Origin of the sequence: Magnetospirillum sp. WYHS-4, assembly GCA_039908345.1 — a bacterium.
In the GTDB taxonomy this organism is placed as follows: Bacteria; Pseudomonadota; Alphaproteobacteria; order Rhodospirillales; family GLO-3; genus JAMOBD01.
In genome coordinates this window covers 1-50,454 of record JAMOBD010000014.1, presented here as the reverse complement: position 1 = coordinate 50,454, position 50,454 = coordinate 1, and the positions used below count along the sequence as shown (strand labels likewise).

The following is a 50,454-nucleotide window of genomic DNA, read 5'->3' as shown; positions in this document are numbered from 1 at the left end:
GTGCCGAGGGGGCGCGGCGTGACGGGCGGGCACTTCTCCGGCGTGCATTCCATGGTGTCGGAGGAACGACGTTTTTCCCACTCGGCCTTCAGCACGCCCACCGGAATCCGTTCCGGTTCGGCCTCGCCGATCAGCAGGCGGCGGAGGTAAGTATCGGCCAGATCGGGAGCCCTTTCCTGCAAGCCCCGGATCGTCGCCCGCGTGCGCGCCAAGGCCGTCGGGCCTTCCATGCGAATCTCGCGGGCCGTCCAACGCGGGTGGTCCCCGGGGTCGGAATAGCCGGCCAGGGTGTCCACCGCCTTGGCGATGTGAATGTTGTCCTCGCCGGGCACCTCGGGTCGGGCAGGCCCTTGCCGTCGCCGCCGACCTTCAGGAAGGGCTGGCGCCAGACCAGCTTTTCCTCGCCCAGGCCGCGGGTGCCGGCGTGGTGTTCGTCCACCTCGTCGGGCGTCGGGGCGCGGAAGGCGCCCAGCAGGGACTGCCCTGGCCGTCCGGCGTCCGCCTCTTCCCTTGTCCGGGCTTTGGCCTTTACAATCCGCGACATGAAGAAGGACACCCTCCTTGGCCATGCGGGCCGACATCCGGAAGACCATCAGGGCATCGTCAACCCGCCGGTCTATAGGGCCTCGACCGTGCTTTTCCCCAGCCTGGACGAACTGGAGACGGCGGAACGGGAACGCTTCGACAGGGTCTATTACGGCCGCTATGGCACCCCAACCCACTTCGCCTTCGAGGAAGCCGTCGCCACCCTGGAAGGAGCTTCCCACGCGATCGCCCTGCCGTCGGGCATGGCGGCCATCGCCTGTACGCTGCATGCGCTGCTGGAGGCCGGCGACCACATCCTGATGACCGACAACGCCTATGGGCCCGCCGCCCGCCTTTGCGAGGGGCCGCTGAACCGCCTGGGTATCGCGACGACGCGGTACGACCCGATGGTCGGCGCCGACATCGCCGAACTGATGCGGCCCACCACTCGCCTGGTCTTTACCGAGGCACCCGGCTCGCTGACCTTCGAGGTCCAGGACGTCCCCGCCATCGCCGACGCCGCCCATGCCGCCGGCGCCCTGGTCGCCATGGACAACACCTGGAGCGCCGGGCTCTACTTCCAGCCCTTCGACAAGGGCGTCGATCTGTCCATCCAGGCGGCGACCAAGTACATCGTCGGCCATTCCGACGCCATGCTGGGCAGCGTCTCCATGCGCGACCGCACCCTGTTCGAGCGCCTGCGCGGCACCGCCGTCGGCATGGGCTGGTGCGCGGGGCCGGACGACTGCTGGCTGGGCCTGCGCGGCATTCGCAGCCTGTCGGCCCGCCTCGCCCGCCACCAGGATACCGGACTCAAGCTCGCCCGCTGGCTGGCCGCGCGGCCCGAGATCGAGACCGTTCTGCATCCGGCCCTGCCCTCCTGTCCCGGCCATGTCGTCTGGCAACGCGACTTCACGGGATCGTCGGGCCTGTTCTCCGTCGTGCTGAAGGAAGGCTATTCCAAGGAAGCCCTGGCCGCCTTCGTCGATGGACTGGAGCTGTTTGGCATGGGCTTCAGTTGGGGCGGCTACGAAAGCCTGATTCTACCCCTGCGGATCGATCGCCAAGCCACCGTCTGGCCCTTCAAGGGCCACGCACTCCGCATCCACAGCGGGCTGGAGGATGGGGAGGATCTGATCGCCGACCTGGAGAAGGGGCTGGCCCGCCTGGGCGACGCCTGACCGAAGCCGTCACGGCGAAGATCAGGCAGGCCGCCACCACGACCGCCGGGCCGGCCGGAGCATCCGACAGCAGGGAACCGCCCAGTCCCAGGGCCACCGCGCCACATCCCAGCAGAGCCGCCAGCACCGCCATGCGTTCCGGCGTCCGGGCCAGCGGCCGGGCGGCCGCCGCCGGGACGATGAGAAGCGACGTGACCAGCAGGATGCCCACCACTTTCATGGCAAGGGCCACCGCCGCCGCCATCAGCAGCATGAAGGCGAGGCCGACCCGGTCGACGGCAACGCCTTCGACCCGCGCCAGTTCCTCATGCACGGTGATGGCCAGCAGAGGCCGCCAAAGACGCACCAACAGGACCAGCACCGCTGCCCCCCCGGCCCAAATGCCGGCCACGTCGGCCCACGTGGTGGCGAGCAGGTCGCCGAACAGGTAGGCGAGCAGGTCGACGCGCAGGCTTTCCACCAGGGAGGCCACCACCAGCCCCAAGGCCAGCGCCCCATGCGACAGGATGCCCAGCAGCGTATCGCCAGCCAGCTTGCGGCCGCGCTGCAGCGCGACCAGCAGCCCGGCCACGGCGGCGCAGACCAGCAGCACGCCCGCCATCGGGGACAGGCCCAGCACGAAGCCGAGCGTCACTCCCAGCAGGGCCGCATGAGCGAGAGTGTCGCCGAAATAGGCCATGCGCCGCCAGACCACGAAGGACCCCAGCGGTCCGGCCACCATCGCCACGCCCAGTCCGGCCAGCAGGCCGCGGAGCAGGAATTCGTCAGCCATGGCTCGCCTCCTCGATGGGAATGACCTGACCGTCCTCGTCATGGCGGTGGTCGTGGTGGTGCTGGTAGATCGCCACGGCGCCAAATAGGGCCAGGTATTCGGGATGGGCACTCACCGATTCCGGATGGCCGGCACAGCAGACGTGGCCGTTCAGACAAACCACCGTGTCGGTGGCCGCCATCACCAGATGCAGGTCATGGGAAACCATGAGAATCCCCACCCCTCGCCGGTCGCGGATGGCGGCGATCAGACGGTGGAGCTCGGCCTGGCCGGTGACATCGACGCCTTGAACCGGTTCGTCGAGAACCAGCAGGTCCGGTTCGCGCAGCAGGGCGCGGGCCAGCAGGATGCGCTGCATCTCGCCGCCCGAGGCGCCCTGCAGGGGCGTCTCCAGAACATGGCCGGCCCCGACCTCGTCCAAAGCCATCTGCAACCGAGCAAGCGTGGCGTCGCGGCCCCGCGGCACAGCCAGTTCCAGGAAGCGCTTGACCGTGAGCGGCAGGGCCGGATCGAGGGACAAGCGCTGGGGCATGTAGCCGACTCGAAGGCCCGTCCGCCGCCGGACAGAACCGGCATCGGGTGCCAGCAAGCCCAGCATGGCCCGGACCAGGGTCGTCTTGCCCGCCCCGTTTGGGCCGATCAGGGCGACGATCTCGCGCTCGCGGACCCGGGTCGAGACATCCTTCAGAATCGGACGGCCCTCGAAATCGACGGAAACGCCGGAGGCTTCGATCAAAGTCTCAGTCATGGCGGCAACGGGGGCAGAGACCGGTCGCCTCGACGGCCTTGCGCTCGACGGTGAAACCGACGGTCTCGGCGCTCAGGCGGATGGCTTCCTCGATACGCGCATCGTCCAGTTCCGCCACCCGGCCGCAGGCCCGGCAGATCAGGAATTGGCTGCCGTGCGGGCGGCCGGGCACCGTGCAGCCGATGTAGGCGTTCAGGCTTTCGAGACGGTGGATCAGCCCCTGTTCCAGCAGGAACTCCAGCGCCCGATAGACGGTGGGCGGCGCCGCCCCGCCGCGCTCCCTGCCCAAGGAGTCCAAGATGTCATAGGCCCCCAAGGGCCGGTGGCCTGCCCAGACGATTTCCAGGACGCGGCGTCGCAGTTCGGTGAAACGCGCCCCGCGCTTCGCACAAACGGCCTCGGCGGTTGCCAGTGCCTCGCGCAGGCAGCGGCCGTGATCGTGCCGCTCCGCCGGAAACGCCGCCCTCGCCACCCCTGCCGTCATGCGCGTCCCTCCCCGAGAAGGCAGAACGATATAACATTGCGCCACCTTTGTCCGCCCCCAAGGCGCCGGCAAAAATACCTGACGAAAAAAATCATGTATAATTGATTGACATCAAGAGCGCACAGACCATGACCGCTATATTACCCGATATAAATAGTTGGTTAAAGGACACCTCCCATGCCCGTGCTGAAGCGCTTCCTGATCGCCGCCGCCTTTCTCTCCGCCGTGGGTGCCGGCTTCACAGGTTTTCTGGCGGTGGCCCTCTCCGTCGGCATCGGCTGAAGGCAATAGACCAAATCCTCCCCTAGGTTATAGCCGATTTCCCTTGTCATCCGGGTTTCGTTGGGGCACGCCTTGTCACCAGGGACAAGGAGTGGAAGAAGGTGCCGGGCCTCGAGAGCGAGCCGACGCGACCGTCTCACGCGCGAACCTGGGTGGTCATGACGGCTTGGTTCGCCGTAGCGGCTAGCGTTGCCGGTTGGTTTTGGGTGAATCTTCTGGCGGAACGGGACGAAATCCTCGTCACCGCCCATCGCCAAGTCCAATCTCGCGCCCTGCTGGCCGCCGAACACGCCGCCCGTCTGTTCGAAGGTGTGGACTTGGCGCTTCGCCACGTGACCGACTGGATCGGCCCCGATCCCGCCTGGGAACGGATAGGCACTTCCTGGGACGACTGGGAACACCTCCAGCGCATGCGCCAAGGCCTGGGCGCCGTTCCCAGCCTTTCCCTGGTCGACGGTAACGGACGCTTCCGGCTCCATACCGACAGCTTTCCGGTTCCCGAGCGGTCGGTGGCGGACCGGCCCTATTTTCTCCATCACAAGACCTCCCTGGATCCAGGTCCCTTCTTCCAGGAACCCCTGACCGGCCGCGTCGTCTCACGGCCGGTGCTGGTAATGAGCCGCCGCCTATCCGGCGACGATGGCCGCTTCGCCGGCCTGGCGGTGGCCGCCATCAAGGTAGCCGCGCTGGAAGAATCCCTCGCCGCCCTCATCCAGGCCTCGGGCGATCACATCACCTTGATGCGAATGGACGGCATGATCCTGCTGCGACACCCTCCGTCCGCTGCGACGGCCCCGCGCCAAGTCCCCATAACGCCCTGGGTTCTCACCGCACTGGCGGCAGGCAAGAAGAGCGATACCGCCGAGCGGCCGTCGCCGGTCGACGGAGTCCACCGCATTTTCGCATTCCAGAAGATCGGCAACTACGACCTGATCGCCGTCGCCGGCATGGCCAAGCAAGAAATCCTGGCCGAGTGGCACGCCAAGGTGAAGGGCACCGTCTTGGTTCTGGGCTCGGGGTTCCTGTTGCTAACCCTGTTGCTGGGGGGGTTGCTTCGTCTTTATGGCCGTGAAGCGGCGGCCCGCGCCCGCGCCGAGGCGGCCGAACGGCGGCTTTCCGATTCGGTCGCCGAACTGAGCCGTTCCAACGCGGAACTGGAACGCTTCGCTTACGTAGCCGCCCATGACCTGCAAGAGCCGCTCCGCAACGTGGTCACCTACTCGCAGATCCTGGAAAAGAGGATGGCCTCGACCCTGGATGAAACCGGACGCGAGAATCTGGCCGTCGTCGTCGATGGAGCACGCCGAATGCGGCAACTGGTCGGCGACCTGCTGACCTATTCCCGCGTCACCGGGGGGGCGGAGGCCTTCGCCCCCGTGGATACCAAGGCAGCTTTGGCCATGGCTCTGACCAACCTCAAGGAAGCCACCGGCGAATCCCACGCCCGTATCGGCTTCTCCGACCTCCCCACCGTGGCCGGCGACCGCACTCAACTGGCCTTGCTGTTCCAGAACCTGGTGGGCAACGCCATCAAGTACCGCCGCCCCGGCAATGTTCCCTCCGTCGACATCCACGCCGAACTGCGCGACGGTTGGTGGTGGTTCTCGGTAACCGACGACGGCATCGGCATCGACCCGCGCTACGCGGACCAGATCTTCGTCATCTTCAAGCGGCTCCACACCCGCGACAGCTATCCCGGCACCGGCCTCGGCCTGGCGCTCTGCCGCCGCATCGTGGAACGCCACGGCGGTCGCATCTGGGTGGAATCGGGAGGTGACGGCAGGGGGTCAACCTTCCGGTTCACCCTGCCGGCGGGGTAGCCGCAAAATGCCTGCCCTTCAATCAGGACGATGATCGAAACCGGGGCAATATCTCATTTCCAGCTTGCAAATCTACAGGGGTGGCGGAGTAGAATGGATGCCTTGCGGTCGTTCGAGAACCGCCTCCTTGGGTTGCCTCCCGAACCGATGAGCCGTGCTCCCGAGGGCTAAGGAATGGGTCATCGAAGATGGGCCTGCCGAAGACAGCCCTGTCGCCTATCGGAGGAGAGTTCGCGGACCGCGGGATGGAGCAGTCGTTCCGCGCGGTGACGTTCCCGGAAACGCAACGTCATGCCCGAACCCTCCTGTGGATCACCTTCGGCAGCCTGCTTCTGTTTCTCGTCAACGACTTCCGGCATCTGGGCACGGCGTTGTTCTGGCCCATCGCCGGCACCCGCCTGGCGATGCTGGCGATCAACCTGGCCGCCATCTGGGGCATCTACAAGGCAACCCGGCCTGTGGTCTTGGAAGGCTTGATCTGGGTTACCCAGATCACCCTCTATGGTGCGGCGGCCGCGATGTTCCATTTGCTTCCCAGTCCGCTGTCGCTGTCCGTCGCCGCGGTTCTCGTCATCTTCAACTACCTGATATTCCCGGTCCGCTTCCGCTGGGTGGCGATCTCCGGAGTGGTTTTCACCCTGGCCTTCGTCACGGCGTTTTTCACGCAACCGGGCGCCGTCCCCCCCTATTTCGTGGGCATTCTGACGCTTATGGGAATGGCGAACCTGGTCGGTGTGGCGGTGCTGGGACGCAACAACCGGCTGCGGCGAATGGAGTTCCTCGCCCTGGAAGCCGAACAGAAGCGCCGCCGCGAGATGGAGGACAGCGAACTCCGGTTCCGCAGCCTCGCCGAATGCCTGCCCAACTTGGTCTGGGCCTTCTCGCCCGAGGGCGACTGCCTCTGGGTCAACAAGGCCTGGGAGGAATTCACCGGCTTGCCGGCCACAGCCCATCTCGGGGCCGGTTGGGTCGGGCGCATCCATCCGGCCGACCGGGAGGATTTCCTTGCCCGCTATGCCACCGCCTTCAAGCTCATGCGGCCGTTCCAGGTCGAACATCGCCTCCAATTCCGCGATGGCTCCCACCGCTGGGTGGCGAACTCCGGGGCGCCCTGGTTCCACGGGGACGGCAGTTTCGCCGGCTATATCGGCGGCTGTGTCGATGCCACGGACCGGCGGCTCCGCGAGGAGGAAGTGCTGCGCCACTCGGCCTTCCAGGACGGCCTCGGCCGCATCCAGGGGCTCGCCCTGGACGATCTGCCGGCCGAGGAGATCCTGCGCCGCACGTTGGCTATCGTCACCGAGCTGCCCGGGATGATGTCCAACCAGCGGGCCGCCCTGTTCCTGGCCGACCCGGACCGCCGACGCCTGCGCCTGATCGCCCAGCATGGACTGGGCGCCATGGCCGAGGTCTGCGCCGAGGTTCCCTACGGCTATTGTCTTTGCGGACGCGCCGCGGAATCGCTGGAGATCGTCGAGGTCGGCCATATGGACGAACGCCATGAAGCCAATCTTCCCGGCATGGCCGACCACGGGCATACCTGCATTCCGGTGGCGGTGGGAGAATGCGTGGTGGGCGTCCTGAGTGTGACCCTTCCCGCGGGAGCCCGACTGGACGAACCGGAACGCGAGTTCCTGATCGCCGTGGCCCGCAATCTGGGCGGTATCCTGGCACGCCGCCAAGCGGAGGAACAGCTCCGCCACGAGCGGGACTTCTCCCGGTCCCTGGTCAATTCCCTTCCTGGAATATTCTACCTATTCGACCGCCAGAACCGGTGGCTGATGTGGAATCCGCATCTGGAGAAGGTCACCGGATACACGGGCGCCGAAATCGCCGCCCTGAGGCCGATCGACCTCATCGCCGAGGCCGACCGCGCCCTGGTCCAGACCGCCATCGACCAGGTCTTCGCAGGCGGCGACGCTCACGTCGAGGCTCGGCTGAAGACCAAGGGCGGACAGTTCGTTCCGTTCGACTTCACCGGACTCAACCGCGAAATCGAGGGCACCCCCTGTCTCCTGGGTGTGGGCTTCGATATTTCGGAATGGTACGCCGTCAAGGAGGCGCTGGTGCGATCCAACGCCGATCTGGAGGATTTCGCCTACGCCATCTCCCACGACCTGCAAGAGCCGTTGCGCATGGTCTCGGGCTATCTCAACCTCTTGCAACGGCGCTATCAAACCCGACTGGACCAGGAGGCCGACGACTTCATCGGCTTCGCGGTCGACGGCAGCGGCCGCATGCAGGCGATGATCCACGACCTGCTGGAGTATTCCCGCATCAACAGCCGGGGGGCCCACCGGCATCCCGTGGACAGCCGACAGGCCCTGCGGGGGGCGCTCGACAACTTGGTCCGCGCCATCGATGAAAGCGGGGCCGAACTGGAGATCGGCGAGTTACCGGTCGTCACGGCCGATGCCGGCCAATTGATGCGCTTGCTGCAGAATCTGGTGGGCAACGCCCTCAAATACCGGGTTCCCGACCGGCAGCCGGTCATCCGGATATCCGCCCGCCGCCAGGAAAGCGAATGGCTGTTTTCGATCGCCGACAATGGAATCGGTATCGATGCGCAATACTTCGAGCGTATCTTCCGGGTGTTCCAGCGCCTGCACGGCCGTTCCCAGTACGCCGGAACGGGCATCGGACTCGCGGTCTGCAAACGCATCGTGGAACGGCACGGCGGACGCATCTGGGTGGAATCCAAGCCGGGCGAAGGAAGTACGTTCTTCTTCACCCTGCCGGCCGGTGGTGCCGCCGGGTAGCTGGCTCCGCCCGGAGGGCGGGCGGCCAAAGGCGATAACGAGAGCCGATTCCGTCATTCCCGGATCGGCTCTAGCAGGCGGCCGCTGCCCTAGGCACCGTGCTCCGCGCCGCGATCTCGGCCAGCAGAGCGCCGGCCTCGCGCGCCAAGCCTTCCGCGTCGCCGTCCCGGCTGGCCAGCCTTTCCACCAGGCGGAACAGGTCCGGTGCCCGGCGAATGACCGCCCGGCAGCCGGGGCAGATCGACTGGCCGCGTGGCAAATGGCCGCCGCAACAAACGCATCGTTCGTCGCCCGGATGGACCAGATGGTTCGACCACTGCATCAGGTTTCTCCCGCTGTGCATCGCGAAACCATCATGGACAAGGATGATGACGGGAGAATGACGCCTATCCCTGACGCACTCGCTTGATGAGAAACCCGAGAACCAGGAGCACCACGATGGCCGCCAGGATGGCCAACGTCTGATCGCCGAAGAGGGCGGTCCACCCCTTCCAGCCCGAAGACAAAACCATGTTGGCGAGTGAGAGGTCCATTGGAAGTTCCTATCGACCTGCGATCGTCAAAGCCTATCCCGCCCTTCGCCCACCCGCCGTAATTGGCGTCACAAGCGCTGCCGGAACATTGCATCCGGCCAAGAAAGGCCCCAGTATGCCTCGGGGGCGTGGGATGTGGGGAAGAACGGGATGGCTGATGATTCCATCCTCAGCGTGCTGCTGGTCGAGGATAGCCCGACGCAAGCGCTGCAGGCGACTTCGGCAATCGAGGCGGCGGGGGGGATCGTGGACCACGCGGATACGCTCGCGGCCGCGGAAATGCGGTTGCGCGCCGGCCGGTTCGATGTCGTCCTGCTCGATCTCAATCTTCCCGATTCCCAGGGCAGCGCGACCGTCGAAAGGATCTGCCGCAGCACCGTCGGGACACCGGTCATCGTCCTGACCGCCGAGGACGATGACCGCAATGTCGATGCAGCCCTTGATCTCGGAGCCCAGGATTTTCTGGTCAAGGGCCAGTTGCACCCCGAAGCTCTCGGCCGTGCCTTCCGTTACGCGATCCACCGCAAGCGGGCCGAGGGCGAACTGGTCCGCACGCAGGAGGAACTCCGCCTCCGCCTCGCCCAACTGGAGGACAGTCACGAGCGCCTGGAAGCCCAGGGAGCCCATCTCGTCGCCTTGGCCGACGACTTGGCAATCGCTCGCGATATGGCCCTGCAGGCCAATCACGGCCTGGAAAAGCGCATCCGCGAAACCGATTGTCTCTATTCGGTCTCGCGCACCTTGGACGATCCGAACCTGCCTTTAGGTTCCGCCATGCAACGGGTAGTCAACCTGGTGGCCGACGGCTGGGAGCATTCGGAGGTCGCGGCGGTCCGCCTGTCCTGCCCCGAAGCCTGCCGGGCCGGGTCGGTCGCCACCGCAAACTTTCAAGATTCCCCGTGGAAACTGTGGGTGGAAATCCTGGTCGGCAGCGTGCCGGCCGGCTACCTGGAAGTCGTCTACGTGGAAGAACGGCCCGACCTGGGCGGCGGCCCCTTCCTGCCCTCCGAACGGCGCCTGATCGAAGAACTGGCCCGCCGTCTCGGGCAGGCCCTCGAACGGGTACGCATGCAGGACGAACTGCGCCGTTTGGCCACCACCGATCCATTGACCGGCGCCAGCAACCGCCGCCACTTCCTGGACGTGGCTGAGCGGGAAATGGTGCGCAGCCGACGCTACGGCCACCCCATCTCGGTGATGATGCTCGACCTCGACCACTTCAAGAAGGTCAACGACAGCCATGGCCATGCTCTCGGCGACGAGGTGCTGAAGGCCTTTGTGGTTTGCGGCCGGCAGACGCTACGCGAACAAGACCTGTTGGGGCGCATGGGCGGCGAGGAATTTTCCGTCGTCCTGCCGGAAACGGACATGGGCGAGGCCATCCTGGTCGCCGAGCGGATGCGTAAAGCCGTCGCCAGACTGGAATTCCCCCTGCCCGACGGCCGCGTCCTGAAGGTCACCTGCAGTATCGGGGTGGCCGAATGCCTGCGACCTGACGAATCCCTGGAAGGCAGCCTGCATCGCGCCGACACGGCGCTCTATCGGGCCAAGGAAGGCGGCCGCGACCGGGTGGAAACTCCAGAGGAAGACCGTTAAAAAAGCCGGCTTCCGGGGGAGAACTGGGCGGCGAAGACCAGGGCGTCCCCGCGGTTCCGGAACCCGAAAAGGCCGCGGCTTTCGAAGAAACGGACACCTTGAGCGGAAAGCCAAGCCCGCGCCGGCTTGGCATCGCCGGCTCCGCAGGGCACGGAGTAGCCGTAGCCAGCCGCCACCAGATCCAGGTAAGCCCCCGCCGTGCCGTTGCCACCGTTCCCGCCGCTACCCATGACCGTTGTCCATTTCCAAAACCGGCATCGCTTCCCCGGCAATGGAACGATCCTAGCGCAGGGACGCCGGATTTCCTGTGACCCCCGTCACCGGAGACGGCCCTCGGCCACCTTCCGTCCTTCGTGCAGGAAGGCTATGCCCCCATCCACGGCTTGCGCCACGCCCAGACAGGCACGGTTGCCCTGCAGGGCGCCCGAAGTCCATTCGCGGCAATACTGGCCCTGGTCGTCTACCCACCAACGCCCCTGTGCCCCCTCCTGGTTGACCAGGCCGCCGTCCGCTCCGAACACCAGCCGGTAGGGGCTTCCGGTACGCAGATAGGTTCCTTCCAGGGTCCGCCCCTTGAGCAGACCCTCGACCTTGGTCTTTTCCCGCAGGGCCTGCGGAACCTCTTGGGCCGCCGCCGGCAGGGCGGCCACCAGGACCGCCGCCATCATCCATGCCTTGCCGATCATTTCCGTTCTCCTGTGTTGGGCACTCATGCCAACCGGACAATAATTTGCCGGTTGACATTTTTTCTTGTCCCTCGCCGGCTCGATACCGGCCAACGAGTCGATTCTAGGGTTGGCCGGTATCATTCGAGGGCCAAGAGCCGTTCGACCAGACGTTCCGCCGCCCGCCCGTCTCCGGTCCCGGCGAACAGGTGCCGCCGCGCCGCCACCCGGCGGGGGGCGTCGGCCTGCGGGTCGTCCAGGGCACGGGCCACGGCAGCCGACAGGCCGCTCACATCTGTTACCGTCTCGCCGGCCTCCCACCACTCCGTCTCCCCAGGCTTGCCACTGGGCCGGAGAAAAACCACCGGCCGGTCCAGCGCCAGGAAAGGCAGGGCGGGAGCCGACGCATCCGCGACCAGGACCTGGGCCATGGCCATCAAGGAGGCGACTTCGGCCGCCGGATCGTCGACCACCAGGACGGTGCGGTCCTTCTCGGCCATTGCCTTCCAGGCGGCGACCCATCGGGGCTGATGCTCGAAGACCCACGGATCGGGACGGACCACGACGACGACATCGTCGCGTCCGCCGCGCAACGGAGCCGGCGCCTCGCTACCGAGCAAGGGCGCCGCCGGACCCAGCAGATAGAGTACCACCTTGCGGCCCGCCGGGAGCGCCACCGGCAAGGGCGCGAGGCGGCCCGAATAGAGGGCGTCGAGGACGACGCAACCCACCGGCCAAAGGCAATCGCGCGGAAAGGCGCCGACGGCGGCGATCTCGTCGGCCAAGCTATCGGTAGGTACGCAGAACCGGTCGACCTTCCCCTGCCAACGCTTGGCCTCGGCCCCGTCCGCCAGCCCCGACGGCAACCCGACCGCCCGTGCCGACCCGAGGCGTCGACGCAAGGAACCGCTCAATGGCTCGCAGGTCACCACGATGCCGGGTGAAAATTCGACCAGATCGTCCGCATCGCCGGTCAGCAACACGGGCCGCCGTCCCATGAGCCTCTCGAACAGCGGCCGCAAGGTCGCGTCATGGAGCGGCCTGGACATCAGGAGACCGACCCGCCGGGCTCCCCGCTCGCCGCCCCCCACGTCCAGGCGCAAGCTGTCGTGGGCGGCGCGCAGGAACCGGTCGCCAGGTGCCGTCGCCAGCCCCTTGGCGAAGCAGGCCAAGGCCTCATCCGGACGGCCCAAGGACTTCAATGCCAGGCCCCGGTGGTAGAAGCCCTGCGGCTCCGCCGAAAGAGAGAAGTATTCCAAGGATAGGGCCGGTTCTCCGGCTCGCCGCAGGGCCAAACCCAGCAGCAACACCGTTGCGGGGTCCTCGGGCGCCAACCTGCGAGCCCGGCGCAAGGGTGCCACGGCCTCGCGGCCTTGACCGGCCTGCAACAATACCATGCCCAGGCGCCGATGCAGCACCGCCTCTCCGGGCGCGGCGAGGATGGCCTGACGCAAGACCCGGGCCGCCTTGGCGCCGTTGCCGGTCGCCATCAGCATTTCCCCCAGGGCCGCAAGCAGTTCCGGATCTCCCGGTTCCTTCGCCAGGGCCTTGCGGAACAGGCCATCCGCCGTCCTGATATCGCCCCGCCCCATGGCCTGGAAAGCCAAAGCCTTGGCCGGCGCCTCGACGTTCGCAGTCAGGTGAACGAGGCCCATCTTGCTCAGCCAAACGGCCGCACGCGCCATCGCCGCATCCTGCCCTGCCGGCAGCAGCGCCGCCAATTCGGCGATCGGATGGGCCTGTCCATCGCTCAGGTGCGCCAGCAGAAGGGCAAGATCGGCATCGCCGGGCAGATGGCGGCCGGCGACGTCGTTCATCGGCCATGCCTTGACGGCACGCAACCGGTCGCCGTCGGCGCCCGGCATGGCGGCAACCTGGGTGCGCGCGTCGACCATCGCCGTCGGAAATGCGGCAAACAGGCGGAAGGGATCGTCGCGTAGCGGATTGGCCGCTCCGCCCTTGGGACGGGGCGCCACCTCGGGAACTTCGGCCCGGATCTCTTCCAGTTGCTCCCACAAGGCCTGATAGGCCGCAATCACCGGCTTCCAGTCGAAAACCTCGCGGGCACGCCGCCGCCCCGCCTCGCCCATGCGCCGACGCAGGTCCGGATCGGCGATCAGGGCCGCCAGGGCCTCGGTCGCCCCGACCGGATCGACCGACGTGCATTGGCTGGCATAGCCGCAGTAGCGGTTGTAGAGCCGGTCCCGCTCTTCGTCGTTCCGCGTCACGTCGGGAGGCAGGGAAAGATCGCGCCCGGCGCCCGGCGGCGGGGTCAGGGTGGGGATGCGGAATCCGTCGACGCCATGGCGGACGGTGTCCTTGTAGCCATCCCAGTCGGACACCACGGCGGGCAAGCCGGCCGCCATGGCCTCGACGGGAGTCAGGCCGAATGTCTCCTGGATGTTGTCGGAGAAGGAGGCAAAGATGTCCGCTCCCGCCCAAGCCCCCGAGCGCAGGTTGGCCTGGCGGCCGTCGACGACATGGAAGGTCACCGAGGGACAGAAGGCCTTGGCGCCTTCCCGGAAATCCTTCTCGATGGCCTGGGTAGCGAACCAGCCTGCCAGGATCAGGTGCAAACGGATGCCCGGTTTCAGCTTGGCCGCCGCCTCCAGGCCCAGGTAGAGCGGCATGGGATGGGCCTTGGCGTGAAAGCTGAGCCGGCCGAGAAACAGCACGGCAAGATCGCCCTCGGCGATTCCCAGGCCTTGGCGCATCCGGGCCCGGGCGTCGGCCCAGGCGGCATCGGGGACGAACTGGTCGCAATCGACCCCCAAGGGAATGACCGGCATCTGGAAAACGGGACGCGGCCGTCCCTTGGTGCCCAGGCGGTCCTGCAGGTAGCCCCCCCAGTCGTCGAGCAGGCGCAGCAGGGTCTGCTTGACCGAACGCGAAGTGCAGATCACGGCGTCCCAGGGCTGCACCGGAGCCGTGAGCAGCGCCGCGATGCCGTCCATCACGCGCTCCGAGGCGATGGTGTGGTTGACCCCGCAAAGACTGTAGGCACGACCTCCCAGGGATCGGCGTCGCCAGGCGAAGGATTCGATCAGCGGATCGGGAACATAGAGACCGCCCGCCTTCTGAAGGCTCAGCGGGTCCTGGAGCGACAGCCATTCGGGCCGAACGTCGGGGAAGCCCCAATGATGGGCGCGACGGCGGAAATCCTCGGCAGCGCCCTCGGTCAGGGTCGCCAGGCGCAACGGCGCCACCCCGGCATGGCGCAGATAGCCCTTGAAGAAGCCCTCGCCCGCCGCGTGGCGGCCCATCAGCTTCTCCCGGCCTGTATCGACCGCGTCGCGAGTATAGAGCAGGGCGGGGTTGGGCGGCTTGCCGGTCATGTCAGAACAAATGCTGCCCGCCGGACACCCAGAGTTCGGTGCCGGTCACATAGCCGGAATCCTCGGCGCAAAGGAAGTGGATCGATTTCGCCACGTCTTCCGGAGTCCCCATGCGCTCCAAGGGAATGCGGGGGATCAGCATCTCGTACTCGGGCTGGATCATGCTGGTCTCGATCTCGCCGGGCGCCACGGCGTTGACCCGCACGCCCAGGGCGGCGAACTCGTTGGCCATCTCCCGGGTCAGCGCCGACAAGGCTGCCTTGGAGATGGAATAGGCCGAGCCGGCGAAAGGATGGATGGCATGGCCGGCGATCGAGGTGACGTTGACGATCGCCCCCTTGCCCTTGTGCAGGGCGGAGGCGAAACCGCGGGCCAATTTCAAAGGCGCATAGAAATTCAGTTCGAAAACCGCCCGCCAGGCCGCCAGATCGCCGTTCAGGCAGCCCAGCCTTTCCTTGAAGGGGCTCTTGGGCGACATGCCGGCGTTGTTGACCAGGGCATGCAGAGGCCCGCCGTCCAGGGCTTCCAGGGCTTGGTCGACGAAGGACGCCAAGCTGTCGGCGTCGCCCAGGTCGGTGGGAATGTGGCGGCACCAGTTGGGATCGCGCCGGCATTCGGGCGGCACCTCGGCGCGGGCACAGGTGACGATCCGCCAGCCCCGGTCCAGGAACAGCTTGGCCGTGGCATGGCCAATGCCGCGGCTGGCTCCGGTGACGACGACGGTCCTGCGATCTTCTCCCATGGCGGGAAGACTACCCCGCCCGACCCCGGAAGTCATCAAGAGCACGCCAGGATGGCGGTTCGCCATTCCTTGCTTCGGGAACCAGGCGGACGGATACGGGCCTCCAGGCGCCGCGATCCCTAGATATTTCCTATATCAACAGCGACACAAGGAACATATAGAGATTACATCGTTGATATCCCGCTGCAATAGCTATAATGTTCTCATGTTGGTCAGGTGATCGTCCCCTGCCGATGGAACAAGGACCTTCTTCCATGCGGAACCCTTTCGATCTGAACCGCCCCCTCGAATACCACTCCACCGCCGATCCCGAGGACGTGCTCAACGTCAAGCGCGGGCTCGGCCGGCTCGGCTTCTATCGCATGCCGGGCTACGGCCTCACCGACATGCCCGACGAACCGCTCTTCGAAGGTGTCCGCGACTTTCAGGCCGGCCACGGCCTGACGGTCGACGGCCTCATGCTGCCGGGCGGCGAGACGGTGCGAAAACTCAACGAGCGCCTGGCCGAGGATGGCGCCGTCCAGGCCGCCGAGACCAAGGGTTGGCAGGGCGGCGCCGATTCCGGGACCGGCCACATCCCCCTCCGCCCCACCGGTCCCGAACCCCTGCCGCCGGGGCTGACGGAGGAACAGGTCCGGTCGATGATGGGGAAACACGACAAGAGTCGTTCCGAAGTTATCGAGGAGTACCGAAAGAAACAGGAGTTCTTGAAACAGCAAGAGCGCCAACGGTGGCGTATAATTCTTGGCAAATAGGATGACCAGACGGTTCCGAGGTGGATGCCAGGACGTACATGCAAACCATTTCGAATGTCGCGGCATGGGGCATGCGGCGGCGTTGTTCCGGGGATGCCGTCATGCGGGCGCAATCCAGCAGTATCTGCGTGTTGATCGCAAAGATATCGTTCGGATCGACCGGCTCCTTGTCGCCCCAGAGCAGAAGAGGAATGGCGAGGATCGCGAGACGCATGGCGGGAATTCTACCAGAAGCCGGCGAGGCCTGGAACATCGATCCCCGGCGCTTCGCGGACAGGCCGCGCGACGCCCGCCGGCATAGGGACGGGCGTGGCCCGCCGAAAGCATGAGGTCCGCCAGGTCCTCGCCGCCTGGCAGGCGCACCTGGGCCACCACCCGCCCGCCGTACTTGTCGGGCCGCACCGCCAGCAGGAAGACCGGGGCCGACAGGCGGCTTTCCAGGAAGGCGCGGGCCGCTTGCCCGGCTTCGGCGCAACCGCCCGCCAGTTCGGGGGCGTCAATGTGGGCGATGCGGACGACGGTCACCGCTTCCAGCCCCGGCCAGACCTGGACCCGGGCGCGGAAGCTGTCGCCGTCGACGACGCGCAGTACTTCGGCCGGATAGGGACCGGGCAAAATGTCGGCCCGCGCGGAAACCGCCCACGACAGGGCCGCGCCAAGGGCGCAAATCCGGAACATGACGCCGGGGAAAAGGGCGGGAAGCGGCTGGCGAGCCGGGGCATTGGGTGCGGACCCGGCCCGCCCCGCTTTCCCGCCCTAATCCCTGCCCATGCCAAATCCGGCGCCACCAAAGGGCGGCGCTTGGGAAAAGCCGGGGCTTAGGCTAAAGTCATGGACAGCCATGACTACCTCCTTACAAGGTCAGTTATGGTCAGGGCCGGCGGCGGTGTTTGCGTCACCCCGTCGGCCCGCACCCCTGGATCGGGCGGGCGCGGGCCCAAGTATAGATCGAACCCCGCCGCCCCGCCATCGCAAAAGGCGCACAGGCCAGGGGAATCGGGTGAAGGAACCCACGCTCCGAGCCCAGGTCGCCGTCGAAGGCGCGGAAAGCGATGGCCGCCAGCTTGCCGCCCCGTTCCCCGGCCAGGGTAGGTTTCCCCGGCCCGCGCCACGTGGGACAGCCGCACCCGCGCCGGCGCAAAGCGAGGTTCCGGATTGCCCGCCCCGAAAGGACCGGCCTGGCCCAGCAGGCCGATCAGGGATTCGTCGGCCGCTTCCGCTTTGCGGACCCGGAAACAGGCAGGCGGCCGGTCTTCCTCACCAACACCTTCACGCTGGCCGCCACCGTCCGCGCCCTTCACAAGAGCCGCCGGCAGGGGGAGATTTTCAACACCAAGGCGCGAAAAACGCAAAGATTCGCCAAGATTTCATTCCCCTTCCTGCCGTGCGATTTCGGCGATCAATCGCTCGGTCGCCTCATGAAGCTTCGGCAAATGCTCCTTGACGATGTTCCAAGTCGTCAGAGCGTCTGCCTTCTGGTATTCGTGGCGCAATAGATTGCCGATAGCGGCAATTTGCCGCCATGGGATTTCGGATGCCAAGGCCTTGACGTCGTCAGGGATGTGGCGGCTGGCTTCGGATGTGATTTCCAGCCCGCGCTCAACGGCGCGCTGCATGCCCCATGAATCGGCATAGGTCGCAAAGTCGGCTGCGGCGATGACGGAGTTTATGCCTTTGATGGCGTCGCTTATATCGGTCAAGCGTAGCAGTATGCTGCGCGGCATGTCAGAACACGCGCAAGGCTTCGGCCTCAATGGCGGGGCGGAGCATGGGATGCAGGCTGGCGCGGGTCATCACGTCCGACTTTACGCCCAATATATGGCTAACGCGCTCTTGCACATCGACTAACTCGATCAAGCTGAAACGCGGATTGTCGGTATCGAAGAAAAGGTCGACGTCGCTGTCGGATCGCGCCTGTTCCTTGGCTACCGAGCCAAAGAGATAAAGATGAGCCACCCCGAAGCGGTGCAATTCCGCTTCATTGGCGCGCAACGTCGCCATGACCTGTTCGCGACCCATGATCTTCTCCTAAATCGAATGCCCTTCCACAACAGGGGGCATGACTACCTCCTTACAGGGTCAGTTATGGTCAGGGCCGGCGGCGGTGTTACTAGCACCCCGTCGGCCCGCGCCCCTGGATCGGGCGGGCGCGGGCCCAAGTATAGATCGCCCCCCTCCGCCCCGCCATCGCAAAAGGCGCACAGGCCAGGGGAATCGGGTGAAGGAACCCACGCACCGAGCCCAGGTCGCCCGGTTCCTTCCCTGACTATCGCGCCGGGGCAGCGTCGTCGATCAGCAACTGGGGCGCGACGCGGCCCTGCCAGCGGTTGAGGCGCAGCCGGCCGGCCACGTGCAGGGGCGCGCCGTCGTGGGCCATCAGGCCCGCCCCCAGGTCGCCGTCGAAGGCGCGGAAGGCGATGGCCGCCAGCTTGCCGCCCCGTTCCCCGGCCAGGGTGCAGCGCAGGTGGTTTTCCCCGGCTCGCGCCACGTAGGACAGCCGCACCCGCGCCAGCGCAAAGCGCGGTTCCGGATTGCCCGCCCCGAAGGGACCGGCCTGGTCCAGCAGGCCGATCAGGGATTCGTCGGCCGCTTCCGCCGTCAGGCCGCCGTCCAGGTAAAGCGCGGGCATGCGCGGCCGGTCGGCCAGTCCGGCCCCCAACCGGTCGGCCAGGAAGTCCCGGAACGGCCCCAGGTTGGTGCGTGCAAGGGCGAAACCGGCCGCCATGGCATGGCCGCCGCCCCGGCTCAGCAGGCCGGCATGGCGGGCCGCCAGCACCGCCGCCCCCAGGTCGATGCCCTTGACCGAGCGGCCGGAGCCGGTCCCCCCCTCCCCGTCCAGCGCCACCACGCAGGCCGGACGGTTGTGGAACTCGGCCAGGCGGCTGGCCACGATGCCGACCACGCCGGGGTGCCAGCCGTCGCCGCCCACCACCACCACCGGGTCCCGATCCAGCCCTTCGGCCGCGACCCTTTCCTGGGCGTCGGCCAGCACGGCGGCCTCGATCTCCTGGCGCTCGCGGTTGAGCTGGTCCAGGCGACGGGCGATTTCCGCCGCCTGGGCATCGTCGTCGGTGGTCAGCAGCCGCACCCCCAGGTCCGCCTGCCCGACCCGCCCGCCGGCGTTGATGCGCGGCCCCAGCAGGAAACCGGCGTGATAGGTGCCGGGCGCCTCGGCGACGCCCGCCACGTCGGCAAGGGCCTTCAGGCCGGGATTGCCGCGCCCCGCCATCACCTTGAGCCCCTGGGCCACGAAGGCCCGGTTGAGCCCCTTCAGCGGCACCACGTCGCAGACCGTGCCCAGGGCCACCAGGTCCAGCCATTGCAGCAGGTTCGGTTCCTCGCGCCGCTTGTACCAGCCGGCCTCGCGCAGCCGGCGGTTCAGGCCCACCGCCACCAGGAAGGCGACGCCCACCGCCGCCAGTTCGCCGCAATAGCCGCTTTCGTCCAGGCGGTTGGGGTTGACCACCGCCAGCGCCACGGGAAGCCTGGCCTCGGCTTCGTGATGATCGACCACGATGCAATCCAGCCCCGCCGCCGCCGCCGCCGCCAGGGCCTCGTGGGCGCCGGTGCCGCAGTCCACCGTCACCGCCAGCGATGCCCCTTCATCCTTCAGACGCAGCAATGCCGGGGCGTTGGGGCCGTAGCCTTCCTTCAGGCGGTCGGGGACATAGACCCGGACCTTCCCGCCCACCGCCGTCAGGAAGCGGGACAGCAGCGCCGCCGAGGTGGCGCCGTCCACGTCGTAGTCGCCGAACAGAAGGATGCGCTCCCCGCCCGTCACCGCCGCCGCCAGGCGGTCGCAGGCCGCTTTCATGTCCTTGAAGCGGTGGGGATCGGGCAGCAGGGCCTTGAGGGTGGGATTGAGGAAGACTTCGGCCTCGTCCAGGCCGACGCCCCGCCCGGCCAGCACGCGGCCGACGATCTCGGGAACGTCCAGGCGCTGGGACAGCGCGAGCGCAATGCGCTCGTCGCCGTCGCGCCGCAGCCAGCGTCGTCCGGTCAGGGAAGACTCGACACCGAGGACGGTGTCCACGGCCTTCAGCCCTGGTGGCCGAAGTTGTGGTGCGCCTCGACGTAGCGAAGGGTGCCGGTGGTCGAACGCATGACCAGGGAATGGGTCACCGCATGCCCATGCAGGAAGCGCACCCCCGAAAGCATGGTGCCGCGCGTCACGCCGGTGGCGGCGAAGGTGATTTCTCCCCAGGCCATTTCCGAGGCGCCGTACTTGCGATCCGCGTCGAAGATGCCGCAGGCATGCAGCTTGCGGCGGTCTTCCTCGCTGCGCACCACCAGGCGGGCCTGCATGCAGCCGCCGCCCGAAACCAGCGCCGCCGCCGTCAGCACCCCCTGGCGGGCGCCGCCGATGCCCATGTAGACGTCGACGCCGCTGCCCGGCAACAGGGTGGCGACGGCGCCGCTGACGTCGCCGTCCGAAATCAGCATGATGCGGGCCCCGGATTCGCGCACCTGGCCGATCAGCTTGCCGTGGCGCGGACGGTCCAGGATGCAGACCACCAGTTCGTCCACGTCCACATTCTTGGTTTCGGCCAAACGGCGCAGGTTGGCGCCCGGTTCGTCGTCCAGATCGATGGTCCCGGCCGGTAAGCCGCGCCCAACCGCGATCTTGTCCATGTAGATGTCCGGCACGTGCAGGAACCCGCCGTCTTCGGCGAGCGCGAACAAGGACAGGGCGTCCGAGCCGCCGCGTGCCGTGATCGAGGTGCCTTCCAGCGGCATCAGGGCGACATCCACCGCCGGGCCGCGCCCGGTGCCCAGCTTCTCGCCCACATGCAGGGGCAACGCCGTGTCGTCGCCGCCCGGCCCGATGCGCACCGTGCCGTCGATGTTGAGCGACTTGAGGGTCTCCTGAATGGCGGACAAGGCGCCCTGGTCGGCCGCCCGCTCGTCGCCCATGCCCATGTGGGCCGCCGCCGCCAGGGCCGCCGCTTCCGTCACCCGGACGGCTTCCAGGGTCAGGTTGCGTTCGACGGCATAGACGGTGGTCATGTCAGAAGGCCTCGATGCGGATCATGCGCGGGGTTTCGACCACGGTGTCCAGGGCTTCCAGTTCGCCCAGCACGGCGCGGACACGGGCTTCCTCGGTCTCGTGCAGGGTGACCACCACCGGCACCGCCTCGCCAGGCGCGCGGCCGTGCTGCAGCACCGAGCCCATGGAGACTTCGTGCCGGGCCAGGATGTTGGCCACGTCGGCGAACACTCCGGGGCGGTCCAGCACCATCAGGCGCAGGTAGAACTCGCCCTTGTGGCGGTCCATGGGCGACGGTGCCGCCTTGCGCAGTTGGGCGGCGGGTACGCCGAAGGTCGGCACCCGGCGCCCGCGGGCGATGTCGGCGATGTCGGAAACCACGGCCGAGGCCGTCGGCCGCGCCCCCGCGCCGCGTCCCACGTAGACCGTGGAATCGACGAAGTCCCCGTCGGCCACCACGGCGTTGAACACGCCGTCCACCTTGGCGACCGGCCGGTCGGCAGGAACCATGCAGGGATGGACGCGCTGTTCGATGCCGTCGTCGGTGACGCTGGTGACGCCCAGCAGCTTGATGCGGTAGCCCAGTTCGTCGGCGAACTTGATGTCGAGCGGCGAAACGTGGCGGATGCCTTCGATGTTGACGTTCTCGAAGTCGATCTCGCAACCGAAGGCGATGCTGGTCAGGATCGCCAGCTTGTGGGCGGTGTCGATGCCATCCACGTCGAAGCTGGGATCGGCTTCCGCGTAACCCAGGGTCTGGGCTTCCTTCAGCACGTCGGCGAATTCGCGCCCCGAATCCCGCATGTTGGTCAGGATGTAGTTGCAGGTGCCGTTCAGGATGCCGTAGACGCGGCGCAGCCGGTTGGCCACCAAGCCTTCGCGGATGGCCTTGATGATCGGGATGCCGCCCGCCACCGCGGCCTCGAACCCCAGCGTCACGCCCTTGGCTTCCGCAGCCTTGGCCAAGGCGTTGCCGTGATGGGCGAGCAGCGCCTTGTTGGCGGTGACCACGTGCTTGCCGGCGGCGATGGCCTTCTCGCACAGTTCCTTGGCGATGCCGCCGGAACCGCCGATCAGTTCGACCACCACGTCCACGTCGTCCAGGTCGACCAGGGCACGGGCGTCGTCGAAGCGGGCGATGCCGTCCAGCGAGACGCCGGGATCGCGGGTCTTGTCCCGTTCGGCCACCGCGCGCAGTTCGACGGGCCGGCCGCAACGGGCGGCCAGAATGTCCTTGTTCTCGTGCAGCAGGCGGACCGTGCCGCCGCCGACCGTTCCCAGGCCGGCCACCGCTACCTTCAAGGGTTCGTTGCTCATGCCGTCTTCTTCCTTTCGGCGTCCTGCAGGACCTTTTCGTAATTGTGCAGGAATGACTTGATGCTGCGGTTGGCCTGGCGGATGCGGTGCACGTTCTCGACCAGGCCGAAGCGAACGAAGTTGTCTCCGTGCTCGCCGAAGCCGATGCCGGGCGCCACGGCCACCTTGGCCTCGCGCAGCAGGAGCTTGGAGAACTCCAGGGAGCCCAAGTGCTGGAAGGCCGGCGGAATGGGCGCCCAGGCGAACATGGTGGCGGGCGGCGAAGGCACGTCCCAGCCGGCTTGGTCCAGACCCTGGATCAGCACGTCGCGCCGTTCCCGGTACAGTTGGCGGAAGCCTTCCACGCAGTCCTGCGGACCGTTCAGCGCCGCCGTGGCCGCCACCTGGATGGGCGTGAAGGCGCCGTAGTCCAGGTACGACTTGATGCGCCCCAGGGCCGCGATCAGGGCCTTGTTGCCGGCCGCGAAGCCGATGCGCCAGCCGGGCATGGAGTAGGTCTTGCTCATGGAGGTGAACTCGACCGCCACGTCCTTGGCGCCCGGAACCTGCAAAATGGAAGGCGGCGGGTTGCCATCGAAGTAGATCTCGCCATAGGCGAGGTCGGACAGGATGTAGATGCCGTGGAAGCGGCAGAAATCGACCACCTGGGCGTAGAAATCGACGGTCGCCAGTTCGCATGTCGGGTTGTTGGGGTAGTTGAGCACCACCGCCACCGGCTTGGGCACGCTGTGCTGAACGGCGCGTTCCAGGGCCTTCAGCAGTTCGGCATCGGCGCGCACCGGGATGTTGCGCACCGTGGCGCCGGCGATGATGAAGCCGAAGGGATGGATGGGATAGCTGGGATTGGGCACCAGCATCACGTCGCCGGGACTGGAAATGGCGGAGGCCAGATTGGCCAGGCCTTCCTTGGACCCCAGGGTGACGATGGTCTCGCTTTCGGGATCGATGTCGACGCCGAAGCGCCGGGCGTAATAGCCGGATAATGCCTTGCGCAAGCCGGGGATGCCGCGCGACATGGAATAGCGGTGGGCCTTGGGGTTGTCCACCGCCTCCTTCATCTTCTCGCAGATATGCTGCGGCGTCGGCTGGTCCGGGTTGCCCATGCCGAAGTCGATGATGTCCTCCCCTGCGGCCCGGGCCCGTGCCTTCATGGCGTTCACTTCGGCGAACACGTAGGGGGGCAGGCGGCGGATGCGATAGAAATCCTGTTGCATGGGTAGGGTCCGACTTCATCCTTGGGTGACACAGGGGACCGGCTGCCGGTCCCGTTTCCGGGCGGCCGTCAGTCCTTCTACAGGGTGGAGGGCCGCCCGTCGAGGGGCTCAGTAGGCGAGAAACACTTCGGCTCGGCGGTTGCCGGCCTCGCCGGTCGGCATGACTTCGTAGAAGACCGGTTCGGCGTCGCCGCGCGCCTCGGTGCTGATGGCCCCCGAGGACACGCCCAGGCGCCCCAGTTCCTGGGCCACCGCGCCGGCACGCTGGTCGGACAGTCGGCGATTGACCTGCTGGTGCTGTTCCGGGGTCATGGAACGGGTACGGCTGCTGGAATGGCCGATCACGTGGATGCGGCCGCCGTGCTGCTTGTGCAGGGCGCGGACTTGACGCAGGACCTGACGGTCGGTGTCGTCCAGGCTGGTCGAACCGTCACCGAACTGAATGGTGGCGATGCGGATCATGCCCGCCGAGGGCATCCCGGCTTGGCCGGCCGCCATGGGCATGGCGGCCGTGCCCCCTTCGATGCCGCCGCCGCCGACCACCACCGTGCCGTAGTCGCCGGAAGCGGGCGCCGCATAGGCCGGCGCCGCACCTTGCGGATTGGGGCGGGTCTGGGCCAAGGCGGCCTGGTAGGCTTCCATGACGGTCATCGGCTTGGGCGAACTGGGCGGCAAGGCCGTCGCCTGAGGCATGGCCGCGGCCGGCGTCCCGGCGGTTGCCGGGGCGGTGGGCGCCGGAGCGGCTCCGGCCGCCTTGATGGTTGCGGTGCGCTGTTCGACCGCAGCGACCCCCTCGGCATCCAAGGAGGAGACGGCATCGCCCTGGCGGGCAATGGAATCGGAGGCATAGCGCCGTCCGGCGCCGTCACCCGACAGTCCGCCGCCGCTGGAGTTCCCCGATGGCTTGGCCGCCTTGCCGAGAGACCGTTCGGGAACCGACTCGAGAGTCGGGAAATCCCGCTGTTTGACGTCCTTGGCGGCCTTGTCCATCTGCTCGGCCTGGGCGGAAGCCGGGGCGGGCGCATCGACACCCTTGTCCTCGTCGCCCACCGCCCCCTTGTACCACTCGACGGGGTTGATCGCGTCGGGCACGCTGGAGCAAGCCGAAAGGCCAAGAACCGCCACCGAGGCAGCCAGGAAAGCCAGTCTGTAAACCCCCATCATCGCCCGCTCCGCTGCTTCCGCACCTTGGTCAGCGGCACTATACCGGAGTTGGACGATCATACAACGCCTTTGCATCGCAGCGCGGCAGGCGACATCCCGGCAGGGACGGCGAACCGGAACAAGGCCCCGGCCCTTCCCCTTTGCCCGCCGCGCCCAAGGGCCATTGTGCAGTGCAAAAAACCTTTGCCGAGGAAGCCCCGAAACGGTAGACTGCCCCCGTGATGCAAGGGGGCTTCCGTGTCCCGCCGCCATGGTGTCCGGTGCGAATCGCGTCGGTGCGGCGGCCCGGGGTTCCCGTTCGTCTTTCGCAAAGAGGATCGCCGCCCCATGGCCGAGCAGACCGGCACGCCCGCCCCCACTCCCGATCCCGAGGATCTCGTGCGCAACATGGCGGAAATCGCCAGCCGCAGCCAGCGCCTCGTCACCGAGTTCCTGGCCCGCCAGGCTGCCCAGGGCGGCAACGGTTCCGGATTCGGCGTATCCGATCCCCTGAACATCGGCAGCGCCTTCATGGACATGACGTCGCGCCTGATGACCGATCCGGCCAAGCTGGTGCAGGCCCAGATGTCGCTCTGGCAGGACTACCTGAAGCTCTGGCAGTCCACGACCAGCCGCTTTTTCGGCCAGGAGTCCGCACCGGTCATCGAGCCCGACAAGGCCGATCGCCGCTTCAAGGACCAGGAGTGGACGGAGAACGAGGTCTTCAACTATATCAAGCAGTCCTACCTTCTGACCTCGCGCTGGATGCGCTCGACGGTCGTCGATGTGGACGGAATGGAGGGCAAGGACGCCCAGAAGGTCGACTTCTACACCCGCCAGTTCATCGACGCCATGTCGCCCAGCAACTTCGTGATGACCAATCCCGAGGTGCTGCGCGTCACCTTGGAAAGCAAAGGCGAGAATCTGGTCAACGGCCTTAAGAACCTGCTGGACGACCTGGAACGCGGCAAGGGCCGCCTGGCGATCAGCATGACCGACTACGATGCGTTCCAGGTGGGCGGCAACGTCGCCAACACGCCGGGCAAGATCGTCTTTCGCAACGACCTGATGGAGCTGATCCAGTACAACCCGACCACCGAGACGGTGGTCCAGGCGCCGTTGCTGATCGTCCCCCCCTGGATCAACAAGTTCTACATCCTGGACCTGCGCGAGAAGAACTCCTTCATCAAGTGGGCGGTCGACCAGGGCCATACGGTGTTCGTCATTTCCTGGGTCAACCCGGACGAGACGCTGCGCGACAAGGATTTCACCGCCTACATGAAGGAAGGCCCCCTGGCGGCCATCGAGGCCGTCCAGAAGGCGACCGGCGAGGATCACGTCAACGCCATCGGCTATTGCATCGGCGGCACCCTGTTGGCATCGACGCTCGCCTACATGACCGCCAAGGGCGACGACCGCATCAAGTCGGCGACCTTCTTCACCACCATGCTGGACTTCACCGACGCGGGCGAATTGGCGGTCTTCATCGATGAGGATCAGATCGCCGGCATCGAGGAGAAGATGGCCGAGCGCGGCTACCTCGAAGGCAGCGAGATGGCGACCACGTTCAACATGCTGCGCGCCAACGACCTGATCTGGTCGTTCGTGGTCAACAACTACCTGCTGGGCAAGGACCCCTTCCCCTTCGATCTGCTGTACTGGAACTCGGATTCGACCCGCATGCCCGAGAAGATGCACAGCTTCTACCTGCGCAAGATGTACCTGGAAAACAAGCTCATCGAGCCGGGCGGCATCACGCTGGACGGGGTCGATATCGACCTGCGCACCGTCAAGACGCCGTCCTACTTCCTGTCCACCCGCGACGACCACATCGCGCCTTGGAAGTCCACCTACCAGGCGACCCAGTTCTTCAAGGGGCCGATGCGCTTCGTCTTGTCCGCCTCCGGACACATCGCGGGCGTCATCAACCCGCCGGCCGCCGGCAAGTACTGCTATTGGACCAGCGACAAGAAGCCCGGCAGAAATGCCGACGACTGGTTCGCCGGCACCACGCAGACCGACGGTTCCTGGTGGCCCGACTGGGATGCCTGGGTAAAGAAGCATGCCGGCAAGAAGCCGGTCCCGGCGCGCGTCCCCGGCAAGGGTAAGCTGAAGGTCCTGGACGACGCTCCGGGCCCCTACGTCAAGGCGCGGATCGTCTAGGCGCGCCCGTCTTCCTGGCGGATCGACGACGCGATTCCGCCAAAGACGCAGTCGCCTTAGCCGAAATCCTTAAGGCCGCTGAACAGGGGACCGCGGCTTCTGACTTCCTTCAGGCGGTGGACCAAGGAGCCGATCTGCCCCAGGAGCGGTTCGTATTTTTCGGGGTCCCTTTCCAGGCTGACGGCCAAGCCGCGGATTTCCAGTTCCAGTTCGTTGATGCGCGAGAACCGGAACTGGCTGTGCCCCGTGTCGGCAACGGAAACGAAGGCATCGATTTCACTGGCCATATCCCTGACCCGCGATTCCATCTCGCGGAACTGGGCCTGCTCGCGAATGTGCAGGAATTCGTCGTGCTGGGCGGACGTAAGGCCGTCGAGCCGGCGCCGGACCTCGGCGGCCAGAAAGGAAATCAGCCGGATTTCGTCACGGGAGATCTTCCGCCCCTCGCTCCTCGCAGCCTCCAGGTTGACGACTGCGCGCTCGATGGCGGCCAACAACCCTTCTTCAGTGGCGATCTCGTCGGCATCCAATCCCTGGGGTGGCGGCAAGATTCTGCCCATCGTGTCTTTTCCCGCGGCAAGAGCATCCCCCTTTTCCGGATCGTCGCCCGGATTGCTACGGAATCCTACAATGGATAGGAAGCGGGTTCCAATGACAACGAGGTGAATTATCCCTCAGAACCGCCGCAACAGGCGGTCGATGTAATCCCGCTCGACGAGGGGACGGGACGGATCGCCAGCCCGCCGCCTCAGTTCGTCGAGAATGGCGCGGGAGCGGGCGAGATCGGCCGCCCCCGGCAGTTTCATCCCGTCGTCGACCGCCGAACCCGCCCCCGGCCCCTGCCCGGCTTGGCGGCCGAAGGGATCTTGCAAGCCGCCCGGAGGGGCCCCGGTCAGGCCGGGCATGTTCCCTTCGCGGCGCGCCACCATGCCGGATAGGCCTTCCTGGGATTTGCGCAGGGCTTCCAGAGCCTTGCCTTCCGCGTCGACCGCCTTTTCCAGGTCGCGGCCAGCCAGGGCTCCGACGGCGGCGGCCATGGCGGTATCGGCTTCGTCCATCGACGCTGGCAGTTCGCCCAGCAGCTTGCGCGCCTTGCCCGCCATTTCTTCCAACTCGCGCCGCAATCCTTCCTGTCCGGAGGCCAGTTCCTCGAAATCGGGCGGGGGCCGGTCGCGACGGGCGGCGAATTCGTCCTTCCGACCCCGCAGGGCCTCGTAACTGCGGTCGAGAATCCGCTTCTGGCGTTCCGCCAAACCCTTCATTGCCCCGAGGATACGGGCCGCCTCCGCCAGGCGGGCGCGGCCCTCCGGCGTACGCATCTGAGCCGCCAAGCCCTGCAGCATGCCTTGCAGTTCGGCCAACCGCCGCTCCGCGGCCTCGCGGTTGCCGCTCCTCGCCAACTGGGCGATCTCGTCCACCATGCGGCGCAAGAAATCGGCGTCCACCGTCCGCGTGCCCGGCACCTGGGGCAGGCCTTCCAGGTTCTGGCGTTGCAGTTCCTGGGCCAGGGCAGACAGATATTGGTCCAGGCTGTTCTTCAGTTGCTCGGACAGGCCATCCAGGCCGTCACCCTTTTCCAGGGCCTGGCGAATCTGGTCGGCGATGCGCGCCAAATCCTGTTCGGCCTGGCCGAGTCCGCCTTCCTCCAGCCGCAGGGCCGTGCTCCAGAGCAGGGCACGCACCGTGAGCACGGCATCGTCCTCCGTGTCGAGCAGCAGTCGCGCCCGACCGACCCCCAGAGCCAGGTGGACCACCACGTCGCCCGCGTAGCGATCCGGTTCAAGCGCCAAGCGCCCCAAGGCCTCTGCCACCTGATGCCGGACTTCCGGATCGGAATCGCCCAGGCGCTTGCGCTGCTCGACCAGGAAGCGCGCCAGGGGATGGCGGAAGTCGCGTTCCGGCAGGACCGTCTCGGCCGGCGAGCTCCGGCCCGTCTTGCCCGCCGCATCGACAGCGACCAGAACCACCTGGACCGGCAATCCCGCCCAGGGATGGGCAGTGAGGTCCAATACTCCCACCCCCTGCACCTCGGTCCGCCGCCCGGCCATGGGCAGAATGGCTTCGAATTCTTCGCCGCCGCGCCGGATCAGCGTCTTGACGCGCACCACGCCGTAGTCGTCGGACGCCGCATAGGCCAAGCGCAACCGGGCGCGCTCGGTGGCCTTCGGCGGTCCGGCAAGCCGCACCGCGGGCGGCTCATCGGGAATCAGGCGGTACGACCAGTGGCCCAGTTCGCGCAGGCCGCGCGACAGCGTCAGAGAGTCGCCGCCCGCGATGACGCCCTCGACCCGGTAGCTGCCCAGGCCCAGCGAGGCGGAAGGCAGGACCATGCCCCCCACCTTGAGCGATGGCGCCGCATCGAGCCCCCCCACTTGGGCCATCAGGGTGCTGCCCTCGGGCACCTCGAAGATCTGCCGCGGGCTTGGCGTCAGATGAAGAACCGGCCGTCCGGTATAGGGAGGGGGGGAAATCCAAAGATCGACCGTGGGCGGCAAGCCGGGTGGAAGCAAGGGGGGAGAAAGAGCCCGGCCCAAGCGCATCGACGTCTCGTCGCCGGCCACCACGCCCCCCGTCACCAGGAGCAGCAGCACGGCGGCACGCAAGGCCCGCGGATCGTGGCGGGCAAGGCCGGGCGCCGGGGCCTTCAGCCTCAGGGCGGGCAGGCGCTCCAGAAGGCGGCGGCGATGGGTGGCCCACAGGGTCTCCGCGACCGGATCGCCCCGCCCGGCCGCCAATCGATCGTCGAGGGCCGTCAGCATGTGGTGATCCAGGGCGCTGTCCCGCTCCAAACGGGCGCGGGCCTCGGCCTCGGAGGCAAGGCCAAAATCCCTCAGCCCCCGCCATGAAACAAAGCCGAAAGCGATGGCGAAGACGCCCAGGACCAAGGCATGCAGCCATCCCGGCAACCGCGGCAGGACATCGAACCAAGCCAGGGCAAGAAACAAAGCGGCGATGCCGACTCCCGGCCACAGCCGGGGCCACAGCCGCTCCCAGAGGAGGACGAGACGCGCCACTCCCAGGAGGAGCGGCGGAGTCATCTAGCCCTCCAGCCAGGCCGGCGTCTTTTCCCGCGCCAGCATGTCGTCGACCGTGATCCGGTCCCGCACCAGGGCGAAGTCGCCGCCCCGCACCATCACCTCGGGCGTCAGGGCGCGGGCGTTGTACATGGAAGCCATCGCCGCGCCATAGGCCCCGGCGGTCCGCAGCGCCACCAGATCGCCCGCCTTCAGCGGCGGCAGGGCGACTTCCTTGGCGAAAGTGTCGCCCGACTCGCAGACCGGCCCCACCACGTCCACGTCGGCGAAGCGTGTCCCGGTCTTGGGTTCCGCGACCGGGACGATGGCATGGCGGGCGCCGTACATGGCGGGGCGGATCAGGTCGTTCATGGCCGCATCCAGGATGACGAACCGGCGGGTGGCCCCTTCCTTGATATAGAGCACCCGCGCCACCAGCACACCGGCGTTGCCGACGATCGAGCGGCCGGGTTCCAGGATCAGGTTGCCCTCGACGCCCCGGAAGACCTCGCGCACCACCTGGGCGTAATCGGCCGGCGAGGGCGCGATCTCGCCCTGGTAGGGAACGCCCAGGCCACCGCCCAGGTCCAGGTTGCGGATGGCGTGGCCGTCGGCCCGCAGCATGGCGACCAGGTCGCGGAGCCGGACGTAGGCCTCGCGGTAGGGCTGAAGGTCCAGCAACTGCGAGCCGATATGGACAGCCGCCCCCACCACCTCCAGGCCCGGCATGGCGCGGGCCCGCGAATAGACCTCGTGGGCGCGGGTCCATTCGATGCCGAATTTGTTCTCGCGCCGGCCGGTGGTGATCTTTTCGTGGGTGCCGGCGTCGATATCCGGGTTGACCCGGACCGCCACCGGCGCCTTCACGCCCTTGGCCTCGGCGATCTCCGACAGCGCCGCCAGTTCCGGTTCGGATTCCACGTTGATCTGCAAGATGCCGGCGTCCAGGGCGAGGGCCAGTTCGTCCCGGCTCTTGCCGACGCCGGAAAAGACGATGCGCGCCGGCAAGACGCCGGCCGCCAGCGCCCGCTTCATCTCGCCGCCCGACACCACGTCGGCGCCCGCCCCCAGACGGGTCAGGCTGCGGATCACCGCCAGGTTGGGATTGGCCTTGACCGCATAGCAGACGGTGGCCGGCATATCCGCGAAGGCTTCCGCGTAGGCCCGGTAGTGGCGTTCCAGGGTGGCGGAGGAATAGCAGTAGAAGGGCGTGCCGACCGCTTCCGCGATCGCGTCGATGGTCACATCCTCCGCGCACAGGCGGCCGGAACGGTATTCGAAATGGTCCATGGCGCCCGGTCCTATTCGCTGGGATATTCCTGCGGCGGCTTCTCGCCGGGCAGGTACTGGATCTTGCCCTTGCGACCGCAGCCCGCCACCGCGGCCAGGCCGAACACCAGGAGGAACACCGTCAGCGGGCGCAGGATCTTGCTCATCTCGTCACTCTCCCAGGAAGCGCTTGCGGGCCTCGGCCAGCGCGGCCCGCACCCTCTCGGGCGCCGTGCCGCCGAAGCTGGTGCGGCTCTGCACCGAATTGTCCACCCCGAGGACCCCGAAGACCGCTTCCGTGATTCCGGCTTCCACCGGGCGCATGTCGTCCAGGGACAGTTGCTCCAGGCCGCAGCCCTTTTCTTCGGCCAGCTTGACCAGGCGCCCGGTGACGTGATGGGCTCGGCGGAACGGCATCTTCAGTTCCCGTACCAGCCAGTCGGCCAGGTCGGTGGCGGTGATGAAGCCCTTGGCCAGCGCCGCGCGCATGCGCCCCGCATCGAATTCGGCTTCCGCCAGCATGCCGGCCATGGCAGCCAGGCAGAGCCCCAAGGTGTCGGCGGCGTCGAAGGCCGGTTCCTTGTCTTCCTGCATGTCCTTGCCGTAGGCGAGCGGCAGGCCCTTGAGCACCACCAAAAGGCCGTTCAGCGCCCCGATCACCCGGCCGGCCTTGGCCTTGACCAGTTCGGCGGCGTCGGGATTGCGCTTCTGCGGCATGATCGAGCTGCCGGTGGTGAAGGCGTCCGACAGGCGAACGAAGCCGAACTGGTCGGTGCACCAGAGCACGATTTCTTCCGCCATGCGCGATAGGTGCACGGCGAGGATGGAACCGGCGGCCAGGAATTCGAGCGCGAAGTCCCGGTCCGAAACCGCGTCCAGGGAATTGGCCATCGGCCGGTCGAAGCCCAGGGCCGCCGCCGTCATGTGGCGGTCGATGGGAAACGAGGTGCCGGCCAGCGCCGCCGCGCCCAGGGGGCTCTCGTTCAGCCGTCGGCGGCAGTCGGCCAGCCGGCTGCGGTCGCGGCCCAGCATCTCCACCCAGGCCAGCAGGTGGTGGGCCAGCACCACCGGCTGGGCGGCCTGCAGGTGGGTGAAACCCGGCATCACGGTTTCCACATGGCGTTCCGCCTGGGCTATCAGCACCCGCTGCAGGGTCGTCGCCGCGCCTTCCAGTTGATCCAAGGCATCGCGCACCCAAAGCCGGAAGTCGGTCGCCACCTGGTCGTTGCGCGAACGCGCCGTGTGCAGGCGGCCCGCCGCCTCGCCGACGATTTCCGCCAGCCGGGTTTCCACGTTCATGTGGATGTCTTCCAGCGAACGCTTGAATTCGAAGCGGCCGGAGGACATTTCTTCCAGGACTTGACCGAGGCCCTTGAGGATGGCGTCGGCATCGGCTTGGGTTATGATGCCCGTCTTCGCCAGCATGGCGCAGTGGGCCTGGGAGCCTCGGATGTCCTGGGCGAACAGCCGCTTGTCGAAGCCGATGGAGGCGTTGATCTCCTCCATCACGGCCGACGGGCCGGCGGCGAAGCGCCCGCCCCAGATGGTGCTGGTGTCCTTGGTGGACGGAGGAGAAGAGGAAGTCATGGGTCGTACTGTCCTGGCCGCGGTGATCGCGAGCGTGATTGTCGCCATATCCCCGCCGGTTGCAAGCGCCGAGGCGAGTTGCTCGCCCGATGCCGTGGCCTACCGGGGCTTCAAGGTCACGAACCCGCCCAAGCCGGTCCCCGACGAGCCTGTGGCCGTGGTCGGCGAGAAGCTGGTAACGCTGCCGGGCTACAAGGGCAAGGGAATCGTTTTGAACTTCTGGGCTACTTGGTGCCCCCCCTGCATCAAGGAGATGCCTTCCCTGTCGCGCCTTCAGGACAAACTGGCGGCCGCGAAGGAAAAGATCGAAGTTGTCACCGTCTCCCAGGACCGCCTGGGCGAGCCGGCAGTGAAGAAATTCTTCGAAGGCGCCAGGATATCGAACCTGCCCATGCTACTCGACCCCCGCACCCGTCTCGGCCAACTCCTGCTGGTCTCGGGGCTGCCGACCACCCTGTTCATCGATGCCTCGGGCCGCGAGCGCGCCCGCTGGATCGGCCCCGCCGAATGGGATTCTCCCCAAATGATTAACTTGGTCAAGGCCTGCACCCGACCTTGAAGCGGCCTACCGCGCCAAGCGTACGGTCGTCGTCCCAAAGGCGGCGGCGGGATCGGGTTGGGCGGTGGCTTGCGGGCCGGCATCCGCCAGGGCCTTTCGCGGGATGAGGTCGACCACCAACTGGTAGCGGCCGCCCTTGGCCGCCGGCGGCAGGGAACGGACCTGCCCAACCCGGACCGGCTCGGCGACGATCAGGGCAAGATCCCCTCCCCCGTTTTCCCCGGCCCCGAACAGGTACTTGGAGACCAAGCCGCCGGTCCTCCGGCCGCTGGCCGGCACCTCCCAATGAATGGACGGAAAATTCAACAGCACCGAGCGGCCCGAAGGCGTCACCCGCCAGGAAGCGGGAGCCGGCCCGGTAAGATCCAGGGAAACCTGGGTGTGCGCCCCTTGCCGCATCACCCGCAGATCGGTCACCGCAGCCACCAGGGCCGGCGTGGCTGCCGCATCCCCCCGCGGCCAAGTAGCGATTTCCGAGGGTGGCAAGCCCGCCAACTGTTCGGCCGCGACGACGGGCCCCGTGACAAGCACCGTCACCGCCAGAACTGTCCATAACCCCAATCGCATGGCGCACCTCAAAATACGGGGGACCGAAGAAGCGATTCCCCCACATCTTGGAGATAACACTATATATTGCAAACAGTATTTATCCGGCGTCGATATTTTGGGAACAAACGCGAGTCGTCGAGCCCATCGCGAGACTTCATGACTCGGCGGTATCGGAACCGCGAGGGTCCGTCCTGGTGTTTGCCTTCTTCTTCCAGGAAGAGAGATGTGAACCGTTTGTTAAGCGATTCGGGTCAGGATGACTCCAGAGCTTGTCAGAACGACGGCACACCCAAGAAAGGGAACCCCATCATGTCCTTCGCCCAACGTCAAATGTTGATCGGCCGCTACGCAACCTTCCTCAAGGCGCTCAATGCCGCCGCCCTGCGCTCCTGCAGCCCCGATCAGGCCGCCTTCTATCGCCGCTACGCCTCGCGCGTCTCCGGCATGCTGGCCGACCTTCAGCCGACGCGGCATTGATTTCTCTCTGTGTCCTCCTGCAGCAAAGGCCTCGACTCCGTCGCCCTTGACCTGCCTCAGCGCCCCCCCCCAATCCACGCCATATGGATTTTGTGATCTCGCCGCCCCATGACGTGGGGTAGATTGAAGGACTTGGCGGGCATTCGCCCTTCCCCGGAATTCCTGGATAAACCAGAAGAAAGCCCCGCCTCTTGCGAGGCGGGGCTTCTCGAGGATGGGTTCTAGTTCGAACCCGAACCTTACGAGCTGTAGTACATCTTGAACTCGATCGGGTGCGGGGTGTGTTCGAAGTTGTAGACCTCTTCCCACTTCAGTTCGAGATAGCTGTCGAGGAAGTCGTCGGAGAACACGTCACCCTTCTTGAGGAACTCGCGATCCGCTTCCAGGGCGCCGATGGCCTCGCGGAGCGAGCCGCAGACGGTCGGGATGTTCTTCAACTCGTCGGGCGGCAGGTCGTAGAGGTTCTTGTCCATGGCGTCGCCCGGGTGGATCTTGTTCTGGATGCCGTCCAGGCCGGCCATCATCATGGCCGCGAAGCCCAGGTACGGATTGGCGGTCGGGTCCGGGAACCGAACTTCGACGCGCTTGCCGTTGGGCGAGTTGGAGAAGGGGATGCGGCAGGAAGCCGAGCGGTTGCGGGCCGAGTAGGCCAGCAGCACCGGAGCCTCGAAGCCGGGGATCAGCCGCTTGTAGCTGTTGGTGCCCGGGTTGGTGATGGCGTTGATCGCCTTGGCGTGCTTGATGATGCCGCCGATGTAGTAAAGCGCGGCGTCGGACAGGTCAGCATAGCCCGAACCCGCGAAGGTCGGCTTGCCGGACTTCCAGATGGACTGGTGCACGTGCATGCCCGAACCGTTGTCGCCGACGATCGGCTTCGGCATGAAGGTCGCGGTCTTGCCGTAGGTGTGAGCGACCATCTGGACCACGTACTTGTACATCTGCACGTTGTCGGCCGAAGTCACCAGGGTGTTGTACACCATGCCCAGTTCGTGCTGGGAAGGCGCCACCTCGTGGTGATGCTTGTCCATCTTGACGCCCATCTCCTTGAGCGTCATCACCATCTCGGAGCGCATGTCGGGGATGCTATCGACCGGCGGAACCGGGAAATAGCCGCCCTTGACCGGAGGACGGTGGCCGGCATTGCCTTCGGCCAGCAGCTTGCCGGTGACCCAGGGACCTTCCTCGGAGTCCAGCTCGTAGAAGCTGCCGTTCATGCCGACGTTGAAGCGCACGTCGTCGAACACGAAGAATTCCGGCTCGGGACCGAAATAGGCGGTATCGCCGATGCCGGTCGACTTCAGGTAGGCCTCGGCGCGCTTGGCGATGGAGCGCGGGTCGCGGTTGTAGGGCTGGCCGGTCGAGGGCTCCATGATGTCGCAGAACAGGATCATCTGCGGCTGGGCCGAGAAGGGATCCATCACCGCCGAAGTGGCGTCGGGGATCAGGGACATGTCGGACTCGTTGATCGCCTTCCAGCCAGAGATCGACGAGCCGTCGAACATGATGCCGTCCTCGAAGGCGGACTCGTTGATGAAGTCCGAGCACATGGCCAAGTGCTGCCACTTGCCCTTCGGATCGGTGAAGCGGAGATCCACGAACTGGATGTCCTTCTCCTTGATCATCTTGAAGACGTCTTCAGGCTTCTTGCAGTTCAGGGACATGGGATGGTTCCCTCCGTTGGATGTGAAATCGTCAGATGGCGTCGTTGCCACGCTCGCCGGTGCGCACGCGGATGATGTCTTCCACGCTGGAAATGAAGATCTTGCCGTCGCCGATGCGCCCGGTCTTGGCGGCTCGCATGATGGCTTCGATGGCCTGTTCGACCTGGGTGTCGGCGACCACCAGTTCGATCTTCACCTTGGGCAGGAAATCCACCACGTACTCGGCGCCACGGTACAGCTCGGTATGGCCCTTCTGGCGGCCGAACCCCTTGGCCTCGATGACGGTCATGCCCTGCAGGCCGATCTCGTGCAGGGCTTCCTTCACCTCGTCGAGCTTGAAGGGCTTGATGATGGCTTCGATCTTTTTCATGTAAGGCGCGCCTCCTTGCCTCGGGACTTTCGCGGCGCGCGCCTCATAGCACGCGCCATGCCAAGAAGAAATAGTCGGAATTCCGCAGGAGCCCTTTCGCCGGCCGGAAGAAAAGTGCCCAAAAAAAGAGCGTCTGCCAAAAAATCAGGCCGACGTATCGATCACCTCGATCTCGTGGATGATCTCGGCGGTCTTGCCGAGCATGATGGAAGCCGAACAGTACTTGTCGGCAGAAAGCTGGACCGCCCGTTCCACCTTGGCGCGGTCCAGGCCCTTGCCCTCGACGATGTAGCGCATGAGGATGCGGGTGAAGACCTTGGGATTGGCCTCGGCGCGCTCGGCTTCGATCTCGATGGCGCAGTCCTCGATCTTCTGGCGGCCCTTCTCCAGGATGTCGACCACGTCGAAGGCGGTACAGCCGCCCATGCCCATAAGCAGCATCTCCATGGGCCGGGGGCCCAGGTTGCGCCCGCCCAGGTCGGGGGGGCCATCCATCACCACCGTGTGGCCGCTGCCCGATTCGCCCATGAAGCTGCGGGCCTCGACCCATTTGACGCGCGCTTTCATCCTGCTCTCCCGCTTCAAGAGGCGGGGAGTATAGCGGACTGCCGCCGGGCATGGTACAGGCTTTCCCATGAAAGCGGGCAACGCGTTCCTTTCCGGGCTGGGCACCACGGTCTTCACGCGCATGAGCGCCCTGGCCGCCGAACACGGCTCGGTCAACCTGGGCCAGGGCTTCCCCGACGAGGACGGAGCCCCGGACGTGGTGGAGGCGGCCGCCCGCGCCCTGCTGGAAGGGGGAACCGCCAACCAGTATCCGCCCATGGCCGGGCTGCCTGCGCTACGTCAGGCGGTGGCGGCGCACGACGCCCGCTTCTACGGCATCGACGCGGACTGGAAAACCGAGGTCCTGGTGACGTCGGGCGCCACCGAGGCCTTGGCCGATTGCCTGTTCGGCCTGATCGAGGCGGGCGACGAGGTGGTGCTGATCGAGCCGCTCTACGATTCCTACCTGCCCATCGTCCGCCTGGCCGGCGGCGTGCCGCGCCTAGTGCGTCTGGAGCCGCCCCTTTGGGAACTGCCGCGCAAGGCTTTGGCCGCCGCTTTTTCGGACAAGACCAAGCTGGTTGTGCTCAACACTCCGCACAATCCGTCGGGCAAAGTCTTTACCCGCGACGAACTGGAATTCGTTGCCGGACTGATGGAAAGGCACGACGCCTTCGCCGTCTGCGACGAGGTCTACGAACATCTGCTGTTCGATGGCCGCCGCCACATTCCCTTGATGACCCTACCCGGCATGCGGGACCGCTGCTTGCGCATCGGTTCGGCCGGCAAGACTTTCTCGGTCACCGGCTGGAAGGTGGGCTACGTGACCGGGGCGGCAAAATTGCTGGAACCCGTGGTGAAGGCCCACCAGTTCGTCACCTTCACCACGCCCCCCAACCTGCAGAAGGCGGTGGCCGATGGCCTGGGCAAGGAAGACTCGTATTTTTCCGGCTTGGCGGGCCGCCTGCAGGCCAAGCGCGACCGTCTGGCCCAGGGGCTGAGGGAAGTTGGCTTCGCGGTGCTGGAAGCGGCGGGGACCTACTTCCTGACCATCGACTTCCGACCGGTCGGTTTCGATGGCGACGACGAGGCCTTCTGCCGCCACATCACGGTAGAGGCGGGAGTCACCGCCGTCCCGGTCAGCGCCTTCTACGGCGAGGCCGACATCGACCATTTCGCCCGCTTCTGCTTCTGCAAGAAGGATGCGGTGCTGGACGAAGCCGTCGGTCGCCTGAAGAGGCATTTCGGCGAACGGGGGACTTAGCCCCTCAAGCTGGAACGGAGATCCTGCAGCCAAGCCAGGTGGGATTCCAGTTGGCCGATGTCGTGATCCAGCCAATCCGCCATGAAGCCGGGTTCTTCGGCGTGGTGGTGGCGCAGGTCGTCCAGGCGGGCAAGCTCCTTGTCGCAGGCCTCGATCAGCAGGTCGACCTGGGCCTCCTGGTCGGGGCGTTCCAACAGGTGCAGGAAACGGAATTTGAGGGCAACCACCAGCTTGTTCAGCTCGGTGGCGGCGGCACGTACGTTGGCGGTGAGCAGGCCATGCAGTTCCCGGCGGCCCTGGTCGGTGAGGATCAGTTCGGCGTCGTCCTCCATGCCGCTGCCGGAGACTGTGGCCACCAGCCCTTCATAGCGCAGCAATTCGATGGACGTGCCCATGATTTCGGAGGATGGGCCGGTGATGCGGCTGACGAAGTGGCGGATGGCATGGGCTAGCGCGCCATAGCGCTGCGGCCCGCCCGCCAGGGTGCCGAGTGCGCAAAGGCGGATCGCTTCCTTGGGCGTCAGTGTGTGGTCGGAAAACATGCCGCCCATCCTACCGGCATCGCGGGCGTCTGTCTCGGGTCAGCTCCTTGCCGACTCGTCAGGAAGCCTTCGATATCCCGATGGGAATTGGGAGGACGAGTTTCATCGTCCGAGGACGCTCAACCTGCTTGTCGGCGGCGGTGACGATTGTATAGTGGTTGAGACACGGACTTAGTATCACTAGGCCTGCCGCCATTTTTTTTCTGAGGAGTGCGCCATGAAACTTTTTGCCACTGCGTTGCTAGTCGGTCTGACCGCCCTGACTTCCAATGTCGCCCTGGCCGATTCCGATGACATGAAGTGGATTGCCAAGTGCATAAAGGACAACGCCGACGCCAAGGTGGGATCTGAGGTGGTCATCAAGTATTGCACCTGCATGAACAACAAGATGGGCGACAACGAAACCCAATCCATCAGCACCTGGGAAAAGACCCACCCCAAGGAGATGAAGGCTTGCGAAGCGGAATCCGGTTGGAAGTAATCCCCACTGCATGATGGATCTCGAACAGGAGCCAGTCGCGCCGATTGGCTCCTGTTCTCTTCAGGCTGGCACCGACGCTCCGCGGGAAATCCCCCCAAAGCACTACCATGATAAGCAACCAACAATACTCGGCAGCACGTCCATCGCAGATACGGCGACAAGAAAACCAGCTCACAATATTAATTAGTATATATTATATGCATATTGAATATAAATATAATTAAATTACCGATATGTTGATATTAATACATAAACAATGCTGCAATTCGCGGACGCAACAACACATTACACAGTGGCAATAAGCAAAGTATACTGACGATATCCCCGCAACATCAGTATCAATACGGATATTTTTTATTTGTCAGGTTGACACCCGATGCTGCGGATGCTAATGCCCTGCGACGCCCCGCACAAGGGGATAAGGTATGCGTTTTATGCATTCATACCTGAACTTTTGTGCATCGGTCATGTAATCGGGGGAGCATGATACCGTCAATGGACATCCCCCGTAGAATGCTGCATGGCAACATCCGGTGGAGGATAGACAATGAGCAATACACACCTCGCCGATAGGATCCAGAATAATCCGAAATTCGAAGAACTCGTCCGCAAGCGGCGGGCGTTCGCCTGGACTCTTTCGGCCATCATGCTGGCTATCTATTTCGGCTTCATTTTCATGATCGCCTATGCCAAGGATTTCCTCGGCTCGCCGATTTCCGTCGGCAGCGTCGGCACCGTCGGATTCCCGATCGGGGTCGGCGTGATCCTCAGCGCCATCGCCCTGACCGGAATCTACGTCCGCCGGGCCAATACCGAATTCGACGACCTCAACCACGAGATCATCAAGGACGCCTGGAAATGAAGCGTTTTGCCCATCTCGCCGCCCTGGCGGGCGGCCTGTCGCTGATGGCCGGCGCCGCCCTTGCGGGCCCGGCGGTCGAAGCGGCCCAGAAGCAGGCGACCAACTATACCGCGATCAGCATGTTCGTGGTCTTCGTCCTTGCCACCCTGGGCATCACCTACTGGGCGGCCAAACGCACCAAGACGGCTGCCGACTTCTACGCGGCCGGCGGCGGCATCACCGGCTTCCAGAACGGCTTGGCGATCGCCGGCGACTACATGTCGGCGGCGTCGTTCCTGGGTATTTCTTCCCTGGTCTACCTCCAGGGTTACGATGGCCTGATCTACTCGGTCGGCTGGCTGGTCGGCTGGCCGATCATCCTGTTCCTGCTGGCCGAACGCCTGCGCAACCTGGGCAAGTTCACCTTCGCCGACGTGGCCAGTTACCGCCTGGGGCGCAAGCCGGTGCGCACCTTCGCGGCCACCGGGGCGTTGGTGGTCGTGATCTTCTACCTGATCGGCCAGATGGTCGGTGCGGGCCAGTTGATCAAGCTGCTGTTCGGCATGGACTACATTTATGCCGTGATGCTGGTCGGCGGCCTGATGATCATTTACGTGACATTCGGCGGCATGGTGGCGACCACCTGGGTGCAGATCATCAAGGCCTGCCTGCTTCTGGGCGGCGCCACGGTGATCGCGATCGGCGTGATGTACAACTTCGGCTTCTCCTTCGAAAGAATGTTCGTCAGGGCTGTCGAGGTCCATCCCAAGGCGATGGCCATCATGAAGCCGGGAACGCTGGTGACCAACCCCATCGAGGCCATTTCCCTGGCCCTGGCCCTGATGTTCGGCACCGCCGGCCTGCCCCACATCCTGATGCGCTTCTTCACCGTTCCCGATGCCAAGGCGGCCCGCAAGTCGGTGTTCTATGCCACCGGATTCATCGGCTACTTCTACATCCTGACCTTCATCATCGGCTTCGGCGCCATCACCATGGTGGCCACCAACCCCGAGTATCTGGACGCCGCCAAGGGCGCCCTGAACCTCCGGGGCGGCAACAACATGGCGGCCATCCACCTGTCGCATGCCATCGGCGGCGACCTGTTCCTGGGCTTCATCTCCGCGGTGGCCTTCGCCACCATCCTGGCGGTGGTGTCCGGCTTGGCCCTGGCCGGGGCGTCGGCCATCTCGCATGACCTCTACGCCAACGTCTTCGCCCACGGCAAGACGACCGAGGGCAAGGAAGTCATGGTCTCCAAGATGGCCAGCCTGGTACTGGGCGTGATCGCCGTGTTCCTCGGCATCATCTTCGAGAAGCAGAACGTCGCCTACATGGTCGGGTTGACCTTCGCCATCGCGGCGTCGACCAACTTCCCGATCCTGGCGCTGTCCCTGTTCTGGAAGGGCCTGACGACCCGCGGCGCGGTGATCGGCGGCTTCATGGGCCTGGGCGCGGCAATCCTGCTGACCGTGCTGGGACCGACGGTGTGGGTCGACGTGTTCAAGAACCCGGCCGCCATCTTCCCGTTCAAGTACCCGGCCCTGTTCTCGATGCCGGTCGCCTTCATCGCGAGTTGGCTGTTCTCCGTCACGGACAACAGCGAGCGGGCCAACCAGGAGCGCGAGGCTTTCGCGGCGCAGGTGATCCGGTCCGAGACCGGCCTGGGCGCCGAAGGGGCTGCCGCCCACTAGAGAATTTCCCCCAAAAGGGGAAGCCTGCGATGACTTGGGGCCGCCGGACAACCGGCGGCCCTCTTCTTTTCAGATCAGGCCGGCCAAAGGCGAGGACGGATCGGCGTACATCTTGCGCGGCATGCGTCCGGCCAGGTAGGCGAGGCGACCAGCCTCGATGGCCAGCTTCATGGCGCGGGCCATCTTGATGGGGTCCTTGGCCTCGGCGATCGCGGTGTTCATCAGCACACCGTCGCAACCCAGTTCCATGGCGATGGCGGCATCCGAGGCCGTGCCGACGCCGGCATCGACCAGCACCGGCACCTTGGCCTGTTCGACGATCAGGCGAATGTTGACCGGATTCTGAATCCCCAGGCCGGAGCCGATGGGGGCCGCCAAGGGCATGATGGCGACGCAGCCCAGGTCCTCCAGGCGCTTGGCCAGGATGGGATCGTCGGAGCAGTAGACCATCACCTTGAAGTCCTCCGCGATCAGAACCTCGGCGGCCTTCAGGGTCTCGACCATATTGGGGTAAAGGGTTTTCTGGTCGCCCAGCACCTCCAGCTTGACCAGGTCCCAGCCACCCGCCTCGCGGGCCAGGCGCAGGGTGCGCACCGCTTCCTCGGCGGTATAGCAGCCGGCGGTGTTGGGCAGGTAGGTGTAGGTCTTGGGATCGACGTAGTCGACCAGCATGGGCTGCTTGGGATCGGTGATGTTGACCCGGCGCACGGCCACGGTGACGATCTCGGCACCCGAGGCCTCGATAGCCTTGGCGGTTTCCTCGAAATCCTTGTACTTGCCGGTTCCCACCAGCAGCCGCGACCAATAGCGCTTCCCCGCCACCTCGAAATGATCGCCCCCTTCCCGGCCGTTGCCGCCGCCGATGAAGTGGACGATCTCCAGCCTGTCGCCGTCGCCCACGGTCAGGGTGGCGTACTGGGACTTGGGCACGATCTCCATGTTGCGTTCCACCGCGACCTTGCGGCCGTCCAGCCCGATGCGGGCCAGGAGCTGTTCCACCGTCACCGGGGCATCCAGGGACCGTTCTTCGCCGTTGATGGTCACACGCATGGGGGGCCTTCCATCCTTGATGTCGCTGGCGCCTATCATGGGGAGGCGCGCGTCCGGTTTCAACGGGGAAGGATCGGACTCCACAAGAAGCGGTCGGAAACCCTAGCGGATTCCCGACCGCGGACCGGAACCCGCGTCCGGCTCTGGGGGGGCCAGTGGGGACCGGCGCGGGCCCCGGAACTCTCCCGGCGACAAACTCCGGCCGCCGGATGATGATGAGTCCTTCTCGGTTACCCATTTAACAAGAAGATTGTGGCAAAATTAGGGCGTCATCGCTCCTACAGGAGCTTGCACGCCAGAACGGCCGCAAGGGCCCCGGCCAGATCGGCCAGCAAAGCGGCGGCGACTGCGTGGCGCACCTTGCGGACGCCCACGGCACCGAAATAGACGGCCAGCACATAGAAGGTGGTCTCGGTCGAGCCGTAGATGGTGCTCGCGAGATACCCCGTGTAGCTGTCCGGCCCGATGGCCGGGTCCTGCAACAGGCTCGCCAGATACCCATAGGCGCCTGAGCCGGTCAAGCTGCGCAACAGAGTGAGGGTCACCGCCTCGGGCGGCAGGCCGAAGGGTGTGGTCAGACGCCCCAGCGGCCCGATGACCGCATCCAGGGCTCCAGAGGCGCGGAACAGCGCCACCGCCGCCAGGATAGCCACCAGATAGGGGATGATCCGCACGGCCACCTGGAATCCGTCCTTGGCGCCCTCGACGAAGCTTTCGTAGACCTTCACCTTGCGGACGGCGCCGAAGGCCACCAAGCCGGCCACCAGCCCCGGCAGTATCCAGGGCGATACGGCCTTGTTGTTGAGAATCAGCACCGGCACCAGGGCGAGCACGCCCGTCAGCAAAAGCCAGGACACCCAGGCCGGATAGCTGCCGGGATCGAGAAGCTCCTCCGCCGACGGTGGCGGCAGGGTCTCCGCCGGGCCAGGCTGGACCGCCGCCCGCCACCGGCCCTGCATCAGCTTGGCCGCCAGGATGGCGATGCCCGTCGCCACCAGGGTGGCGAAGAGCGTCGTGCCGACCACCCCGGCCGGATCGGCCGAACCGGCGGCGGCACGCAAGGCGATCACGCTGGTCGGCACCAGGGTCACGTTGGCGGTGTTTATCGCCATGAACAGCACCATGGCGTCGCTGGCGATTCCCTTGGCCGGATTCAGGCGGTCGAGTTCCTGCATGGCGCGGATGCCGAAGGGCGTCGCGGCGTTGCCCAGCCCCAGGGTGTTGGCCGACATGTTCAGGACCATGGCGCCCATGGCGGGATGGCCGGGCGGCACCTCGGGGAACAGGCGGTTCATCAGGGGGCGCAGGGCCTTGGCCAGCACCACCAGCAGGCCGCCCGCCTCGGCCACCTTCATCAGCCCCAGGAACAGGGCCATGATGCCGACCAGCCCTATGGACAACTCCACGGCGCTACGCGCCGCCTCGACCAAGGCGGCCCCCAGCAGGTCCATGGGAGCCTTGCCGCCCGCCCCGTCCCAGGCGATTTGCCGGACGGCGGTCAACCCGAAACCGGCCAGCACGAGGATGACGAAAATGACGTTCATGGGCGCATCATAGCCGAAAAAGGAAAGGGCGGGGACCTTGCGATCCCCGCCCCGATCCGATCAGGCTATCCGGAGGCTCAGCCCCAGATGTCCTGGGCGATATTGATGTACCAGCCCCAGGCGTTCTTGGCTTCGAGACGACGGAACTCGTCGCCGGCCTTGGCCGGAGACACGCCGCCCGAACCCTTGACGCCCGCGTAGCCCTTCTCGCCCAACTCGTACACCGCGGTGACCGAAATGCCCCACTCGGGCGTCACCATGGAATAGCAGGTGTTGGTGGTCTTGGGCGTGCCCGGCTTCTCGCCGTTCAGGAAACGGGAGACCGCCGCGGCGGCGACCTTGGCCTGGGTGTTGGCGGCATTGCCGGACTTCGGCATGCCGGTCACCACGGCGGCGTCGCCGATCACATGGATACCCTTGGCCTTCTTCGATTCGAAGGTCGCGAGATCGATGTCGCACCAGCCCTTGTCGTTGGTCAGGCCGGCGGCGATGGCGATCTTGCCGGCGCTCTGCGGCGGGATGACGTTCAGGACGCCCGCCTTGTGCTCGCCGAACTCGGTGTAGGCGATGCGCTTGGCGGCGTCGACGCGGGTCACCTTACCGTCCTTGGAGGCGGGCACCCACTCGACGTAGCCCTTCATGTTCTGCTCCCAGCCTTCCATGAACAGGCCCTTCTTGGCGAAGTCCTCCTTGGCGTCGAGGATGATCACCTTGGACTTGGGCTTGTTGTTCTTCAGGTAGTAGGCCATGGTGCCGGCACGCTCGTACGGCCCCGGCGGGCAGCGGTACGGATCGGCCGGGGCGACGATGATCACCGGCTTTCCGTTTTCCAGGTCCTGGAGCTGCTTGTTGAGCAGAGCGGTCTGCGGACCGGCCTTCCAGGCGTGCGGGGCGATGTCATGCTCCGCGGCGGTATAGCCGGGCATGTCCTTCATGTCGATGCCGGGCGACATGATGAGGCGGTCGTACTCGAACACGCGGCCGCCCTTGGTGGTGACCTTGCCGCCTTCGCCCATGGAGCCCTTGCCGGGCTCGACGCCGACCACCAGGTCGATGACAACGTTGACCTTGTGCTTCTCTGCCAGGGCCTTGTAGTTCTGCTTCAGGCTGTCCAGCGAGGTGAAGCCGGCGAACTTGGCGTTGAAGAACGTCACGTTCGACAGCGGGCAGGAATAGAAGTGATCTTCCGGCGTGATCAGGGTCACGTCGATAGCGGGATCGAAGAACTTCAGGTATTTGGCGGCGGTAGCGCCACCGAAGCCGCCACCGACGACGACCACGCGCTTGGGCGCGGAAGGCTGGCAGCCGATGAGCGGAAAGGTCGACACGGCGCCCACGGCGCCGGCGGCCTTCAGGAAATTGCGACGAGTGTTGTTCATCAGTCTATACCCCCTGCTCACTTGCCGGCCTTGCCGGCGTTCGCCTTCTCGAAGTACTGGGCGATCGCTTCGACTTCCGCTTCGGTATAGCCCTTGGCGATACGGTTCATGATGGTCGAAGCCTTCTTGTCGGCCTTGAATTCGGCCATCTTCGAGACCATGCGCTTGGCGGAGAGCTGATCCAGTTCGTCGACGATGCCGACGCTCGCCCCATTGGTGCCATGGCAGTTGAAGCAGTGCGCCACGAGAATGCGGATGTCGGCGGGCGCGGCGGGAGCCGCAGGAGCGGCGGCCGGTGCCGCCTGCTGGGCCTGAGCCAATGTCCCGGACGCGGCAACCGCCGCGGCCACGGCCAACCCCATCGCTAGGTTCTTCTTCATTCGGTACCTCCCTATCAGCGGATACTCGGAAACTACGTTCCCTTCCAGACGTGTGGATAGCCGGGAGATACCACATTTGTGGTCCGTATGAAAACCTTTTCCGGCGTTGATTCAAAATAATATTTCACCCCCATATATGATATAGCTTACTTTATTAATACGTCATATATAAGTATTAAAATATTAGCTCAACAGGCCTCTTGCCCTCCGCGCGCCAAAGGCGTTATGGATCGAGGGAAATGCGGGAAAATCCCGCGCGACCAGGGAGGTCAAAATGGGAGGCCTTTCGCGCCGCGGCTTTGTCCGTTTGGCGGCGGGTGGTTTGGCGGTCGGTGTGGCGGGAGCCGGAGCGGGCGCCTTGGCGCAGCCCGGCATGTACCCCACCTCGCAACTCAAGCCGGCCCGCTATTTCGAGAAGGTGGGACTGGTCGACGCGACGGGGGCGCCCCTGCGGGCCTCGGCCCTGGGAACCGGACAGGACCATATCTTCCATTACCCCTTCAACGGCACCCCCTGCCTGATCGTCGACCTCGGGGAACCGACCGGAGAACCGGTTCTTCTATCGACGCAAGGGGGCGAGCGCTACCGGTCGGTACCCGGCCTCGGCCCCACCCAGTCCATCGTCGCCTACGTCGCCATCTGCACCCATTTGATGACACACCCGACCCGGATGATGAGTCTGCTCAATTACAGCCACGAAGCCAAGGACGGCGGGCGCCGGGGCCGTGCGATTTCCTGCTGCGCCCATGCCAGCGTCTTCGACGCCGCCAAGGGCGCCCGCGTGACCGGAGGCGAGGCCCGACAGCCCCTGCTTTCGGTGATCCTGGAACACGATGCCGCGTCCGATGGCCTGTTCGCCACCGGCGTGCTGGGGGACGAAATGCTGATGCAGCACTTCTTCTCGGTCTTCCATCGCGACCTGAACTGGCAGTACGGCCCGCGTGTCGCCGAATATCCGGTGCACGGCACGGCGACGGCCGTCCCCGCCGTCACCTATTCCCGGCGCCGCATGGCCTGCTGATCAACGCCCCAGGAATGCGGCCAGACCCAAGGCGTGGCCAGCCAGATAGAGCACCCGGCAGGGTTCGCCGTATCGGGGTTGGCCAACCCGCTCGCGCCGCACGATGTCGTCCAGCAGTTCCAGGATGCGGTCGGTCTCCTGCAACTCCACCGTCACGGCATTTTCGAGAGCATCGAGATGAACCGCCGCCCGGCACCCGGCCTCCCCCTTGCACCGGCAGGCCGCGACCTCATGGAGGATTTCCCGGAGCAAGGAGACCAATTCCTCGCGATGGCGTTTCATCTCGCTGCAATTCCCGCCGTCACGGCTTCACGGAAGCCAGGCGACCGCGGGTCTTCTCGATCAGATCGGCCAGCGACTTGGCCCCCAGCTTGTTCATGATGTTGGCGCGATGGAATTCGACGGTGCGCTGGCTGATCCCCAGTTCGGCGGCGATCATCTTGTTGGTCCGTCCCTTGACCAGCAGCAGATGCACCTGCCGTTCGCGCGGCGACAGGTTCGCCAGCACCGCCATCTGTTCCATGAGGCAATCGGATATTCGGTCGCCGAACCGGGAAAGGATGGGACAGCCCCCACCGACCCGCCGGGCGCAGTCTTCTCCCAGGGACACGACATCCCCGAAGGAGCGGGCCCCATTCTCCCTTACCATCCGCACATCTCCCCTATCATGTGTCGGGGCCGCTTCGGGGGCAGAAAGCCCATCGGTCGGGGCTTCCGGCGGCGCGTTGACCCGGCGAGCGGCACTCTAGAGGGACGCGTCGGTACGAATAAACTGTGGATGAACACGAGGCATACCCGGTTCGGCTGTTGCGATGCCTCGCTGGCTTCCCTTGACAAAAGGCGGCGTTCGGTGTGCTGTTCGGCCCCTCTTTCGCGAACGCAACGGCAAGCACTCCGGGGGCCCGTCCCATGCATCCCTATCGCAGCCATACCTGTGGCCAATTGAGGCCTACCGACGTCGGCGCCAAGGTCCGCCTGTCCGGCTGGATCCATCGCAAACGCGACCACGGCAACCTTCTGTTCGTGGATTTGCGCGATCATTACGGCCTCACCCAATGTGTCATCGACACGTCCAGCCCCCTGTTTCCAGTCTTGGAGAAAGCGCGTCCGGAGTCTGTAATTACGGTTACAGGCAAGGTCGTTCAGCGTAGCGCCGATACGGCGAACGCCAATCTGGCGACCGGCGGCGTCGAACTGTGGGTGGAAGAAGCCCTGGTGGAATCGGCGGCCGACATGCTGCCCATCCAGGTCGCCGGAGAGGCCGAATATCCCGAGGAGCAGCGCCTGCGATACCGGTTCCTCGACCTCCGGCGCGACAAGATGCACGCCAACATCGTCCAGCGCTCGGCGGTGATCTCCAGCATTCGCCGCCGCATGGTCGACCAGGGATTCATGGAATTCCAAACCCCCATCCTGACGGCCACCTCGCCGGAAGGCGCGCGGGACTACCTGGTGCCCAGCCGTAACCATCCGGGCATGTTCTACGCCCTGCCCCAGGCGCCGCAGCAGTTCAAGCAGCTGCTGATGATCTCGGGCTTCGACCGCTATTTCCAGATCGCGCCCTGCTTCCGCGACGAGGATGCGCGCGCCGACCGCTCGCCGGGCGAATTCTACCAGTTGGACTTCGAAATGGCCTTCGTCACCCAGGACGACGTCTTCGCCGCCATCGAACCGGTGCTGCACGACGTGTTCGTCGAATTCGGCAAGGGCCGCGCCGTGACGCCCCATCCTTTCCCGCGCATCCCCTACGACGAGGCGGTGCTCAAGTACGGCTCCGACAAGCCGGACCTGCGCAATCCCCTGGTCATGTGCGATGTCACCGAACCCTTCCGCAGCGGCGGTTTCGGCCTGTTCGCCAAGCTGGTCGACAAGGGCGCCGTGGTGCGCGCCATCCCGGCGCCGGGCGGCGCGGCCAAGCCGCGCAGCTTCTTCGACAAGCTGAACGACTGGGCCCGCGAGGCGGGCGGCGGCGGGCTGGGCTACATCGTGTTCGAGAACGGGGAGGCCAAGGGCCCCATCGCCAAGAACCTGGAACCCGACCGGGTGGCCGCCATCAAGGCCGCCGCGGGACTGAAGGATGGCGACGCCGTCTTCTTCGCCGCCGGCCAGAAGGCCGACGCCGCCAAGTTCGGCGGCCAAGCGCGCGAGCGCATCTGCGACGAACTGGGTCTGCGCGAGCGGAACGCCTTCCGCTTCCTCTGGGTGGTCGACTTCCCCTTCTACGAATTGAACCCGGATACCGGCCAGGTGGAATTCAGCCACAATCCCTTCTCCATGCCCCAGGGCGGCATGCAGGCGCTGGAGACCATGGACCCGCTGGCGATCAAGGCCTTCCAGTACGACATCGTCTGCAACGGCGTGGAACTCTCCTCGGGCGCCATCCGCAACCACAGTCCGGAGATCATGCTGAAGGCCTTCGCCATCGCCGGCTACGGGCCGGAAGTGGTGGAAGCCAAGTTCGGCGGCCTGCTTTCGGCCTTCCGCTTCGGGGCCCCGCCCCACGGTGGCTGCGCGCCGGGCATCGACCGCATCGTCATGCTGCTGGCGGACGAGCCCAACATCCGCGAGATCATCGCCTTCCCCATGAACCAGCAGGCCCAGGATCTGCTCATGCACGCCCCGGCCAACGTGGAACCGGAGCGCCTGCGCGAACTGCATATCCGAATCGTCGAGCCGAAAACCAAGGAGAAGCGTTCCGAAGGCGCCCCGCCCGCCCCGGCGGCCCCCGCCTGAGGGGCCGCCAAGGGACCGGAATAGTTCGCTCTTCTTGGTTAATTTCAGTTAACCATATGATATAAAACGATTTTTCTTGCCAGACCCGGTGCCTGGGCGCAGGATTCGCCCATCGTTCCGGAGGGTGCCATGGCAAGGATTCTCGGCAAGCGTTTCGTTTGGACGGCTCTGGCACTGCCCGTTGCCCTGGGCGGTTGCGGCGCGCCGGTGGCCTTCCAGGTGGCCTCCCTGGCCGCCGACGGCATCAGCTACCTTGCGACCGGCAAGTCCATCTTCGACCACGGCTTGTCGGCTGCCGCCGAAAAGGATTGCGCCATGTTGCGCGCGGTGACCGAAGGTGAGGTCTGCCGCGACGAGGCCCCGGATCTGGCCGCGGCCGCGCCCGCCCCGGTCCCCGAGGGCGAGGAAGCCCCCGCCCCCGCCGCCCAGCCGGTCTTCTCCGCGTCCACAGTCGCCTTCGCGGCCATCTCCGCGC

49 protein-coding genes and 2 pseudogenes are annotated in these 50,454 nt (G+C 65.9%); 16 read left to right on the top strand and 35 right to left on the bottom strand.

What is annotated here, in order from left to right:
* On the bottom strand, positions 1-332 hold a 332-nt coding region (locus tag H7841_06445; protein ID MEO5336516.1), incomplete at its 3' end, for a hypothetical protein.
* 210 nt (positions 333-542) lie between these two features.
* On the opposite strand from H7841_06445, the gene metC reads away from it, so the two are divergent.
* Positions 543-1,706, top strand: a complete 1,164-nt coding sequence (metC, locus tag H7841_06440) for a cystathionine beta-lyase (protein MEO5336515.1) — start codon at positions 543-545, stop codon at positions 1,704-1,706.
* Here the strand turns inward: metC and H7841_06435 are convergent.
* The 3 genes from H7841_06435 to H7841_06425 are packed head-to-tail and all read right to left on the bottom strand — an operon-like array spanning position 1,609 to position 3,710.
* Entirely contained in the window at positions 1,609-2,478 is an 870-nt protein-coding gene (locus tag H7841_06435) for a metal ABC transporter permease (protein ID MEO5336514.1), read from the bottom strand. The genes metC and H7841_06435 overlap by 98 nt on opposite strands.
* The gene (locus tag H7841_06430; protein ID MEO5336513.1) at positions 2,471-3,226 is read right to left on the bottom strand and encodes an ATP-binding cassette domain-containing protein; all 756 of its coding nucleotides are present in this window, start codon (positions 3,224-3,226) and stop codon (positions 2,471-2,473) included. The genes H7841_06435 and H7841_06430 overlap by 8 nt, the downstream gene beginning before the upstream one ends.
* Positions 3,219-3,710, bottom strand: coding sequence for a transcriptional repressor (locus H7841_06425; protein ID MEO5336512.1), 492 nt, complete (start codon positions 3,708-3,710; stop codon positions 3,219-3,221). The genes H7841_06430 and H7841_06425 overlap by 8 nt, the downstream gene beginning before the upstream one ends.
* Before the next feature lie 383 nt (positions 3,711-4,093).
* Here H7841_06425 and H7841_06420 point away from each other — a divergent pair, with 383 nt between their 5' ends.
* Together H7841_06420 and H7841_06415 are read left to right on the top strand one after the other, a co-directional pair.
* A complete protein-coding gene (locus H7841_06420; protein MEO5336511.1) occupies positions 4,094-5,812 on the top strand; it encodes an ATP-binding protein in 1,719 nt (572 codons plus the stop codon).
* A 245-nt stretch (positions 5,813-6,057) separates the two neighbouring features.
* Positions 6,058-8,571 (top strand): PAS domain S-box protein, encoded by a 2,514-nt coding sequence (locus tag H7841_06415; GenBank protein MEO5336510.1) that lies wholly within the window; start codon positions 6,058-6,060, stop codon positions 8,569-8,571.
* 70 nt (positions 8,572-8,641) lie between these two features.
* On the opposite strand, the gene H7841_06410 is transcribed toward H7841_06415, so the two are convergent.
* Together H7841_06410 and H7841_06405 are read right to left on the bottom strand one after the other, a co-directional pair.
* On the bottom strand, positions 8,642-8,893 hold the full coding sequence (locus H7841_06410; GenBank protein ID MEO5336509.1) for a hypothetical protein: 252 nt from the start codon (positions 8,891-8,893) through the stop codon (positions 8,642-8,644).
* A 64-nt stretch (positions 8,894-8,957) separates the two neighbouring features.
* Positions 8,958-9,104, bottom strand: a complete 147-nt coding sequence (locus tag H7841_06405; protein ID MEO5336508.1) for a hypothetical protein — start codon at positions 9,102-9,104, stop codon at positions 8,958-8,960.
* A gap of 150 nt (positions 9,105-9,254) precedes the next feature.
* Between H7841_06405 and H7841_06400 the strand changes: the two genes are divergently transcribed.
* A complete protein-coding gene (locus H7841_06400) occupies positions 9,255-10,700 on the top strand; it encodes a diguanylate cyclase (protein MEO5336507.1) in 1,446 nt (481 codons plus the stop codon).
* Here the strand turns inward: H7841_06400 and H7841_06395 are convergent.
* From H7841_06395 to H7841_06380, 4 genes are all read right to left on the bottom strand, one after another.
* The gene (locus tag H7841_06395) at positions 10,697-10,930 is read right to left on the bottom strand and encodes a hypothetical protein (protein ID MEO5336506.1); all 234 of its coding nucleotides are present in this window, start codon (positions 10,928-10,930) and stop codon (positions 10,697-10,699) included. The genes H7841_06400 and H7841_06395 overlap by 4 nt on opposite strands.
* 87 nt (positions 10,931-11,017) lie before the next feature.
* On the bottom strand, positions 11,018-11,386 hold the full coding sequence (locus H7841_06390; protein ID MEO5336505.1) for a hypothetical protein: 369 nt from the start codon (positions 11,384-11,386) through the stop codon (positions 11,018-11,020).
* A 119-nt stretch (positions 11,387-11,505) separates the two neighbouring features.
* Positions 11,506-14,700: a glycosyltransferase gene (locus H7841_06385; protein ID MEO5336504.1), complete on the bottom strand. Its 3,195-nt coding sequence runs from the start codon at positions 14,698-14,700 to the stop codon at positions 11,506-11,508.
* Position 14,701: 1 nt separating this feature from the next.
* Positions 14,702-15,442: an SDR family oxidoreductase gene (locus H7841_06380; GenBank protein ID MEO5336503.1), complete on the bottom strand. Its 741-nt coding sequence runs from the start codon at positions 15,440-15,442 to the stop codon at positions 14,702-14,704.
* 254 nt (positions 15,443-15,696) lie between these two features.
* Here H7841_06380 and H7841_06375 point away from each other — a divergent pair, with 254 nt between their 5' ends.
* Positions 15,697-16,197: a peptidoglycan-binding protein gene (locus H7841_06375; protein ID MEO5336502.1), complete on the top strand. Its 501-nt coding sequence runs from the start codon at positions 15,697-15,699 to the stop codon at positions 16,195-16,197.
* A gap of 99 nt (positions 16,198-16,296) precedes the next feature.
* On the opposite strand, the gene H7841_06370 is transcribed toward H7841_06375, so the two are convergent.
* The gene (locus tag H7841_06370; protein ID MEO5336501.1) at positions 16,297-16,875 is read right to left on the bottom strand and encodes a thermonuclease family protein; all 579 of its coding nucleotides are present in this window, start codon (positions 16,873-16,875) and stop codon (positions 16,297-16,299) included.
* 527 nt (positions 16,876-17,402) lie between these two features.
* Here H7841_06370 and H7841_06365 point away from each other — a divergent pair.
* A pseudogene (locus H7841_06365) lies at positions 17,403-17,525 on the top strand (IS4 family transposase).
* 39 nt (positions 17,526-17,564) lie between these two features.
* Here H7841_06365 and H7841_06360 read toward each other — a convergent pair.
* The 7 genes from H7841_06360 to H7841_06330 form a co-directional block, all read right to left on the bottom strand.
* Positions 17,565-17,897 (bottom strand): DUF86 domain-containing protein, encoded by a 333-nt coding sequence (locus H7841_06360; protein ID MEO5336500.1) that lies wholly within the window; start codon positions 17,895-17,897, stop codon positions 17,565-17,567.
* 25 nt (positions 17,898-17,922) lie between these two features.
* Positions 17,923-18,216, bottom strand: coding sequence for a nucleotidyltransferase domain-containing protein (locus H7841_06355; GenBank protein ID MEO5336499.1), 294 nt, complete (start codon positions 18,214-18,216; stop codon positions 17,923-17,925).
* 247 nt (positions 18,217-18,463) lie between these two features.
* Entirely contained in the window at positions 18,464-20,230 is a 1,767-nt protein-coding gene (gene recJ, locus H7841_06350) for a single-stranded-DNA-specific exonuclease RecJ (protein ID MEO5336498.1), read from the bottom strand.
* 5 nt (positions 20,231-20,235) lie between these two features.
* On the bottom strand, positions 20,236-21,204 hold the full coding sequence (gene glpX / locus H7841_06345; GenBank protein ID MEO5336497.1) for a class II fructose-bisphosphatase: 969 nt from the start codon (positions 21,202-21,204) through the stop codon (positions 20,236-20,238).
* Between the two features lies 1 nt (position 21,205).
* Positions 21,206-22,501 (bottom strand): homoserine dehydrogenase, encoded by a 1,296-nt coding sequence (locus H7841_06340; GenBank protein MEO5336496.1) that lies wholly within the window; start codon positions 22,499-22,501, stop codon positions 21,206-21,208.
* Positions 22,498-23,715, bottom strand: a complete 1,218-nt coding sequence (locus H7841_06335; protein MEO5336495.1) for an LL-diaminopimelate aminotransferase — start codon at positions 23,713-23,715, stop codon at positions 22,498-22,500. The genes H7841_06340 and H7841_06335 overlap by 4 nt, the downstream gene beginning before the upstream one ends.
* A gap of 108 nt (positions 23,716-23,823) precedes the next feature.
* Positions 23,824-24,879, bottom strand: coding sequence for an OmpA family protein (locus H7841_06330; GenBank protein MEO5336494.1), 1,056 nt, complete (start codon positions 24,877-24,879; stop codon positions 23,824-23,826).
* A 327-nt stretch (positions 24,880-25,206) separates the two neighbouring features.
* Here H7841_06330 and phaC point away from each other — a divergent pair, with 327 nt between their 5' ends.
* Positions 25,207-27,021, top strand: coding sequence for a class I poly(R)-hydroxyalkanoic acid synthase (gene phaC, locus H7841_06325; GenBank protein ID MEO5336493.1), 1,815 nt, complete (start codon positions 25,207-25,209; stop codon positions 27,019-27,021).
* Between the two features lie 56 nt (positions 27,022-27,077).
* Here phaC and H7841_06320 read toward each other — a convergent pair whose 3' ends face one another.
* From H7841_06320 to argH, 5 genes are all read right to left on the bottom strand, one after another.
* Positions 27,078-27,581, bottom strand: coding sequence for a hypothetical protein (locus H7841_06320; protein MEO5336492.1), 504 nt, complete (start codon positions 27,579-27,581; stop codon positions 27,078-27,080).
* A gap of 114 nt (positions 27,582-27,695) precedes the next feature.
* A complete protein-coding gene (locus H7841_06315) occupies positions 27,696-30,059 on the bottom strand; it encodes a DUF4175 domain-containing protein (protein ID MEO5336491.1) in 2,364 nt (787 codons plus the stop codon).
* Complete coding sequence (gene lysA / locus H7841_06310; protein ID MEO5336490.1) at positions 30,060-31,325, bottom strand: diaminopimelate decarboxylase; 1,266 nt, start codon at positions 31,323-31,325, stop codon at positions 30,060-30,062.
* 11 nt (positions 31,326-31,336) lie between these two features.
* Positions 31,337-31,471 (bottom strand): lipoprotein, encoded by a 135-nt coding sequence (locus H7841_06305; protein MEO5336489.1) that lies wholly within the window; start codon positions 31,469-31,471, stop codon positions 31,337-31,339.
* A 4-nt stretch (positions 31,472-31,475) separates the two neighbouring features.
* A complete protein-coding gene (gene argH, locus H7841_06300; protein ID MEO5336488.1) occupies positions 31,476-32,891 on the bottom strand; it encodes an argininosuccinate lyase in 1,416 nt (471 codons plus the stop codon).
* Between argH and H7841_06295 the strand changes: the two genes are divergently transcribed.
* The gene (locus H7841_06295) at positions 32,890-33,450 is read left to right on the top strand and encodes a TlpA family protein disulfide reductase (protein MEO5336487.1); all 561 of its coding nucleotides are present in this window, start codon (positions 32,890-32,892) and stop codon (positions 33,448-33,450) included. The two genes, argH and H7841_06295, sit on opposite strands and share 2 nt — an antisense overlap.
* A gap of 6 nt (positions 33,451-33,456) precedes the next feature.
* Here the strand turns inward: H7841_06295 and H7841_06290 are convergent, their stop codons facing one another.
* On the bottom strand, positions 33,457-34,017 hold the full coding sequence (locus H7841_06290; protein MEO5336486.1) for a hypothetical protein: 561 nt from the start codon (positions 34,015-34,017) through the stop codon (positions 33,457-33,459).
* Between the two features lie 291 nt (positions 34,018-34,308).
* Between H7841_06290 and H7841_06285 the strand changes: the two genes are divergently transcribed.
* Positions 34,309-34,476 carry a hypothetical protein gene (locus H7841_06285; GenBank protein MEO5336485.1) on the top strand — a complete coding sequence of 56 codons (168 nt, stop codon included), beginning with the start codon at positions 34,309-34,311 and terminating at the stop codon, positions 34,474-34,476.
* Positions 34,477-34,715: 239 nt separating this feature from the next.
* On the opposite strand, the gene glnA is transcribed toward H7841_06285, so the two are convergent.
* From glnA to H7841_06270, 3 genes are all read right to left on the bottom strand, one after another.
* A complete protein-coding gene (gene glnA, locus H7841_06280; GenBank protein ID MEO5336484.1) occupies positions 34,716-36,137 on the bottom strand; it encodes a type I glutamate--ammonia ligase in 1,422 nt (473 codons plus the stop codon).
* Positions 36,138-36,168: 31 nt separating this feature from the next.
* Complete coding sequence (locus H7841_06275; protein MEO5336483.1) at positions 36,169-36,507, bottom strand: P-II family nitrogen regulator; 339 nt, start codon at positions 36,505-36,507, stop codon at positions 36,169-36,171.
* A gap of 144 nt (positions 36,508-36,651) precedes the next feature.
* Positions 36,652-37,074: an OsmC family protein gene (locus H7841_06270; GenBank protein ID MEO5336482.1), complete on the bottom strand. Its 423-nt coding sequence runs from the start codon at positions 37,072-37,074 to the stop codon at positions 36,652-36,654.
* 67 nt (positions 37,075-37,141) lie between these two features.
* Here H7841_06270 and H7841_06265 point away from each other — a divergent pair, with 67 nt between their 5' ends.
* Positions 37,142-38,317, top strand: coding sequence for an aminotransferase (locus H7841_06265; protein MEO5336481.1), 1,176 nt, complete (start codon positions 37,142-37,144; stop codon positions 38,315-38,317).
* Here the strand turns inward: H7841_06265 and H7841_06260 are convergent.
* Positions 38,314-38,859 carry a hypothetical protein gene (locus H7841_06260; GenBank protein MEO5336480.1) on the bottom strand — a complete coding sequence of 182 codons (546 nt, stop codon included), beginning with the start codon at positions 38,857-38,859 and terminating at the stop codon, positions 38,314-38,316. The two genes, H7841_06265 and H7841_06260, sit on opposite strands and share 4 nt — an antisense overlap.
* A gap of 217 nt (positions 38,860-39,076) precedes the next feature.
* On the opposite strand from H7841_06260, the gene H7841_06255 reads away from it, so the two are divergent.
* The 3 genes from H7841_06255 (at position 39,077) to H7841_06245 (ending at position 41,872) form a co-directional block, all read left to right on the top strand.
* A complete protein-coding gene (locus H7841_06255) occupies positions 39,077-39,340 on the top strand; it encodes a hypothetical protein (GenBank protein MEO5336479.1) in 264 nt (87 codons plus the stop codon).
* Positions 39,341-39,887: 547 nt separating this feature from the next.
* On the top strand, positions 39,888-40,202 hold the full coding sequence (locus tag H7841_06250) for a DUF485 domain-containing protein (protein MEO5336478.1): 315 nt from the start codon (positions 39,888-39,890) through the stop codon (positions 40,200-40,202).
* Positions 40,199-41,872: a cation acetate symporter gene (locus tag H7841_06245; protein MEO5336477.1), complete on the top strand. Its 1,674-nt coding sequence runs from the start codon at positions 40,199-40,201 to the stop codon at positions 41,870-41,872. The genes H7841_06250 and H7841_06245 overlap by 4 nt, the downstream gene beginning before the upstream one ends.
* 69 nt (positions 41,873-41,941) lie before the next feature.
* Here the strand turns inward: H7841_06245 and H7841_06240 are convergent, their stop codons facing one another.
* From H7841_06240 to H7841_06220, 5 genes and pseudogenes are all read right to left on the bottom strand, one after another.
* On the bottom strand, positions 41,942-42,694 hold the full coding sequence (locus tag H7841_06240) for a bifunctional sulfur carrier protein/thiazole synthase protein (GenBank protein ID MEO5336476.1): 753 nt from the start codon (positions 42,692-42,694) through the stop codon (positions 41,942-41,944).
* A 90-nt stretch (positions 42,695-42,784) separates the two neighbouring features.
* A pseudogene (gene thiS / locus H7841_06235) lies at positions 42,785-42,922 on the bottom strand (sulfur carrier protein ThiS).
* A 278-nt stretch (positions 42,923-43,200) separates the two neighbouring features.
* Positions 43,201-44,466, bottom strand: coding sequence for a spore maturation protein (locus tag H7841_06230; GenBank protein ID MEO5336475.1), 1,266 nt, complete (start codon positions 44,464-44,466; stop codon positions 43,201-43,203).
* Positions 44,467-44,543: 77 nt separating this feature from the next.
* Positions 44,544-45,845, bottom strand: a complete 1,302-nt coding sequence (locus H7841_06225) for an FCSD flavin-binding domain-containing protein (protein MEO5336474.1) — start codon at positions 45,843-45,845, stop codon at positions 44,544-44,546.
* Between the two features lie 17 nt (positions 45,846-45,862).
* On the bottom strand, positions 45,863-46,225 hold the full coding sequence (locus tag H7841_06220; GenBank protein ID MEO5336473.1) for a hypothetical protein: 363 nt from the start codon (positions 46,223-46,225) through the stop codon (positions 45,863-45,865).
* A 274-nt stretch (positions 46,226-46,499) separates the two neighbouring features.
* On the opposite strand from H7841_06220, the gene H7841_06215 reads away from it, so the two are divergent.
* Positions 46,500-47,246 carry a Rieske 2Fe-2S domain-containing protein gene (locus tag H7841_06215; protein ID MEO5336472.1) on the top strand — a complete coding sequence of 249 codons (747 nt, stop codon included), beginning with the start codon at positions 46,500-46,502 and terminating at the stop codon, positions 47,244-47,246.
* Here the strand turns inward: H7841_06215 and H7841_06210 are convergent, their stop codons facing one another.
* Together H7841_06210 and H7841_06205 are read right to left on the bottom strand one after the other, a co-directional pair.
* Complete coding sequence (locus H7841_06210) at positions 47,247-47,528, bottom strand: hypothetical protein (protein ID MEO5336471.1); 282 nt, start codon at positions 47,526-47,528, stop codon at positions 47,247-47,249. It abuts the gene before it with no gap.
* Between the two features lie 19 nt (positions 47,529-47,547).
* A complete protein-coding gene (locus H7841_06205) occupies positions 47,548-47,895 on the bottom strand; it encodes a LuxR C-terminal-related transcriptional regulator (protein ID MEO5336470.1) in 348 nt (115 codons plus the stop codon).
* A 260-nt stretch (positions 47,896-48,155) separates the two neighbouring features.
* Between H7841_06205 and aspS the strand changes: the two genes are divergently transcribed.
* Complete coding sequence (aspS, locus tag H7841_06200; protein ID MEO5336469.1) at positions 48,156-49,979, top strand: aspartate--tRNA ligase; 1,824 nt, start codon at positions 48,156-48,158, stop codon at positions 49,977-49,979.
* A gap of 129 nt (positions 49,980-50,108) precedes the next feature.
* On the top strand, positions 50,109-50,454 hold a 346-nt coding region (locus H7841_06195), incomplete at its 3' end, for a hypothetical protein (protein MEO5336468.1).

Excerpts from the sequence above, each read along its gene's own strand:
- glpX (MEO5336497.1), bottom strand. The coding sequence starts at position 21,204 with ATGACCACCGTCTATGCCGTCGAACGCAACCTGACCCTGGAAGCCGTC.
- H7841_06255 (MEO5336479.1), top strand. The coding sequence starts at position 39,077 with ATGAAACTTTTTGCCACTGCGTTGCTAGTCGGTCTGACCGCCCTGACT.
- H7841_06215 (MEO5336472.1), top strand. The coding sequence starts at position 46,500 with ATGGGAGGCCTTTCGCGCCGCGGCTTTGTCCGTTTGGCGGCGGGTGGT.
- H7841_06260 (MEO5336480.1), bottom strand. The coding sequence starts at position 38,859 with ATGTTTTCCGACCACACACTGACGCCCAAGGAAGCGATCCGCCTTTGC.
- H7841_06250 (MEO5336478.1), top strand. The coding sequence starts at position 39,888 with ATGAGCAATACACACCTCGCCGATAGGATCCAGAATAATCCGAAATTC.
- H7841_06265 (MEO5336481.1), top strand. The coding sequence starts at position 37,142 with ATGAAAGCGGGCAACGCGTTCCTTTCCGGGCTGGGCACCACGGTCTTC.
- H7841_06385 (MEO5336504.1), bottom strand. The coding sequence starts at position 14,700 with ATGACCGGCAAGCCGCCCAACCCCGCCCTGCTCTATACTCGCGACGCG.
- H7841_06380 (MEO5336503.1), bottom strand. The coding sequence starts at position 15,442 with ATGGGAGAAGATCGCAGGACCGTCGTCGTCACCGGAGCCAGCCGCGGC.
- H7841_06330 (MEO5336494.1), bottom strand. The coding sequence starts at position 24,879 with ATGATGGGGGTTTACAGACTGGCTTTCCTGGCTGCCTCGGTGGCGGTT.
- H7841_06340 (MEO5336496.1), bottom strand. The coding sequence starts at position 22,501 with ATGAGCAACGAACCCTTGAAGGTAGCGGTGGCCGGCCTGGGAACGGTC.
- H7841_06355 (MEO5336499.1), bottom strand. The coding sequence starts at position 18,216 with ATGGGTCGCGAACAGGTCATGGCGACGTTGCGCGCCAATGAAGCGGAA.
- H7841_06205 (MEO5336470.1), bottom strand. The coding sequence starts at position 47,895 with ATGGTAAGGGAGAATGGGGCCCGCTCCTTCGGGGATGTCGTGTCCCTG.
- H7841_06230 (MEO5336475.1), bottom strand. The coding sequence starts at position 44,466 with ATGAACGTCATTTTCGTCATCCTCGTGCTGGCCGGTTTCGGGTTGACC.
- H7841_06390 (MEO5336505.1), bottom strand. The coding sequence starts at position 11,386 with ATGATCGGCAAGGCATGGATGATGGCGGCGGTCCTGGTGGCCGCCCTG.
- H7841_06375 (MEO5336502.1), top strand. The coding sequence starts at position 15,697 with ATGCGGAACCCTTTCGATCTGAACCGCCCCCTCGAATACCACTCCACC.
- H7841_06335 (MEO5336495.1), bottom strand. The coding sequence starts at position 23,715 with ATGCAACAGGATTTCTATCGCATCCGCCGCCTGCCCCCCTACGTGTTC.
- H7841_06290 (MEO5336486.1), bottom strand. The coding sequence starts at position 34,017 with ATGCGATTGGGGTTATGGACAGTTCTGGCGGTGACGGTGCTTGTCACG.
- H7841_06275 (MEO5336483.1), bottom strand. The coding sequence starts at position 36,507 with ATGAAAAAGATCGAAGCCATCATCAAGCCCTTCAAGCTCGACGAGGTG.
- aspS (MEO5336469.1), top strand. The coding sequence starts at position 48,156 with ATGCATCCCTATCGCAGCCATACCTGTGGCCAATTGAGGCCTACCGAC.
- H7841_06320 (MEO5336492.1), bottom strand. The coding sequence starts at position 27,581 with ATGGGCAGAATCTTGCCGCCACCCCAGGGATTGGATGCCGACGAGATC.
- H7841_06245 (MEO5336477.1), top strand. The coding sequence starts at position 40,199 with ATGAAGCGTTTTGCCCATCTCGCCGCCCTGGCGGGCGGCCTGTCGCTG.
- lysA (MEO5336490.1), bottom strand. The coding sequence starts at position 31,325 with ATGGACCATTTCGAATACCGTTCCGGCCGCCTGTGCGCGGAGGATGTG.
- H7841_06315 (MEO5336491.1), bottom strand. The coding sequence starts at position 30,059 with ATGACTCCGCCGCTCCTCCTGGGAGTGGCGCGTCTCGTCCTCCTCTGG.
- H7841_06370 (MEO5336501.1), bottom strand. The coding sequence starts at position 16,875 with ATGTTCCGGATTTGCGCCCTTGGCGCGGCCCTGTCGTGGGCGGTTTCC.
- H7841_06400 (MEO5336507.1), top strand. The coding sequence starts at position 9,255 with ATGGCTGATGATTCCATCCTCAGCGTGCTGCTGGTCGAGGATAGCCCG.
- H7841_06405 (MEO5336508.1), bottom strand. The coding sequence starts at position 9,104 with ATGGACCTCTCACTCGCCAACATGGTTTTGTCTTCGGGCTGGAAGGGG.
- H7841_06395 (MEO5336506.1), bottom strand. The coding sequence starts at position 10,930 with ATGGGTAGCGGCGGGAACGGTGGCAACGGCACGGCGGGGGCTTACCTG.
- H7841_06435 (MEO5336514.1), bottom strand. The coding sequence starts at position 2,478 with ATGGCTGACGAATTCCTGCTCCGCGGCCTGCTGGCCGGACTGGGCGTG.
- H7841_06305 (MEO5336489.1), bottom strand. The coding sequence starts at position 31,471 with ATGAGCAAGATCCTGCGCCCGCTGACGGTGTTCCTCCTGGTGTTCGGC.
- metC (MEO5336515.1), top strand. The coding sequence starts at position 543 with ATGAAGAAGGACACCCTCCTTGGCCATGCGGGCCGACATCCGGAAGAC.
- H7841_06295 (MEO5336487.1), top strand. The coding sequence starts at position 32,890 with ATGGGTCGTACTGTCCTGGCCGCGGTGATCGCGAGCGTGATTGTCGCC.
- H7841_06430 (MEO5336513.1), bottom strand. The coding sequence starts at position 3,226 with ATGACTGAGACTTTGATCGAAGCCTCCGGCGTTTCCGTCGATTTCGAG.
- glnA (MEO5336484.1), bottom strand. The coding sequence starts at position 36,137 with ATGTCCCTGAACTGCAAGAAGCCTGAAGACGTCTTCAAGATGATCAAG.
- phaC (MEO5336493.1), top strand. The coding sequence starts at position 25,207 with ATGGCCGAGCAGACCGGCACGCCCGCCCCCACTCCCGATCCCGAGGAT.
- H7841_06425 (MEO5336512.1), bottom strand. The coding sequence starts at position 3,710 with ATGACGGCAGGGGTGGCGAGGGCGGCGTTTCCGGCGGAGCGGCACGAT.
- H7841_06220 (MEO5336473.1), bottom strand. The coding sequence starts at position 46,225 with ATGAAGAAGAACCTAGCGATGGGGTTGGCCGTGGCCGCGGCGGTTGCC.
- H7841_06285 (MEO5336485.1), top strand. The coding sequence starts at position 34,309 with ATGTCCTTCGCCCAACGTCAAATGTTGATCGGCCGCTACGCAACCTTC.
- H7841_06410 (MEO5336509.1), bottom strand. The coding sequence starts at position 8,893 with ATGCAGTGGTCGAACCATCTGGTCCATCCGGGCGACGAACGATGCGTT.
- H7841_06415 (MEO5336510.1), top strand. The coding sequence starts at position 6,058 with ATGGAGCAGTCGTTCCGCGCGGTGACGTTCCCGGAAACGCAACGTCAT.
- H7841_06270 (MEO5336482.1), bottom strand. The coding sequence starts at position 37,074 with ATGAAAGCGCGCGTCAAATGGGTCGAGGCCCGCAGCTTCATGGGCGAA.
- argH (MEO5336488.1), bottom strand. The coding sequence starts at position 32,891 with ATGACTTCCTCTTCTCCTCCGTCCACCAAGGACACCAGCACCATCTGG.
- H7841_06225 (MEO5336474.1), bottom strand. The coding sequence starts at position 45,845 with ATGAACAACACTCGTCGCAATTTCCTGAAGGCCGCCGGCGCCGTGGGC.
- H7841_06210 (MEO5336471.1), bottom strand. The coding sequence starts at position 47,528 with ATGAAACGCCATCGCGAGGAATTGGTCTCCTTGCTCCGGGAAATCCTC.